The organism is Corallococcus sp. AB045, assembly GCF_003668895.1.
GTDB classification, from domain to species: domain Bacteria; phylum Myxococcota; class Myxococcia; order Myxococcales; family Myxococcaceae; genus Corallococcus; species Corallococcus coralloides.
In genome coordinates, this window is sequence record NZ_RAWN01000025.1 from 1 (window position 1) to 57,671 (window position 57,671).

45 protein-coding genes (1 of these 45 running past the window's edge) are annotated in these 57,671 nt (G+C 69.9%); 29 read left to right on the forward strand and 16 right to left on the reverse strand.

Going from position 1 to position 57,671, the window contains the following annotated elements; genetic code table 11:
* A partial coding sequence (locus D7Y21_RS41715; RefSeq protein ID WP_199735385.1) for a hypothetical protein occupies positions 1-280 on the forward strand: 280 nt, incomplete at its 5' end.
* Positions 281-361: 81 nt separating this feature from the next.
* On the opposite strand, the gene D7Y21_RS08610 is transcribed toward D7Y21_RS41715, so the two are convergent.
* Positions 362-850 (reverse strand): hypothetical protein, encoded by a 489-nt coding sequence (locus D7Y21_RS08610; protein ID WP_120561591.1) that lies wholly within the window; start codon positions 848-850, stop codon positions 362-364.
* A 262-nt stretch (positions 851-1,112) separates the two neighbouring features.
* Between D7Y21_RS08610 and D7Y21_RS08615 the strand changes: the two genes are divergently transcribed.
* The 4 genes from D7Y21_RS08615 (at position 1,113) to D7Y21_RS08625 (ending at position 10,094) form a co-directional block, all read left to right on the forward strand.
* Positions 1,113-4,076 (forward strand): DNRLRE domain-containing protein, encoded by a 2,964-nt coding sequence (locus D7Y21_RS08615; protein ID WP_121712451.1) that lies wholly within the window; start codon positions 1,113-1,115, stop codon positions 4,074-4,076.
* A 52-nt stretch (positions 4,077-4,128) separates the two neighbouring features.
* Positions 4,129-4,302: a hypothetical protein gene (locus tag D7Y21_RS41720; RefSeq protein WP_158627258.1), complete on the forward strand. Its 174-nt coding sequence runs from the start codon at positions 4,129-4,131 to the stop codon at positions 4,300-4,302.
* Positions 4,303-4,314: 12 nt separating this feature from the next.
* Positions 4,315-4,557: a hypothetical protein gene (locus tag D7Y21_RS08620; protein WP_121712453.1), complete on the forward strand. Its 243-nt coding sequence runs from the start codon at positions 4,315-4,317 to the stop codon at positions 4,555-4,557.
* 419 nt (positions 4,558-4,976) lie between these two features.
* Positions 4,977-10,094 carry an AAA domain-containing protein gene (locus D7Y21_RS08625; RefSeq protein WP_121712455.1) on the forward strand — a complete coding sequence of 1,706 codons (5,118 nt, stop codon included), beginning with the start codon at positions 4,977-4,979 and terminating at the stop codon, positions 10,092-10,094.
* On the opposite strand, the gene D7Y21_RS43610 is transcribed toward D7Y21_RS08625, so the two are convergent.
* Complete coding sequence (locus D7Y21_RS43610) at positions 9,979-10,305, reverse strand: hypothetical protein (RefSeq protein ID WP_121712456.1); 327 nt, start codon at positions 10,303-10,305, stop codon at positions 9,979-9,981. The genes D7Y21_RS08625 and D7Y21_RS43610 overlap by 116 nt on opposite strands.
* 489 nt (positions 10,306-10,794) lie before the next feature.
* Here D7Y21_RS43610 and D7Y21_RS08640 point away from each other — a divergent pair, with 489 nt between their 5' ends.
* From D7Y21_RS08640 to D7Y21_RS08650, 3 genes are all read left to right on the forward strand, one after another.
* Positions 10,795-14,877, forward strand: coding sequence for an Ig-like domain-containing protein (locus tag D7Y21_RS08640; protein WP_147469225.1), 4,083 nt, complete (start codon positions 10,795-10,797; stop codon positions 14,875-14,877).
* A 356-nt stretch (positions 14,878-15,233) separates the two neighbouring features.
* Positions 15,234-15,914: a 1-acyl-sn-glycerol-3-phosphate acyltransferase gene (locus D7Y21_RS08645; RefSeq protein WP_120561758.1), complete on the forward strand. Its 681-nt coding sequence runs from the start codon at positions 15,234-15,236 to the stop codon at positions 15,912-15,914.
* Between the two features lie 132 nt (positions 15,915-16,046).
* On the forward strand, positions 16,047-16,583 hold the full coding sequence (locus D7Y21_RS08650) for a DUF4833 domain-containing protein (RefSeq protein ID WP_233591379.1): 537 nt from the start codon (positions 16,047-16,049) through the stop codon (positions 16,581-16,583).
* Positions 16,584-16,659: 76 nt separating this feature from the next.
* Here the strand turns inward: D7Y21_RS08650 and D7Y21_RS08655 are convergent, their stop codons facing one another.
* Positions 16,660-17,532, reverse strand: coding sequence for a DMT family transporter (locus tag D7Y21_RS08655; protein ID WP_121712460.1), 873 nt, complete (start codon positions 17,530-17,532; stop codon positions 16,660-16,662).
* 185 nt (positions 17,533-17,717) lie between these two features.
* Between D7Y21_RS08655 and D7Y21_RS08660 the strand changes: the two genes are divergently transcribed.
* The 6 genes from D7Y21_RS08660 to D7Y21_RS08685 all read left to right on the forward strand — a co-directional run bounded on the left by D7Y21_RS08660 (position 17,718) and on the right by D7Y21_RS08685 (position 27,697).
* Positions 17,718-18,284 (forward strand): AAA family ATPase, encoded by a 567-nt coding sequence (locus D7Y21_RS08660; RefSeq protein WP_121712462.1) that lies wholly within the window; start codon positions 17,718-17,720, stop codon positions 18,282-18,284.
* A complete protein-coding gene (locus D7Y21_RS08665) occupies positions 18,281-19,117 on the forward strand; it encodes a hypothetical protein (protein ID WP_121712464.1) in 837 nt (278 codons plus the stop codon). The genes D7Y21_RS08660 and D7Y21_RS08665 overlap by 4 nt, the downstream gene beginning before the upstream one ends.
* Before the next feature lie 217 nt (positions 19,118-19,334).
* Positions 19,335-19,646 (forward strand): hypothetical protein, encoded by a 312-nt coding sequence (locus tag D7Y21_RS08670; RefSeq protein ID WP_120561597.1) that lies wholly within the window; start codon positions 19,335-19,337, stop codon positions 19,644-19,646.
* 202 nt (positions 19,647-19,848) lie between these two features.
* Complete coding sequence (locus D7Y21_RS08675) at positions 19,849-24,990, forward strand: non-ribosomal peptide synthetase (RefSeq protein ID WP_121712466.1); 5,142 nt, start codon at positions 19,849-19,851, stop codon at positions 24,988-24,990.
* Positions 24,987-26,501 carry a condensation domain-containing protein gene (locus D7Y21_RS08680; protein ID WP_121712467.1) on the forward strand — a complete coding sequence of 505 codons (1,515 nt, stop codon included), beginning with the start codon at positions 24,987-24,989 and terminating at the stop codon, positions 26,499-26,501. The genes D7Y21_RS08675 and D7Y21_RS08680 overlap by 4 nt, the downstream gene beginning before the upstream one ends.
* Positions 26,498-27,697, forward strand: a complete 1,200-nt coding sequence (locus D7Y21_RS08685; protein ID WP_121712469.1) for a cytochrome P450 — start codon at positions 26,498-26,500, stop codon at positions 27,695-27,697. Before D7Y21_RS08680 ends, D7Y21_RS08685 begins: the two co-directional genes overlap by 4 nt.
* A 455-nt stretch (positions 27,698-28,152) precedes the next feature.
* Here D7Y21_RS08685 and D7Y21_RS08695 read toward each other — a convergent pair whose 3' ends face one another.
* A complete protein-coding gene (locus D7Y21_RS08695; RefSeq protein ID WP_120561601.1) occupies positions 28,153-28,833 on the reverse strand; it encodes a MotA/TolQ/ExbB proton channel family protein in 681 nt (226 codons plus the stop codon).
* A gap of 512 nt (positions 28,834-29,345) precedes the next feature.
* On the opposite strand from D7Y21_RS08695, the gene D7Y21_RS08700 reads away from it, so the two are divergent.
* The 4 genes from D7Y21_RS08700 (at position 29,346) to D7Y21_RS08715 (ending at position 33,733) form a co-directional block, all read left to right on the forward strand.
* Positions 29,346-29,798 (forward strand): GNAT family N-acetyltransferase, encoded by a 453-nt coding sequence (locus D7Y21_RS08700; protein ID WP_121712518.1) that lies wholly within the window; start codon positions 29,346-29,348, stop codon positions 29,796-29,798.
* Between the two features lie 32 nt (positions 29,799-29,830).
* The gene (locus D7Y21_RS08705; RefSeq protein ID WP_233612028.1) at positions 29,831-30,031 is read left to right on the forward strand and encodes a hypothetical protein; all 201 of its coding nucleotides are present in this window, start codon (positions 29,831-29,833) and stop codon (positions 30,029-30,031) included.
* A 299-nt stretch (positions 30,032-30,330) separates the two neighbouring features.
* A complete protein-coding gene (locus D7Y21_RS08710; protein ID WP_233612029.1) occupies positions 30,331-31,611 on the forward strand; it encodes a S8 family peptidase in 1,281 nt (426 codons plus the stop codon).
* 184 nt (positions 31,612-31,795) lie between these two features.
* Positions 31,796-33,733 carry a glycoside hydrolase family 15 protein gene (locus tag D7Y21_RS08715; protein ID WP_120561603.1) on the forward strand — a complete coding sequence of 646 codons (1,938 nt, stop codon included), beginning with the start codon at positions 31,796-31,798 and terminating at the stop codon, positions 33,731-33,733.
* Between the two features lie 88 nt (positions 33,734-33,821).
* On the opposite strand, the gene D7Y21_RS08720 is transcribed toward D7Y21_RS08715, so the two are convergent.
* Both D7Y21_RS08720 and D7Y21_RS08725 read right to left on the reverse strand, forming a co-directional pair.
* The gene (locus D7Y21_RS08720) at positions 33,822-34,082 is read right to left on the reverse strand and encodes a hypothetical protein (RefSeq protein WP_121712474.1); all 261 of its coding nucleotides are present in this window, start codon (positions 34,080-34,082) and stop codon (positions 33,822-33,824) included.
* A gap of 82 nt (positions 34,083-34,164) precedes the next feature.
* Positions 34,165-34,521 carry a hypothetical protein gene (locus D7Y21_RS08725; protein ID WP_147469226.1) on the reverse strand — a complete coding sequence of 119 codons (357 nt, stop codon included), beginning with the start codon at positions 34,519-34,521 and terminating at the stop codon, positions 34,165-34,167.
* 286 nt (positions 34,522-34,807) lie between these two features.
* On the opposite strand from D7Y21_RS08725, the gene D7Y21_RS08730 reads away from it, so the two are divergent.
* Positions 34,808-36,778: a putative metal-binding motif-containing protein gene (locus D7Y21_RS08730; RefSeq protein ID WP_121712477.1), complete on the forward strand. Its 1,971-nt coding sequence runs from the start codon at positions 34,808-34,810 to the stop codon at positions 36,776-36,778.
* Between the two features lie 56 nt (positions 36,779-36,834).
* Here the strand turns inward: D7Y21_RS08730 and D7Y21_RS08735 are convergent, their stop codons facing one another.
* Both D7Y21_RS08735 and D7Y21_RS08740 read right to left on the reverse strand, forming a co-directional pair.
* A complete protein-coding gene (locus D7Y21_RS08735; protein WP_121712479.1) occupies positions 36,835-37,839 on the reverse strand; it encodes a hypothetical protein in 1,005 nt (334 codons plus the stop codon).
* 42 nt (positions 37,840-37,881) lie between these two features.
* Entirely contained in the window at positions 37,882-38,844 is a 963-nt protein-coding gene (locus D7Y21_RS08740; protein ID WP_147469227.1) for a hypothetical protein, read from the reverse strand.
* 151 nt (positions 38,845-38,995) lie between these two features.
* On the opposite strand from D7Y21_RS08740, the gene D7Y21_RS08745 reads away from it, so the two are divergent.
* Both D7Y21_RS08745 and D7Y21_RS08750 read left to right on the forward strand, forming a co-directional pair.
* Positions 38,996-40,138 (forward strand): hypothetical protein, encoded by a 1,143-nt coding sequence (locus tag D7Y21_RS08745; protein ID WP_121712481.1) that lies wholly within the window; start codon positions 38,996-38,998, stop codon positions 40,136-40,138.
* Positions 40,135-40,380 (forward strand): hypothetical protein, encoded by a 246-nt coding sequence (locus D7Y21_RS08750; RefSeq protein ID WP_121712483.1) that lies wholly within the window; start codon positions 40,135-40,137, stop codon positions 40,378-40,380. Before D7Y21_RS08745 ends, D7Y21_RS08750 begins: the two co-directional genes overlap by 4 nt.
* Positions 40,381-40,388: 8 nt before the next feature.
* Here the strand turns inward: D7Y21_RS08750 and D7Y21_RS08755 are convergent, their stop codons facing one another.
* The gene (locus tag D7Y21_RS08755) at positions 40,389-41,669 is read right to left on the reverse strand and encodes an amidohydrolase family protein (protein WP_121712485.1); all 1,281 of its coding nucleotides are present in this window, start codon (positions 41,667-41,669) and stop codon (positions 40,389-40,391) included.
* A 159-nt stretch (positions 41,670-41,828) separates the two neighbouring features.
* Here D7Y21_RS08755 and D7Y21_RS08760 point away from each other — a divergent pair, with 159 nt between their 5' ends.
* A complete protein-coding gene (locus D7Y21_RS08760) occupies positions 41,829-43,136 on the forward strand; it encodes a hypothetical protein (RefSeq protein ID WP_147469228.1) in 1,308 nt (435 codons plus the stop codon).
* 28 nt (positions 43,137-43,164) lie between these two features.
* On the opposite strand, the gene D7Y21_RS08765 is transcribed toward D7Y21_RS08760, so the two are convergent.
* The gene (locus tag D7Y21_RS08765) at positions 43,165-45,114 is read right to left on the reverse strand and encodes an FG-GAP-like repeat-containing protein (protein WP_121712489.1); all 1,950 of its coding nucleotides are present in this window, start codon (positions 45,112-45,114) and stop codon (positions 43,165-43,167) included.
* 139 nt (positions 45,115-45,253) lie between these two features.
* Positions 45,254-46,885 (reverse strand): cell wall anchor protein, encoded by a 1,632-nt coding sequence (locus D7Y21_RS08770; RefSeq protein WP_121712491.1) that lies wholly within the window; start codon positions 46,883-46,885, stop codon positions 45,254-45,256.
* Between the two features lie 164 nt (positions 46,886-47,049).
* Between D7Y21_RS08770 and D7Y21_RS08775 the strand changes: the two genes are divergently transcribed.
* Positions 47,050-47,640 carry a DUF938 domain-containing protein gene (locus D7Y21_RS08775; protein ID WP_121712493.1) on the forward strand — a complete coding sequence of 197 codons (591 nt, stop codon included), beginning with the start codon at positions 47,050-47,052 and terminating at the stop codon, positions 47,638-47,640.
* Between the two features lie 45 nt (positions 47,641-47,685).
* On the opposite strand, the gene D7Y21_RS08780 is transcribed toward D7Y21_RS08775, so the two are convergent.
* Together D7Y21_RS08780 and D7Y21_RS08785 are read right to left on the reverse strand one after the other, a co-directional pair.
* Positions 47,686-48,252, reverse strand: coding sequence for a hypothetical protein (locus D7Y21_RS08780; RefSeq protein ID WP_120561616.1), 567 nt, complete (start codon positions 48,250-48,252; stop codon positions 47,686-47,688).
* A gap of 156 nt (positions 48,253-48,408) precedes the next feature.
* Positions 48,409-49,167 (reverse strand): DUF1338 domain-containing protein, encoded by a 759-nt coding sequence (locus D7Y21_RS08785; protein WP_121712495.1) that lies wholly within the window; start codon positions 49,165-49,167, stop codon positions 48,409-48,411.
* Positions 49,168-49,240: 73 nt separating this feature from the next.
* Between D7Y21_RS08785 and D7Y21_RS41725 the strand changes: the two genes are divergently transcribed.
* Complete coding sequence (locus tag D7Y21_RS41725) at positions 49,241-49,384, forward strand: hypothetical protein (RefSeq protein ID WP_158627259.1); 144 nt, start codon at positions 49,241-49,243, stop codon at positions 49,382-49,384.
* 23 nt (positions 49,385-49,407) lie between these two features.
* Here D7Y21_RS41725 and D7Y21_RS08790 read toward each other — a convergent pair whose 3' ends face one another.
* Positions 49,408-50,955, reverse strand: a complete 1,548-nt coding sequence (locus D7Y21_RS08790) for a hypothetical protein (RefSeq protein ID WP_121712496.1) — start codon at positions 50,953-50,955, stop codon at positions 49,408-49,410.
* Positions 50,956-51,241: 286 nt separating this feature from the next.
* Here D7Y21_RS08790 and D7Y21_RS08795 point away from each other — a divergent pair, with 286 nt between their 5' ends.
* On the forward strand, positions 51,242-51,820 hold the full coding sequence (locus D7Y21_RS08795) for a hypothetical protein (protein ID WP_120561619.1): 579 nt from the start codon (positions 51,242-51,244) through the stop codon (positions 51,818-51,820).
* Between the two features lie 157 nt (positions 51,821-51,977).
* Positions 51,978-52,733 carry a hypothetical protein gene (locus tag D7Y21_RS08800; protein ID WP_121712498.1) on the forward strand — a complete coding sequence of 252 codons (756 nt, stop codon included), beginning with the start codon at positions 51,978-51,980 and terminating at the stop codon, positions 52,731-52,733.
* 22 nt (positions 52,734-52,755) lie between these two features.
* Here D7Y21_RS08800 and D7Y21_RS08805 read toward each other — a convergent pair whose 3' ends face one another.
* Both D7Y21_RS08805 and D7Y21_RS08810 read right to left on the reverse strand, forming a co-directional pair.
* Positions 52,756-53,508 (reverse strand): ferritin-like domain-containing protein, encoded by a 753-nt coding sequence (locus D7Y21_RS08805; protein WP_121712499.1) that lies wholly within the window; start codon positions 53,506-53,508, stop codon positions 52,756-52,758.
* A 97-nt stretch (positions 53,509-53,605) separates the two neighbouring features.
* On the reverse strand, positions 53,606-54,544 hold the full coding sequence (locus D7Y21_RS08810; RefSeq protein ID WP_121712501.1) for an AraC family transcriptional regulator: 939 nt from the start codon (positions 54,542-54,544) through the stop codon (positions 53,606-53,608).
* 154 nt (positions 54,545-54,698) lie between these two features.
* Here D7Y21_RS08810 and D7Y21_RS08815 point away from each other — a divergent pair, with 154 nt between their 5' ends.
* The 3 genes from D7Y21_RS08815 to D7Y21_RS08825 form a co-directional block, all read left to right on the forward strand.
* A complete protein-coding gene (locus D7Y21_RS08815; protein ID WP_121712503.1) occupies positions 54,699-55,439 on the forward strand; it encodes an SDR family oxidoreductase in 741 nt (246 codons plus the stop codon).
* A 153-nt stretch (positions 55,440-55,592) separates the two neighbouring features.
* On the forward strand, positions 55,593-56,999 hold the full coding sequence (locus D7Y21_RS08820; protein WP_147469229.1) for a hypothetical protein: 1,407 nt from the start codon (positions 55,593-55,595) through the stop codon (positions 56,997-56,999).
* Positions 57,000-57,009: 10 nt separating this feature from the next.
* Positions 57,010-57,671, forward strand: the start of a protein-coding gene (locus D7Y21_RS08825; RefSeq protein WP_121712508.1) for a hypothetical protein. It continues 901 nt past the right edge of the window; the window shows 662 of its 1,563 coding nt (coding positions 1-662); the start codon lies at positions 57,010-57,012; its stop codon lies off the right edge, out of view.

Here is a 57,671-nt window from a genome sequence, read left to right on the forward strand (position 1 = left end):
TAACAGCCCCTATGCCCGTGGTGGGGTTGGCCTCAACGGCGGCATCGCCACCAACGTGATCGCAGGCGGTGGGGGTGGCTATGGCGGCGGCGGTGGCGTCAGCGGCAGCGCGGGTGGCAGCGCGGGCGGCAATGGGGGCACCGGCGACGGCAGCAGTCTTGGTGCCAATACCTGGTCGACCGCCACGACCCTGCCGGCCGCGGCCGGTGCCGCCTCCTCCGGAGCAGGCAACGCCGGTCTGGTCATCCTGACCTACAACGCGGTCTCCTGCATGCTGTGAGCTGAGTTCGTTCTTGCAGACCGGTGACGGGAGGGCCTGAGGAGAGGGCCCTCCCTTCAACGGCAGTCCATGCGCGGATGCTCAGCGGCGTTGGGCGGAGCCCGGCGCGCTCCCGCGGAAGTCGAACGCAGAGGCGGAAGGCGGGGACGGCACGGCACCGGTGTGGGCGGCCGTGGAGCCGCCCTGCGCCGCGTCGGTGGAGTTGGTCCAGGTGGTCAGGCCCCAGATGAGGATCGGGATGCCCACGGCGGCGGGGAGGAAGGTGCCGACACAGTAGGCGCCGCCGACCTCGCCGCACGTGCTGGCGCCCGCCGCGACGTTCAGCCCACCATAGGCAGTCAGCAGCGCGCCAAACACAGCCATGCCATTTCCAGGGTGGTCGATATCCGAGACGTTCGACCTGGGAATGGCGATTTCACTTCCCTTCGAGGACGTCTTCACGAAGAGGGAGTCCTGATCGCTGCGGACAATCTTGGCGGCGTAGGTTCCTCCATCCACGCGGGAGATGGTCGCGGTGGTCGAACAACCGGAGAGCAGCAGCAAGAACGCCACGGTGAGTTTCTTGGACATCTGTGTGGTCCCCCCTCAACGAAGTGTTTCCAGGGCAACTGTCCTGGCCCCGCTACGGCATGAGCAGGGACGCTGTGACGTCGTTCAGCTCCCCATTCGATAGGAATAAGACGGCGAGCTTGGAAATCCTTCAGAGGCTCTCCAGGAGCGGCCACGGCCCCAATGTCTGGCTCACCCGTTGCTCATGCCCTTCCCTCGTGGTCCCAGAGGGAGAGTGAGCGTGAGACGGATGACAGTCGCAGGGATGTTGTGGGGAATGGGGATGGCGCTCGCGACCCTGGGTGGGTGCGGCGCGCCACTGCCAGCGGAAGAAGATTCACGTGAGCCCGGGGCGGAGACCGTCAGCACGGAGCGCGCGGCGCTCACGACGCGGACGGTCGTCCTGACGCCCACGGAGGACGCGCATGTGGAGGCCGCGTCCCCGAACGCGAGCTTCGGCGCTTCCTCCACCTTGAAGGTCTCGCGAACCCCCGAGGCGCTGACGTACCTGCGCTTCTCCGGGGCCGAGCTCCCCGTTGCCGGGACGGTGACGTCCGCGAGGCTGCGCCTGTTCGCGATGAACAACGCGGCCCAGGGCGTCGTCGTGCACGACTCGCCGGGCGTGCACATCTGGACCGAAAGCGTGACGTGGAACACCCGGCCGGACTGGAGCGACGCCTTGCTCACCTCGAGCGAGGGGCCCGTGAGGAGCGGGACATGGGTGGATCTCGACGTGTCGGGCATGTCCATCCCCAGCCGCTACTACAGCGTCGACTTCCTCCTCTCCGCGAAGGGCACGGACAGCCTCACGTTCGGGTCGAGCGAGTCCTTCGAGTACAAGCCGCAGCTCGTCCTCACCGTGGAGTCCGCCGAGAACAACCCGCCGCCGCCGCCCGCGCCGCTCACGCTCTCCGGCGCGCCGGTGTCCTTCACCGCGAGCGGCGACACGTTCGTCGACGCGGAGAGCCCGGGCACGGCCCAGGGCGGCGCCACGACGTTCAAGGTGGACAGCGCCCCCATGCAGGAGGCCTACCTGCGCTTCCCGGTGCAGGGGCTGACGGAGGCCGTGCAGCGCGCGGTGCTGCGGCTGTACGTGAGCTCGGGGTCGGATGACGGCCCGGCCGTGTACGCGCTGACGGGGCTGCCGTGGAGCGAGGCCAGCGTCACGTGGAGCTCGCGGCCGGCCCGCACGGGCAGCCCGGTGGAGGACGCGCAGGGGCTCGCGACGGGGAGCTGGGTGGACTACGACGTGACGGACCTGGTGCGTGGCAACGGGGACGTGACGTTTGGGCTGTACCCGACCTCCAGCGATGGCGTGACGTTCTTCTCGCGGGAGAGCGCGGATGCGTCGCTGCGTCCCCGGCTGGTCGTCTGGACGGGCGCGGCGAAGACGGCCCCGACGGACGCGTGTCTGACCCGCACGGAGTACGTCGAGGTCCCCGTCAGCGCGCTGCACGACACCTACGCCGCGGCGGATGCGCCGGACTCGAAGTTCCAGCACCACGCTTCGCTGCGGGTGGACGCGGATCCCCGCGAGGAGGCCTTCCTCCGCTTTGATGTCCAGTTGCGGCCGGAGCGCATCCAGCGGGTGGCGCTGCGCCTGTATGCCATTGACGGCACGGGCAACGGGCCCCGGCTCTACCGGGCGTCGACGTTCGACGGGGCGACGACGGACTGGAAGCACCGCCCGGCGCCAGTGGGCGAGCCGCTGGTGGACCTGGGGGCTGTCGCGCGGGATGCGTGGGTGGAGTTGGACGTGACGAACACCGTGACGGCCTCCGGGACGTATGCATTCGCGCTGCTGCCGGACAGCACCAACAGCGTGGGCTTCGTCTCCACGGACGCGGAAGCGCGCCACATCATCGGGGGCGCGCCCCGGTTGGTCGTCACGTATGAGAGTGACCCGTTCTGCTCGTACCGGGGCACGAAGCTGTCGGGGACCACGGCCTGGGTGCGTCAGGACGGAGGCGCGCAGGCGGAGGCCCCCCGTCACGTGGCGCCCGCGCCGGATAGCGGGTTCGCGGTCGTCACCCGGCTCTTCGGCACGGGGACCCCGCCCGTCACGTCGGGTCACACCGTCACCCTGCACCGGGCGGATGGCGCCGTCGCGTGGACGCGCTCCTTTACGCAGGCGGGGGTGCGGTTGGAGAAGGTGGTGGTGACCACGGTGGGCAACGTGCTGGTCGCCGGCACCTACGACGGGGCACCGGACCTGGGCAAGGGGCCGCTGCCCCAGGGCTCCGGCATGGTGGTGATGAAGCTCACGCCTGACGGCACGGTGGACTGGACGCGCGGCTTCCGGGCCTGGTTCGGTGACCCGGGCGACCCGGAGAATTACCAAGACAACCCGATGGAGGTGCTCGACCTGGCCACGGATGCGCACGGCAGCGCGGTGCTCGTAGGCACGTTCTGGGGCTACACGGACTTCGGCAACGGACCGGTGTACTCGGGCAAGGCGTTTCCGTACGACGACGAGTACCCGAACTCCTACGTGCTGAAGCTCCAGTGGGACGGTGCGCACCTCTGGTCGCGCGTGCTGGCCGGGACGTCCCTGGTGGGCACGCGGGCGAACAGCGTCGCCGTGGACGCCAGCGAGGGCGTCATCGTGGGCGGCCAGGCGGGCAGCAACACCGACTTCGGTGGCGGCATCGTCGCGGAGCGCGGAGGCTTCGTCGCCCGGTATGACGTCGGGGGCGACTTCGGCTGGGCGCGGGTGATGAGCGCATGGTTCGGCGAGGTGACCTCCGTGGGCGTGCTGCCCGACCAGCGCATCGCCTTCACGGGGAACTTCAACGGCTTCCTGTCGTTCGCCGGCCAGAGCTACGTCAGCCGCGCGCCGGAGGAATACGAGGGTACCCGGGATGCGCTCGTGGGCATGCTCACCGCGGCGGGTGGGGACGTGGGCTTACGGCAGTTCGCGCACGCCGGGTTCACGGACATGGTGGTGGACGGGGCCGGGAACATCGTGACGACCCAGACCGGCGCGGGGAACCTCGTCGGGCTGGGCGACGTCGGTTGGCACCAGGGCGAACGGCCCCGGCCCACGCTGGCGGCCTTCGGTCCCGGGCTGGAGTCCCGGTGGGTCCGCGTGCTGGGGCTTACGTCCGTGCATGAGCTCCACCTCGCATCCTCCCCGGACGGCGTCGTGGTGGCGGGCAACCTGAAGGAGGCGCTCGAGATGGACGGCACCTGGTACACGCCGCAGTCCCGGCGCTCCGACGTGCTGCTGTTCAAGCTGCGCAAGTAGGCCGCCGTGCCTCGGGGCTCCCACATCCAAGCGGGGGCCCCGGGGACGTGCCGTGCCCTGCTCGGGTGTGTCCTGCTCGAACCACGTGGAGACGATCCAGGAGCCCGCCGAACTGGCTGTCCCGCTGGACGCGACCCCCGACAACATCCGGCTGCGCCTCATCGACGACCCCTCACCGCTGGTGGTGGTGGTGGTGAACGCCTTCCCCGGTAACAAGACCCCATGACCGCCGACCTCATTGCAGGCCTTCTTCTCCCTCAACTCGCAGGTCGCGGACGTGGAGTATCAGAGTCAGCACGAGATCGACGCGGTGGGCGTGGGCTCGGAGAGCTTCGCGGTGCTCATGCCGAAGCACGCCAGCGAGGACAAGGGGCCTTTCACGGTCTACCGCTACCGCGCTGAAGCCGGGAAGACTCTGAGCTACGAGCGGGTGAAGGACACGGACCTCATCGCCCAGGTGCTCAAGGCCAGCAGGGAGTAGGCGACGGAGGCCTCGCACCAATTCCGGATGGCTTCGCCGCCGTGTCAGAATTCCTCCCAACGACGGCAGCACGTCGCCTCCCGCTGGCACTGTCGCGGACCGCGCGCTAACGCCGGGTTGGCGAGGTCGATGAAGCGCTCGTCCATTCCGTGCACAACGGTGAGATGGTTGCCGTCCGGGTTCGTGATGACGACACTGCGGGCGGGCGCACGCGGTATTGGAGAAGGCCCTCGGTTAGAAGAAACCCGCACATGCTGGCGTGCGACATCGGCCAGTGGATGCGTGCTGAACGCGCTTCGGCCTGGGCCGAAAGGCTTCCGACGAGGCCGTGTTGTCAGGGCTGGCGCAGCAGGGGCAGAATGTGACTTCGCCCAGGCCCGCCGTTGGCGCCTGCACGTGGCCTTCGCGAACGATCCTGAATGTCCTCCCCTGATGAGCTGAGCTCCGCAAGAGACCGTGTCGCGCGCGTCTTCCGCTTCCTGCAGGCGCTGAATCAGCACCGCAACCCCGCGCCGCGCTTGCTGCGCGAACAGCCTTGGAGCCAGCGGCTCCACGGCCTCCCGGAGCATCCCAGTGTGCGCCTCGTGCGCCCCGTCGAGCCCTCCGGGGTCGACACCGACTCTGGAGGCGGCGAAGGCGGAGAGGTCATCCTTCGGGTCCGCCGTCCCTCCCTCACTCCGCCGCCTGAGCCGCCCGAAGTACTGGAGGAGTGGCTGCTGAGCGGGTGGCGCGACCCCTTCAAGGCGATAGAGACGCGGGCCTCGCGCAACGAGCTGGGGCCAGAGGGGAAATCGTTGTTGGTGCGCTTCGAGCACGATGCGGCGCGCGTCGCGGCGCTCGCGGAGTGGCGGTCCCGACGCGACGCATGGGTGCACAACGAGCGGCCCGCGGTGGAGGCAATGGGTCTCTTCGAGCGGCTGTATGAGCTCCACGGGCGGCTTGAGCGTGAGGGCGAGCGCCTCGAACTCGTCGTGGGCGATGGCCTGCTGAGTTGGCGGCGTCCCGAGGGCGGAATTTTCCATCCCGTGCTGCTTCAACGAGTGCAACTCGGCTTTGACCCCTCCATCCCGGAGTTCTCCGTCACCGAGAGCGGCCGGCCTCCGGACCTCTACAGCGAGCTCTTCCGCACCGTGCCAGAGGTGGACGGCCGGGTGCTGGCACGCTGCCGCGATGAGCTTCTCCAGGGAGGCTTCGGTCCGTTGGGCAGCGCCGATACCTCCGGCTTTCTCCGACGGCTGGTGGCCCACTTCGCCGCGCAGGCAAACTTCCGTGAGGACGGCCCACCCCGGCCGGACGCGGAGCCGCCTCAACTGGGCCGCGATCCCGTCCTTTTCTTGCGCACGCGCAGCCTCGGCTTTGCCCGCATCCTGGAGGGCATCCTCGAGGATCTTGATGAGCGCGAGGAACTGCCGCCTGCGTTGTTGCGGACCGTGGGCGCCGACCCCGCCTCCGCAGACGCAGGCCCCGCCGAATCGGCGGCTGGCTCCATGCAGCCGCCGATAGAAGTGCTGCTGAGCAAGCCCGCAAATCCGGAGCAGGAGGAAATTGCGCAGCGCCTCGCGCAACATGGTTGCGTGCTCGTCCAGGGCCCTCCGGGCACCGGCAAGACGCACACCATCGCCAACCTCGTGGGCCACCTGCTTGCCCAGGGCAAGAGCGTGCTGGTGACGAGCCACACCACCAAGGCCCTCAAAGTACTGCGTGACCAAGTTGTGCCGGAGCTGCGCCCTCTGTGCGTCAGCGTGTTGGAGAGCGACCTCGATAGCCGCAAGCAGTTGGAGGGCGCAGTGGGCGCTATCGCCGAGCGCCTGTCCTCAAGCGATGCCGCGCGGCTTGACAATGAGGCAGACGTCCTCGCGGGGCGCAGAAAACGTCTTGTAGCCGAGTTGCAGAAGGCGCGCGCTGCGCTCCTGGATGCCCAGTCCGACGAATACCGCGATGTGGTGTTGGCAGGGCAGTCTTGGGCGCCGTCACAGGCTGCACGCAAGGTTGCGGCCGAAGCAGAGACGCACCAGTGGATGCCCGGGCCCGTGCGATTGGGCGCGGCACTGTCGCTCTCGGACGAGGAAGTGCGTGAACTCTACCGCACCAACCGAGAAGTGTCCGCCGCGCACGAGGGTGAACTCGCGCGTGTGCTGCCCGCCCCTCAGGACATCCTATCGCCCCAAGATTTCGTATCCCTGCTGGAGAGGCGGCAGTCCATCGCGAGCCAGGAGCGCGACTTCCGCGCGGAACTGTGGGCCTCCGCGCCCCATGCGGACGAGGCGGCCGACCTCGAGGACGTGGCGGCCCGCTGCGCGCGCGCCATGGCGCCCCTTGGCAAGGGGGTGGCGTGGAAGCTCGCGGTGGCGGCCGCCGGGGCGTCGGGCGAAGCAGATTCCGCCCCCTGGCAGTCACTCCTGTCACTTGTCGAGCGCGTGCGCACGGAGGCCTCGGACGTGCGCGAACTCCTCTTGCAGCATGCCCCTCATGTCGGAGGCGACTCGCCGCTCGATGAACAACTCCGGGTCGTAGGCGAACTTCAAGAGCACGTGGCGGCAGGCGGTTCCCTCGGCGTACTTGCACTCCTCCCCCGTCCAGCCTGGAAGCGCTTCCTACGAAGCAGCCGGGTGGCGACGGGAGTGCCCCGGATGCCAGTGCACTTCGATGCACTCGCGGCGCTCCTGCGGGTGCGGGAGCTGCGGCAAACGCTCTGCGGGCGCTGGGACCGGCAGATGGCGCTTCTGGGGGCTCCCGCCTCTGCGCTGCTAGGAGATGCTCCCGAGGAGTCGGCGGCGCAGCTGTGCGCGGAAATCCGCCGGAGCCTGGGCTGGGCGGGCACCCTATGGGCGCCGCTTGAGAGGGACCTGGAGTTGCTCGGCTTGCGCTGGCGCATTCTTCTCGACGAGGCGCCTGTCAACCTTGCGCCTCATGGCGCGCTGTTGCGCCTGCGGGACACCGTCCTCGGCGACGTCACGCGTGCGCTGCGTGCCCGCGCCCGCGCACTGGAACTCGCGCGCGTGGAGGCCCGCCTGCGCGCGGCCTTGCGTCGCTTCGATACCTGGGGCGGGCATGCAAGCCCCTCCTCCACGGTTCGAGGCCTCGTCCACGCAGCAGTGCCCCGGGATACGGCGGCCTACGCCCGCGCCTTCGCCCAGTTGGTGGACGTGCACGGGCGCCGCCAAGCTCTCGCCCGTCGCCAGGAACTGCTCGCGCGGCTGGATGTAGTTGGCCCGGGGTGGGCTACGGCCATTCGGGAGCGGCAAGGTCCGCACGGCCACGCAGAGCCCCCAGGCGAACCTCTCGCCGCATGGTGCTGGCGTCAGCTTCATGACGAACTGGAGCGCCGCGGGCGGGTGCAACTCGCCGACGTGCAGGCGAAGATTGACACAACCGGGGAGCAGTTGCGGCGAACGACGGCGGAACTCATTGAGCGCCGCGCGTGGGCGGCCCAAGTGAGGCGCACCACTCTCGCTCAGCAGCAGGCGCTGGTGGGCTGGCTCGACACCGTGCGCCGCATCGGGAAGGGGACAGGCCGGCGGACTCCGCAGCTGCGGGCTGCGGCGGCCCAGCAGATGAACGAGTGCCGCGAGGCGGTGCCCGTATGGGTCATGCCCCTCGCCCAGGTCGTGGAGAACTTCAACGCCGCCACGCGCTTCGACGTCGTCATCATCGACGAGGCGAGCCAAAGCGACGCCATGGCCCTCATCGCTCTCTACATGGCGAAGAGTGCTGTGGTGGTGGGAGACCATGAGCAGGTGAGTCCGTCCGCCGTCGGGCAGAACCTGGACGTGGTGGAGCACCTCATCAGTCAGTACCTCGAGGGCATCCCCAACGCGCACCTCTACGATGGGAAGCTGTCGGTGTACGACCTCGCGCGCGCCTCCTTCGGGGGGATGGTCTGTCTCACCGAGCACTTCCGGTGCGTGCCGGACATCATCGAATTCAGCAACCAGCTCTCCTACGAGGGGCGCATCAAGCCGCTGCGCGAGGCGGCGAGCGCGCGCGTCGCGCCCGCGCTCCTTGTCCACCGGGTGGAGGGGCGCGCGGAGGACAAGGTGAACCCGCAGGAGGCGCTTACCGTCGCGTCGCTCATCGCTGCCGCGGTGGAGCGCCCGGAGTACGCCGGGCTCAGCTTCGGGGTCATTTCGCTGGTAGGCGAGGACCAAGCCCTCGAGGTGGAGCGAATCCTGCGCAGCCGGCTCCACCCGGCCGAGTACGAGCGCCGTCGCCTGTTATGCGGCAACGCAGCGCAGTTTCAAGGCGATGAGCGCGACGTGATGTTCCTCACCATGGTGGACAGTCACCGCGAAGGGCCTTTGTCCAAGCGCGATACCCAGGACTTCAAGCAGCGCTTCAACGTCGCCGTGAGTCGCGCCCGCGACCAACTCTGGGTGGTGCATTCCCTCAACCCGAGCGTGGACTTGAAGCCGGGAGATCTCCGGCGCCGGCTGCTGGAGCACTGCACCAATCCGCGGGGCGTGGAGCAGACGCTCCAGCGTGCGGAGGCGAAGCTGGAGTCGCCCTTCGAGCGAGACGTGCTGGCGCGCCTCGTGCGCGCGGGCTATCGGGTGACGCCTCAGTGGCCCGTCGGGCATTACCGCATCGACCTTGTCGTCGAGGGCGGCGGCCGACGCCTCGCGATCGAATGCGACGGAGACCGATTCCACCCGCTGGAGAAGCTGCCCGAGGACATGGCGCGTCAGGCAATCCTCGAGCGGCTTGGCTGGCGTTTCGTTCGTCTGCGCGGCAGCGCCTTCTTCCGCGACCCTGAAGCGGCGATGGCGCCGCTCTTCGCGAAGCTGCGAGAGTTCGAGATTCCACTAGAGGGCGAGGAACGCGTCGCTGCTGAGGGGGCCACGGAGGCGGCCCTGCGAACGGCCATCGTCCAGCACGCGGAGGCACTTCAGCGCAAATGGAAGGGTGCGAACAGCGATGCAAGGCTCGTCGCTCAGGCCACCGAGGGCGGACACGGGAATTGGACTCCGTCCCTCACTCCTTCTCCAAGGACAGTCGTGGCTGAGCCACTGACGGTCGCAGGAGCAGCACAGCTTCCCGTATCCCTGTCGCTCTCTGCTCCCCTCGCCACCGCAGCGCTAGGCGACTTCGCGCCCAAGAGCGATGGCGGCAATGCTACGGTCCTGCGCTCCGAAGCGCGTACGGCACGGCCATCCCAAGGGCGAAGGGAGGCTGCGTCACAACGGCCGGCGGCGAGCGGAAGAGCATCACCAGACCCGCTGCCCGACGCCGTGGCTGCTCTCCTGCCCGAGAATGCCTTCGTCTGCGCTACCTGCAAGTCACGCAGGCGATTGTGGGTGGGGGAGAAGGGACCGTTTTTGAAGTGCGACACCCGCGGGTGTGGCCAGGGAGAGGGCGTGGAGGTGGAGACGCTCGCTCAAGCCCTCCGGCAGATTGCCGCGAAGTGCTCGTGCCACTCGCCGGTCAGGGCTGCCATCGGTCGCGCGGGGCATCCGACCCTCGTCTGCGCAAACGCCGCATGCACGCAGAACCTTGCCTGGAAGGAACTCCGGGACCGTCTTCGCAACCAGTCACGCTAACGCGAGGCCCTGGGCAAAGCTGCTTCGCATCCTCCGAAGCTGCGAAGTCAGCAAGCTCGTTCCAATCGAATGCGAACTCGGAGTTCGAGCCCGGAAAGGAGCCGCTGGACGCGAACGTGTCGTTGACCTTCGCCACCGGCGGACCGACGTAGCCGCAGCCCTCCCCTCGGTACTCCCAGGGGCACAGCTGCGTGATGATACGTAGCGGAATCCGGACGCCTTTCCCTCAAACAGGTGAGGAGGAGGCGAGAGCGGGGAAGGAGGCAGCGGCCTGAACGGAGCGGATGAAGCAGAGGACGCCGCGAGAGGACTTACGCCGAGTTGCGGAGGAGGACGTTCGACTTCGACGTGTTCGCCTGCGTGAGGTGTGGAGGCAGGCTTAAGGGTGTTGGCGTACGTGAAGGGAGCACGAGGGGTGCGCGCGACTCTGAAGCACCTGGGGTTGCGCACGGCGAGTGCGCACCTGGGCTGCTGGCTCGGTAGAAGCCCACGAGGATGGCGGCCCCTCAGCCCTTGGCGTTCAGCGCCACGCTGCCAGCCCGGGCCTGACGCAACCGGCGACCGGGCGCGGGCGATAATGCACCGGCCCTGGTGAGAGCAATCTCCAGGGCCGGTGCTGTTTGTGCGCCCCTCCAAGGACACCCACCCCATGCATGCCCATCTCCCGGAGCGGACCGTCCGCTCCCTCATCGGAGCACTCATGCTCCTGCTGCTGACCCGCTGTGCCGCGCCCACCGAGGCGCCCGCGCCCATCACTGTGCGTCAGGCGCTCGCATGCAGCGGTGGCGGCAGCATCGACCAGCACGCCGCGCAGTGCGACGGCACGGGGAAGCTGCTGTCCTGGGCGCCTCCCACGAACCCGGGCAGCTCCGCCGCGTATGACTATGTGCTGGAGTTGAACCAGAACTACCTGCTCGCGCTCCCCAACCTGTCCAACCTCACGAACCCTTCGGTGGCCAGGCCGGCCTACTACGCGCACTCGTACCTGTGCAGCGGCACGGCGCCCGGGTGTTCTCCCGCGGGTCAGCCGGTGGGCTGGCCGCACAACCCCGCCGGCCTGAACGCGATGCTCATCGAGTCCGGCCTTGCGTACTCGCCCTACAAGAACGACCCGCGCCTGCGCGACGTCGCACTGGCGCTGCTGGACTGGCACCTGGCGCACGGCATGACGGCCGTGGGGGACCACTGGTCGCGGGTGCCCTACGCGAGCGGCGCCAGCGGCACGCTGACATACGCTGGCGCGCAGGCGGGCGGCTCGGTGGGCGTGGGTGACGGCGTGGGCTACCTCCAGCCGGAGAAGGTGGGCGCGCTCGCGTGGGCCGCCGTCCAGGCCTTCAAGTTCAATGGCAACACGGCCTATCGCGACATGGCCATCAACGCGGCCAACCAGCTCACCAGCCACCTGCGCACTCCGAGCGCCACCGTGTCACCGTGGCCGTACCGCGTGCGGGCCTCCGACAACGCCGTGCGCACCGGCGCGAACATCGTCGACAACTACGCGTCCAACGTCGTGGAGCCCCTCAAGCTGTTCCAGGAACTCATCCGGCTGGGACAGGCGGGCACGCTGAACGGAGCGCCCGGCTACAGCGGCACGCAGCTGGCCCAATGGCAGAGCGCCCAGGCCACCGTCCTCGCGTGGCTGCTGGGCGGCAACGGCCCCATCGCGACTCAGAACTGGACCCAGTACTTCGAGGACGTGGGCTCGGACGCCACCAACAACCTGAACCAGCTCGTTCCCGGGGAGACGGCCAAGTTCCTGATGGACAACCCCAGCCTGGATCCGAACTGGCAGGCGCACGTGCAGAACATCATCGCCTTCATCGAGACGAACTTCGGAGACACGCTGGAGTTCGGCGCGCGTCCCATCAAGGAGCAGTACGCGTTCCACTACAAGATGGGCAGCCACACCGCGCGCTACGCCGCCGTGAACGCGCGCTACGCGGAGCTCACCGGGGACGCGACGGCGAAGGACAAGGCCTTCCGCGCGTTCAACTGGGCCACGTACATGGTGCGCGACAGCGGGCTCACCATTGACGGGCCGTATCCCAACAACGTCTGGTTCACGGACGGGTGGGGTGACTTCATCCGGCACTTCGTCATCGGCATGGGCGCGCAGCCGGACTGGGCGCCCGCCGGACAGAACCACCTGCTGCGCTCCACCTCCGTCGTGAAGAGCATCACCTACGGTCCCGGCAACGAGGTCCGCTACACCACCTACGATGCCAGCGCGACGGAGGTGCTGCGCCTCGCCTTCGTCCCCTCGGCGGTGTCGGCGGGCGGCACCGCCCTGTCGCAGCGTACGGACCTGGCCGCGGACGGGTGGACCTTCGACCCCGGCAACAATGCGCTCCGCATCCGCCACTCGACCAGCGGGGTCATCGTCATCTCCGGGGCGCCTCCCACCGCCCCCGCCGTCGCCATCACCGCGCCCTCGGCCGGGCAGAACTTCACCGCGCCCGCGACGCTCAGCCTGGGCGCCACGGCCACGCCCATCTCCGGCCGTACGCTGGCCAGCGTCACGTTCCGCGCGGGCGCCACCGTGCTCTGCGCCGTGAACGCCCCCGTCTCCAACCCGGTCACCTGCACGGCCACGAGCAGCCTGGGCAATGGCAGCCACACCGTGAGCGCGGAGGCGGTGGACAGCCTGGGTGAGAGCGGCTCCGCGTCGGTGGCCATCACGGTCGCCGGCCCGCCCACCGTCAGCATCCTGAGTCCCGCGTCCGGCGCCACGCTGCCCACGGGCAGCACGACGCTCAGCGCTTCGGCCAGCGCGGGCGCCGGGCGGACCCTCACGCGCGTGGAGTTCTTCCAGGGCACCACGTCGCTCTGCTTCACGACGACCGGCACGGCCTGCGCGTGGAACGCGACGGCCGGCACGTTCACGAATGTCATTGCCCGCGCGACGGACAATGGCAGCCCGGCGCTCGTCACTGACTCCTCGCCGGTGAGCTTCACGGTGAGCCCCTCCGTGGGTGGCGTTCGGCTCGTGGGCGTGGACACCGTGGGGACGCAGAACGACTTCGACAACGGCGGCTCGGTGAACGCCTTCCAGTACACCGCCGTCGCGACCGGGACGCTGGGGACGCTCAAGGTCTTCGCGGCGCCGGGCAATGCCAATGCGTCGCTGTCCATCGGCGTCTACAGCGATGCCTCGGGCGCTCCGGGGACGCTGCTCTCTTCCTGCACCACCCCGGTGGTGGAGCCGCTGCCGCTGGTGACGGGGCAGTGGTACGGCTGCACCGCCGCGCCGCAGGTGACGCTGACGTCGGGCACCGTCTACTGGCTGGCGCTGTTGGGCGCGAACGGGGGCGGCGTGTTCCGTTACATGGACCTGCCCACCGGCTCCATGCGCTATTCGCCGACGGGCCTCTCCTCGCTGCCGGGCCCCACGTTCGGCACCTCCACGGTGTACGCGGGCGCGTCCAACGCTTCGATGTATGGCCTCTCCGCGGGCGGCACCACCGCGCCGACGGTGTCCATCACCCAGCCGGCCGCCAACGCCAACTTCACCGCGCCTGCCAACCTGAACCTCCAGGCCACGGCCACGGCGGGCCCGGGCCGCACGCTCACGAAGGTGGAGTTCTTCGACAACGGCACCACGCTGCTCTGCACGGTGAATGCGCCCACCTCAACGTCCGTGAGCTGCGGCGTCAGCTCGCTCCAGGACGGCGCGCACAGCGTGACGGCGAGGGCCACCGACGACTCGCTCCAGGCCACCACCTCCGCCGCGGTGCCCCTCACGCTGTCAAACCCGCCCACGGTGAGCCTCACCTCTCCCACTGCCAATGCCACGTACACCGCGCCGGCCTCCGTGCCGCTGGCCGCGACCGCCAGCGCGGGCTTCAGCCGGAGCATCGCGCGGGTGGACTTCTACGCGGACGGCACGTCGCTCGTCTGCTCCAGCACCACCAGCCCCTACGGCTGCACCTGGAGCAATCCCTCCCAGGGAAGCCATACGGTGCGCGCCGTGGCCGTGGACACGGGCAATCCCGCTGCCAGCACGAACTCCGCCACGGTCTCCATCACCGTGAGCAGCGCCACCACCGTGCCCGCGACGCCCACGGGCCTGACGGCGACGGCGGTGTCGCCGGGGCAGATCAACCTGGCGTGGACCGATGCCTCGACCAACGAGAGCGGCTTCCTGGTGGAGCGGGCGCCGGACGTCTCCGGGGCCCCGGGCACCTTCGCCCAGGTCGGAACGCCGGGCGCCAACGTGACGACGTTCAGTGACACGGGCCGGGCCGCGAGCACCCGCTACTGGTACCGGGTCCGCGCGACCAACGCCGCGGGGAACTCGGCCTTCACGGCCAACGCCAGCGCGACGACCCCCGCCGCGCCCACCGCCCTCGTCGGCAACAGCACCGTGCTGACGACGTCCGACTTCGAGAACGCCGGCGTCGCGGCGGCGTTCAGCTACGCGGCGAATGCCACCGGCAACGTCACGCGGCTGAATCTCTACGTGGATGCGCAGACGACGGCCACCACGCTCCGGCTCGGCCTGTATGCGAATGGGAACGGGACGCCCGGCGCGCAGCTGCGCACCTGCACTGTCACGCCCGTCACCCCCGGGGCATGGAACGTCTGCACCATCACGTCACAGGCGGTGACGTCGGGCACGACGTACTGGCTGGCGGTCCTCGCGCCCACCGGCGACATCTACTGGCGTCACACCGGCGGCACTGGCTCCTACAAGGTCCAGCCAGGGCTGACGGCGCTGCCCGCCACCTGGTCCGGCACCGGCGGCTACCCGGGTAGCAACATGTCCGCCTACGCCGGCAACTGAGCCAGCCCCCGCCACCCGACGGCCCTTCGCTCGGAACAGGGTGGAGGGCTCCGCCTCCACCCACGCGGACAGCGCGGCGCCTTGGAGCTCGGGCGTCGCCGGACCCGGCGGGGACATCCTCTGGCAGCGGGCTGACTCCTACAGCGTATAGGCGGGAATGTGAGCCCGGTGCGGCAGTCGTGCTCACAGGCGCTGGGCGATGCAGCCTTCGCCCAGCGCCGCTGGACCGCCTTCGTGCACCGGGCGTCATCCATGCCCACCTACGCTGGGTGAATCCATCCATCCGTGACAGAGTGGGAGCCATCCGAATCCTCCTCTCGATCGCGTTCTGGATCTTCTTCGCGCTGTCCAGCGCGATGCTGTTCCTTGGAGCGCTCCTGCTGTGGGCGCTCACCCGCCCGTTTGACGCGAATGGACGCGTGCTTCACCTGTACTCGTGCTTCTGGGCACAGCTGTATTTCTACGTGAACCCGATGTGGCACCTGCGGGTGGAGGGCCGCGAACGCCTGCCCTGGAAGGGCGCGGCGGTGCTGGTGGCCAACCACGAGTCGCTGGGGGACATCCTGGTCCTCTTCGGCCTCTACCGGCCTTTCAAGTGGGTCTCCAAGGCGGAGAACTTCAAGCTGCCGCTCATCGGCTGGAACATGCATCTCAACCGGTATGTGCCGCTCATCCGCGGAGACCGGGCGAGCATCATCCAGATGATGGCCGGGTGTGAGCGTTGGCTGTCGCGTGGCGTCCCCATCCTGATGTTTCCCGAAGGCACCCGCTCCAAGGATGGGGAGGTGAAGGCCTTCAAGGATGGCGCCTTCACGCTGTCCATCCAGCAGCGCTGCCCCATCATCCCCGTGGTCCTCACTGGCACCGCGCGGACCATGCCCAAGCACGGGCTGGTCATCCAGCAGGCGGTCCACGCCCGGGTGCGCGTGCTGGAGCCCATCGACCCGGAGGGCTTCGCCGGGGACGTGCACGCCCTGCGCGACCACGTGCGCGATGTCATTGTCCGTGAGAAGGCGCGCATGGAAGCCGAGCGCTGAACGTCACGCAACCGGGCCGAATTCTGTGAAAAGTGTGCCGGGCGGGTGACAGTTCCGGGGGACAGCGGTATTCGACATCCCGATATGGCCTCGCGGGCGACCGCCGTCACTGCGCGATGCATGGGGACCCCTATGTTTCCTGAACCCAGGCTCGGCACCCTCACCGCCGTTGCGCTGACGAGCGTCGCGACCCTGGCCTCCGCGGCCGGAGAGCCCCTCCCAGCGCAGTCCGCCTTCTTCCTGACGCGGAGCGAGAACCGGAACCAGGTCCACTACGCCCTGCGCCTGGACGAGGCTTGCCGCCCGGTGGGGACGCGCCCCGTGCAGGTGTACTGGCGGATGTTGGAGCGCGGGCCCTCGGAGGTGGAGGAACTGCTGGGGGTCGAGCAACCCGTGTATGGGCTGGAGGACCCGCAGCCGGTCGAAGCCACCGCGGATGGCTGGCGGGTCCGGGTGAGCCTGAGGGCCTTTCCCTCGCGCCCCGTCGACATCACCACCGCGCGGGTCGACGGCAAATGCCAGGTCCAGGCGTGGACGAAGCTGGGCAACAGCGTCGCCCGGCTGGAGCACGTCTTCGTGAAGACGTCCTGGCCCTTCTCGGTCGACTTCGTGCGGCTGGATGGTGTGGGCCCGGAAGGGCAGCCCGTCCATGAGCTGATTCGCCAGTGAGGTGGGATTCCCTTCCAGGCCCTTCTTGTCTCCGCCCGAGCTCGCTTCGCGCATAGGCGCGCTGCGGACGTGCCCGTCAGTGCTTCGCCGTCATGGGACGCTGCTTCGCACGCAGGCTCAGCAGAACGCCCGCAAGCAGCGCGGTGCCACCCAGGAGCAGCCGCTGGGTGAGGGGCTCTCCGAGCAGCAGCACCGCGCCCACCGCCGCGATGACCGGGACGCACAGCTGCACTACCGCCGCGCGCGCGCTGCTCAGGTGGGGCAGCGCTGCGTACCAGAGGCTGTAGCCCACGCCCGAGGCAAACGCGCCGGACGTGACCGCGAGCAGCAGCCCCTTCGGCGACGGGCGTGGGGCCGCGTCCAGAGCGTGGGCGAGCATCACGAGTGCCAGGGCCAGCGGCACGCCGCGCACGAAGTTGCCGGCCGTTGCCGCGAGAGGGTCCGTGCTTCCACGCCCCCTCAGGCTGTAGATGCCCCACGCCATGCCCGCCGCGGCCATGAGCCCCGCGCCGAGCGCATCCGGTGCGCTCGCTCCAGGAAGCGTGAGCCCCGCGAGCCCCGAGAGTGCCACCGCGAGCCCCGCCCACTCGAGCGCGCGTGGCCGCTCACCGCGCGCGAGCCCTGCCGCGAGCATGGTGAGCTGCACGCAGCCGAAGAGCAGTAGGGCGCCCACGCCCGCCCCGATGCGCACGTACGCGAAGCTGAAGCCGGCCGCATACACGAAGAGCGCAAGCGCCGAGCCCCAGCTCCCATGCCCCGTGGCCCCGCGGCCGCCCCGCCGGAGCCGCAGCAGCAGCGCGAGCATCAGCGCTCCCGACGCAAGCCGCACCAGCGTGAACGAACCCGCGTCGATGCCGCGCCCCGCGCCACCCGAGAGGGCAGCGCGGCACAGCAGCGAGTTCGCGGCGAAGCCCAGGAGGGCAAGCAGGGTGAGGAGGGGAGTGCTCACGCAGCAGGGACATAGCGGGCCGCATGACGCGCGTCACGTCCCCGGGCACCGGCTCCCTAGGTCCCGGGATGCCCTCCAATCGTGCCCTTGCGTCCGACGAGCAGCGGACAGGGGACTGCAAGACGCGGAGGAGCGCGGGTTGTGGCTAGGATGATGTGCCTGCCGCAGTGGGGAGGAATTTGGAAATGTCCGGTTCAGTCGCCGTGCCGCCGCGCATCCTCCTCATTGGGCTCTCTGGAGTGGGGAAGTCCACGCTTGCGCAGGCCCTGTGCTCCCGCTGGGAGCTGCCCCACGTCCACATCGACGGCTTCCGCCGCGAGCACGGTGACGGCACTGTCGCGGGGGAGTACTTCGCCAGGGCCTGGTTCCTCCGCGCCTGCTCGCGCACGTCCCGGGGCATCTTCGAGTTCTCCGGCTCCGGCATCCACCGGGCCGCCGTCCGGCATGCGTTTCAGGAGAGCGCCATCCCGCTTCTCACCGTCTGGCTGGTCATGCCGCATGCTCGCAGGCACGAGCGGCTTGCCGCACGCCAGGAGCCGGGCACTCCGCGGCCGGACTGGAAGCTGCCGGTTTCCTCCAATGTCATCGACGAGGACGGCCGGAGGACGCTTGAGCAGGACCTGGCGCAGGGCTTCTGGGAGGGCCCACCGGGCTGGCGTGCCGAGCGGCTGGAGGCAGTGGCTTCATTTGAAATCCTGCACCAGCGCTTCATGGAATTGGTGCGGGAGCCCACCTCCCGAGGCTGCCCATGACGGAGCTTCGCAAACTGCCGCCGGAGAGCGTGCTGCTCGTGACGCTGGACTCGCTTCGCTATGACACGGCCGTGCGGGCCACCTGCTCCTCGCTGTCCCGGCTGGGCCCGCCCATCCGGGCCATGGCACCGGCCCACTTCACGTTCGCCTCGCACGCGGCCATGTGGGTGGGCACCACGCCGGGCGTTCCGGGCCTGAAGCAGCCCTTCCTCGACCCGAAGTGGGGACGCCTCTTCCGGTTGGTGAATGGCAAGGTCCGCGCCACGCCCCGGGACGGCTTCCTGTTGCCGGGGCGCAGCATCATCGATGGGTTCGGCCAGCTCGGTTACCGCACGGTGGGCACGGGCGCTGTCGATTGGTTCGACCCCGGCACACCCACCGGGGCCTGGCTCTGCCAGGACTTCCAGCGATTCTTCTACCCTCAAACTCCCTCCGCGCTGGGCAGCCAGCTGGCGTGGCTGTCCAAGGAACTGACCACCGGCGACGCTCCCGCCTTCTGCTTCCTCAATGCCGGCGAGACGCATGTGCCCTACTGGCATGAAGGGGCCTCCTGGAGCCCTGGGGAGAACCCCTGCGTTCCCTATGGCCAGACCAACAGCCGTGCGCTCTGCGAGTCACGACAGCGCTCCTGTCTGGAGTTCATCGAGGCCCGGCTCGCGCCGCTGCTTGATGCCTTCAGCGAGGCGACCATCCTCGTCACGGCGGACCATGGGGACTGCTGGGGCGAGGACGGGCTGTGGGAGCACGGAACGTGGCACGCGAAGACGATGGAGGTGCCACTCTGGCTCCAGGTGCGCGGCCAGCGGGTAACGGGCCCGGAGGCTGCGCCATGAGCGCGGATTCGCTTTCTCCCGAGCAGTCCGCCCCGGAAGCCAACGTCGGTGCGCCCACCGCGCAGCCCAATCATTTACACACACCTGCTCAAGCCGCCCTCCCAGGCAGACGGTCTCCAGGCGCACCCCGTACCGGAGCGCCTCCCGCGGTTCAGCGAGCCGTGGCGTATGGCCGTGGATTGTGCGCTGGACCCGGGGTCGAGGAAGCTGCCGCCCCATGAAAATCAATCCAGCCGTGCTCATCATCACCGGCGGCTTCAGCCTGTTCTTCCTCGTGTCCGGTGTGCGAGCCCTGGTGCGCAAGCGGATGACAGTCGTGAACCCCGCCCATTCCGGGGCGTGGCCGGGCCTGCTTGGCAAAGCCATGCACTCGCAGATGCCGAAGAACCCGTTTGAGCCTCACCCTTCGCTCCACACGGAGGCGACGGGGGGCCGGGCCCTCGGGATGGCAGTGCTCTACATCGTGCTGGGCGTGGCCTTCCTGGGCCTGGGCATCTTCGCCACGCTGGTGGAGAACGACGTGCTCTGAAGCAGCGGGCCCGCCTTCAAACAGGGCCCCATTCCACCCGGCGTCGATTCATGGCGTCGCACTGGATTGTCACCCGGGATGTTTCCAACTGATGGCAGCGGGGCGTTTTTTCGCGTGTTAGAGGTCCGGGACACCGGGCTGCCGGGCAGCGAGCCTCCGCGCGGAGAGCCGAGGTGAAAGTCATTGCACCAGGAGCCCTCGCTTGACCTCCACGCCCCCTCCCTCCCGGGTCACCGGCACCGAATACGAACGCCTGCTCGCAAGCCTGCGGCGCAAGAGCCCCTGGGCGCTGGAAGGCCGGAACACAGCGGTGGCGCTGGAGGGCGGGGACGTGGCCGCGCGTGTCCCGGACTCCCGGGTCGACCACGGTCCATGGCGCTCGGTGGTGGACGTCATCGCGGAGCAATGCCGGCTGCATGCGGACCGCGTGGCGCTCTCGGATGGGACGACTGAAACAACCTATGCGAGCCTGGACGCGCGCACCCGCGCCCTGGCCTGGGACCTGCGGGCCCGCGGTATCGGGCGGGGTGACGTGGTCACGCTCGTGCTGGACCGGGGCCCCGCCTTCGTTGAACTCGCGCTCGCGGTCTGGAGGGTGGGCGCGGCCTATCTTCCGCTGTCGCCAGCGCATCCGCGAGCCTGGCGGGAGGACATCGTTCGCAGGGTCGGTGCGGCGCTCGTGGTCGGCTTCTCGCCGGACAGCGCGGTGCCAGGAGTCCCCTTCCTGGATGCGGGGGCCGAGGCGGGCTCCGTCGCGTCGCGGGAGGACGACGCGGTGCTCGTTCCGGAGGACCTCGCGTACATCATCTGCACGTCCGGTTCGACGGGCGAGCCCAAGCTGGTGATGAGCGAGCATCGCGGGGTCGCCAACCTCCTGCACGCCCAGCGGGACTTCCTGGGCGCGTTGGGGCCGGACACGCGCGCGCTCCAGTACTTCCACCCGTCGTTCGACGCGTCCCTGTTCGACGTCCTGCTGGCGCTGCCGAATGGCGGGCGGCTGGAGACCCTGGATGCGGCACAGCTCTCCGGCGAGCCGCTGGCCCAGGTGTTGGTGCGCCGGCGCATCACCCACGCGGTGCTGCCCGCGACGGTCCTGCGCACGCTGCGACCGGGGGGCTTCCCCGACCTCCAGATGCTGATGAGCGTGGGGGACGTGTGCTTGCCGGAGACCGTGCAGCAGTGGGGCTCGCAGCACCGCTTCATCAACGGCTATGGCCCCACGGAGGTGACGGTGGCCAGCACGCTCCAGGCCGTGCGCTCCGTGGATGGCGAGCGCGTGCCCATTGGCCGCCCCATCTCGAACTACCACGTGCTCCTGCTCGATGAGCACCTGCACCCCGTCCCCGACGGAGTCCCGGGGGAGCTGTGCTTCGGAGGCGACGGGGTCGGACGCGGTTACCTGGGCCTGCCGGGCCTCACCGCGGAGCGGTTCATTCCGGATGCGTTCGGCCCGCTGCCGGGAGGACGGCTGTACCGCAGTGGCGACCTGGGCCGATGGCTGCCGGACGGCACGCTGGAGTTCCTGGGCCGCCGCGATGACCAGGTGAAGATCCGCGGCGCGCGAATCGAGCTGGGGCAGGTGGAGGCGGCCCTGGCCGCGCTGCCGGACGTGCGGGACGCGGTGGCGCTCGTCGACGGCACGGGGGAGCGTCTGCTGGGCTACGTGATGCCGGTCGCCGGCGCGGTGCTGTCGGGCGACGCGGTGCGCGCGGAGCTGCGCCGCCGGCTGCCCGGCTATCTGGTGCCGGACGTGATGGTGGTGGTGGACGCGTGGCCGCTGAACACGAGCGGCAAGGTGGACCGGGCCCGGCTGCCCCGTCCCCAGCGGATGGAGCGGACCGGCTACCAGCCGCCGGAGTCCCCTGCGGAAGAGGCGCTGGCGGCCATCGCGGCGGCGCTGCTCGGGATGGAGCGGGTGGGGCGGCATGACGACCTGTTCGAGCTGGGCGGGCACTCGCTGTTCGCGACCCAGCTCGTCGCCCGGGTGCGCCGCGTCCTGGGCGCGCAGCTGGAGTTGAGCGCGGTGCTCCAGTCACCCACGGTCGCCCAGCTCGCGGCCGGCTTGAAGCAAGGGCAGGGTGGGGTGGACCTGGGCCCTCGCGGAGGCGAGCCGGGTGCCGCCATCGCTCCGTCGTTTGGCCAGGAGCGCGTGTGGTTGATGCACAAGCTCAACCCGGACGCGCGGGCCTACCACACGCAAGCCGTCTTCCGGCTGGCGGGTGCCCTGGACATCACCGCGCTGCACGCGAGCCTCACGGACATCGTCCGTCGCCACGACGTGATGCGCACCCGCTTCCCCGAGGTGGATGGGGAGCTGCGCTGCGAGCTGGAGCCGCCCTGGGCGGTGGAGGTGCCGCTCCAGGACTTCAGCGGCGTGGGTGAGGACGTGCTGGAGGCCCGGGTGGGCGAGGCGGTTCGCGAGGCGGTCCAGGCGCACTTCGCGCTGGCGGAGGGCCGGCCGTTCCGCTGGCGGCTTCTGAAGGTGGGCGAAGAGGAGCACCTCCTCGTGCACGTCGAGCACCACGTCGTGCATGACGGCTGGTCGTTCAACGTCTTCGTCCGCGAGCTGCTCAACGGCTACGCCGACCATGTGCGCTACGGACAGGTGCGCCGCCCTCCGCTGTCCGTGCAGTACTACGACTACGCGCGCTGGCAGCGGGAGTGGGTGGGCACGGAGGCCGCGAACGCGCAGCGCCGCTTCTGGCGTAAGGCCCTGGAGGGCGCGCAGACGCAGCTCCAGCTCCCGCGCCGCGTGTCGTCCGGGCCCCGGCGCTTCCGTGGGGTGGCGCCTCGGATGGAGCTGGACGCGGAGCTCGCGCGCCGGTTGCAGGACCTGGCGGACCGCAACCACACGTCCCTCTTCACCACGCTGCTCGCGGCGTTCTTCGTTCTCTTGCACCGCTATACCGGCTCGCGGGACCTCCTCGTCGGAACCGCGGTCGCGAACCGGCGCTGGCAGGACACGGAGAGCCTCCTGGGCATGCTCGTCAACACGGTGGTGCTGCGCGGCCAGCTGCACGAGGACCCCACCTTCACGGAGTTCCTGGCGCGGGTGCGGCGCAACACGCTGGAGGTCTTCGACAACCAAGAGCTGCCGTACGAGCACATCTTCGCGGAGTCACCCGCGCGGCTTCAGGGCGGGCTCAATCCGTTGATCCAGACGATGTTCAACTTCCATGACTCGTCGGTGGGCTCGCTGGAAGCGTCCCCGCTCGACGTCACCATCGTCGAGGGCCTGAGCAATGGCTCCGCCAAGTTCGAGCTGTCCGTCGTCGCGGTGCCCCTCTACGCCGAACCGGGACACATCAGCCGGTTCGCCGGGGACCTGGTGACCATTCCCCGCTCCGACAGCACCGTGCGCTCCAGTCCCCGAGCCTCCCTGAGCGGCATCCTGCTCTCGTGGGAGTTCGACTCCGACCTCTTCGAGGACTTCTTCATCACCGGCATGCTGTCCGCGTACCAGCAGCTGCTGCGCTCCATCACCGCCGCGCCGGACACCCGCGTGTCCAGGCTGGCCTTGATGAACGAAGCGCAACAGCGCGCGCTCGTCAGCGTGGGCGCCAGGAAGCAGGCTCCCACGTATCAGGTGCATGAGCTGCTGGCCCACTGGACCCGGCTCGCGCCCGACGCTCCGGCGGTAAAGGCAGGGGCTTCCGTGCTGACGTACGGAGCACTGACGCGCCGGGCGGAGACCCTGGCGCACCACCTGCGAGGCCTGGGCGTCGGCCGGGGGGCGCTGGTGGCGGTGTGCCTCCACCGCTCGGCGGAGCTGGTCGTGGCCCAGCTGGGAAGCCTCATGGCGGGGGCGGCCTTCCTCTCGCTGGATCCGAAGGCGCCACCGGCGTACCTGGAGTCGCTCGTCCAGGACGCCGGGGCCCACGCCCTGGTCACCACGGCGGCGCTGACGGACCGGCTCACCTGCCTGCCCACCGTCGTGCTGGATGATCTTCCCCCGAAGTCCGGTCCGCCGTTGCCCTCGGGGAGTCCGTCGGACCTGGCCTACGTCCTCTACACCTCCGGCTCCACCGGCAAGCCCAAGGGCGTTCAAATCGAACACCGCTCGGTCGTGTCGCTCATGCACCGGACGGCCCTGGCCGAGGACCTGGGACCGGGCAAGACGATGCTGGCGATGGCGTCGGTCTCCTTCGATGTCTCGGTGCTGGAGGTCTGGGGGGCGCTGTTGAACGGCGCCGCGGTCCACTTCCTGCCGCCGGTCTGGGACGTGCCGTCGCTGGCCCGGTGCCTCATCGAGGAGCGCATCACGCATGCGGTGATTCCCCCCGTGGTGTTGCCCCGGTTGGCGGCGGAGGCCCCGGAGTCCTTCGCCGCCCTGGACCGGGTGATGGTGGGCGGGGAGGCCTTTCCCCCGGAGGCGTTCCGCACGCTTCAGCGAGCAGGCTTCACGAAGCTGACGAACGCCTACGGCCCCACGGAGGCCACCGTGATGGCCAGCGCCTACAAGCTCGACGAAGGGCATGATCCCGAGGCCACGAACGTGCCCATCGGCCGGGCGCTGTTCAATGCCCACGTCGTCGTGCTCGACGCGTCCGGGCAGGTAGCGCCACCGGGCGCCGTGGGGGAGATCTGCATCGGAGGGGACGGTGTGGCGCGGGGATACCGGGGCAGGCCGGAGCTCACCGCGGAGCGGTTCGTGCCGGATCCGCTCGCGGCGCATCCTGGCGGGCGGCTCTACCGCAGCGGAGACCTGGGCCGGTGGCTTCCGGGGGGCATCATCGAGTTCCTGGGCCGCCGCGATGAGCAGGTGAAGGTCCGGGGCTTCCGGGTGGAGCTGGCGGAGGTGCGCGCCGCCCTGGCCGGACATCCCGGCGTGGCGGACACCCTCGCGGTCATCGACTCGCGCGCGGAGGAGCCCCGCCTCGTGGGCTATGTGGTGACAGAGCCGGGAGTCGCGGTGGCCGCGCAGGCCGTGCGCGAGGACCTGGCGCGCAGGCTGCCGGGACACCTGGTGCCCTCGGAGGTCGTGGTCCTGGAGGCGTGGCCGTTGACCCCGCATGGAAAGGTGGACCGCTCCCGGCTGCCCACCACGACCCAACGGAGTCCGGAAGCGCCCTTCACGGCGCCCAGGACCGAAACCGAGGTCCGCATCGCGGCGGTGGTCGCGGAGCTGCTGGGCATAACCCGGGTGGATGTCCACGAGAGCCTGCTCGCGCTGGGCATGCATTCCTTGCAGGCGATGCGGCTGGCCTCGCGGCTGGGCCGGATGATGGGGCGAGAGGTCGGGCTCGCGACCATCCTCATGGGACCCACCGTCGCGCAGCTGGCCGACGCGCTCACCGTGGCGCCGGTCGCCCCCACCACCCTCAAGCGATTGCCGCGCGCATGACGACCGCGTTCCCGATGTCCTTCGCCCAGCAGCGGCTGTGCTTCCTGCACCGGATGGATCCCACCGGCGCGGCCCACGCCACGGTCCGCTGCCACCGTGTGGCGGGGCCGCTGGACCTGCGAGCCCTGCGGGAGGCCCTGGACGTGCTGGTGGCCCGGCACGAACCGCTGCGGACCGTCTTCCCACTGGGGACGCAGCAGCACCTCTCGCCGGAGGGGCAGGCCCATGTCCACGTCGTGGACGTGGCGACCGAAGCCGAGGCCCTGCGCCACGCGCAAGCAGAGGCGGCCCGTCCGTTCGACCTGGAGCACGGATCGCTGCTGCGGCTCACCGTGCTCCGGCTGGAGCCCCGGACGCACTTCCTTGTCGTCGCGCTGCACCTGCTCGTGGCGGACGGCGCTTCGCTTCAGGTCTTCTCCGAGGACCTGGCCCTCGCCTACCGCGCGGCGGTCCTGGGCGAACCCACGGGCCTGTCCGAGCTGCCCGTGCAGTACGTGGACTGGTCCGCGTGGCAGCGCGAACAGCTCACCGCTTCACGGCGTGAGTCCCTGTCTCGCTGGTGGCGTGAGCGGCTGTCCGGCGTCCCCCTCTTCCTGGACCTGGTCGCCCCGCGTCCCGCGCGGGGCCAGGGACGCCGTGCGCATCGCGTGCTGCCCGCCGACATTGCCCGGTCCGTGCACGCCCTGGCGAGAGCTGAACGACAGACGGTGTTCACGGTGCTGGCCGCCGCGTGTGGCCTCGTGCTCGGTCGGTTTGCGAGACGTGAGCGGGTGTTGCTGGGGCTGGCCGTGGCCAACCGGGACCTGCCCGAGGTCGAGCGCGTGCTCGGATTCTTCGTCAACACCGTCGTGCTGGAAGTGGACCTGCGCGGCGACCCCGACTTCCGCCAACTGATCACGAGGGTGGCTGCTTCCAGGGCGGACGCATACGCACACAAGGACCTGCCCTTCGAGCAGCTCGTGGAGGACCTGTCGCCTCCCAGGGACCCCACGCGGTCACCCGTGGTCCAGGTGAACTTCGCCTACCATCCGCCCCACACGGCGGGAGCGCTGGCCCTGCACGGCTGCGAGGTGACGGAGCTGCTGTTGGACCTCCCCTCCGCGAAGTTCGAGCTCACCCTGCGGGTCGAGGAGCGCTCCGACGGGCTGTGCACGGTGTGGGCCGAATTCGATGAGAGTCTCTTCGACCTCGCGTTCATCGAAGGTCTGCTGGCGGCCTACGAAGAGGTCCTGCGGACCGTGAGCCCCGACGCCCGCGTGACGAGCCTGCGTCCGCCCCAGACCGCGACGGAGGCACACCTGGCTCGCATCTTCGCCGACGTGCTGAAGGTCGCTTCGGTCGACCCGTACGACGACTTCTTCCGGCTCGGCGGCCATTCCCTTCAGTTGATTGAAATCGCGGCCCGGGTCCGGACCGAGCTGGACCGGGACCTTGGAGTGCGTGAGCTGTATCAGCATCCCACCGTGGCGGGCGCCGCCGCCCTGCTGACACGAACAGGAGCTTCCCGATGAGCAATTCCTATCCGTTTCCCAAGGACTGGCAGCATCCGCTGGAGCCTCCCGCCGACTACAAGCGGTTGAGGCAGGAGGCCCCGGTGTGTCCGGTCCGGCTGTTCAACGGCAACACGGCATGGTTGGTCAGTCGCTATCAGGACGTGCTCGCGGTCCTGAGCGATACCCGGATGGTGCTGGACTCCACGCTGCCAGGGTTCCCGCACATCTCCGCCTCCTCGACGGCCCGGCAGGAGCGGACCCTGCCTTTCTTCTTTCGCCCGGACGCGGAGTACCGGGTGCAGCGGGCCATGCTCGTGCAGGAGTTCCTGCCCCGGCGGATGGAGGCCCTGCGGCCGCGAATCCAGCGCACCGTGGATGAGGCGCTCGACACGATGCTGGCGGGCCCGCATCCGGTGGACCTGATGGCCGCGTTCGCGCTGCCCGTCGCCATTCGCATCATCTGCGACCTGCTCGGGGTGCCCCATGACGGCGCGGAGCGCCTGCACGTCCTCAGCCGGACCATCGGCTCCCGGGCCTCGTCGCGCGAGGAGGCGACGGCGGCGCTGGCCGGACTGGACGAGGTCTTCCTGGCGCTGGTGGAGGCGAACCTGCGTGAGCCCACGGACACGCTCATTGGTCGCGTCGTGTCCGAGCAGGTGGCGACGGGCAAGCTGAGCGCCCCGGATGCCGGCGCCATGTTCCATGCGCTGTTCTACGCGGGCCACGGGCCGCCCGCGTACATGTTTGGCCTGGGCACGCTGGCGCTGCTGCTCGACCCGGGGCAGCTGGAGAAGTTCCGCGCGATGGAGGACCCCGCGGCCATCACCGCGGCCGTCCAGGAGCTCCTGCGCTTCGTCAATGTCTCGCACCTGGGCCGGCAACGCGTCGCCACGGTGGACGTCACCATTGGCGGCCAGCTCATCCGCGCCGGTGAAGGCATCCTCGCCCAGCCGGATTCCGCCAACCGCGACGAGACGGTCTTCGAGGATCCGGACCGGCTGGACCTCCAACGCGAGGTGCACCGTCACTTCGCCTTCGGCCATGGCATCCACCTGTGCACGGGGCGGGCGCTGTCGCTCATCGAGTTCGAGGTGGTCTTCAAGACGCTCTTCCAACGCATCCCCACGCTGCGGCTGGCCGTGCCACCGGAGGAGGTCCGCTTCAAGAAGGATGAGAACCTGCTCGGCGTGCACGAACTGCCCGTCACCTGGTAGTCCGGCGCATCAGAAGGAGAGGGGAAGGCCTGGGGTGGCCCTCGCGCCGGGGCCCGCCTCCCAGGCTGCATGGGCAGTCCCAGGTGCTCCAGGCTGGCACGCACCCCACCGCCAGCCTTCAGAGCGGCGGTCGTCAGCACGTGCAGCGAGGTCGGCGGCGCTGACTGTGTCGGCACCTTCCTTCCCGCCGCCGTGGGCATCCCGTTCCTCATCTGGGGCCTGAACACCTGGACCAACTCCACCGATGCGGCGCATGGCGGCTCCTCGGTCTCCCACACCGGTGTCGTGCCGTCCCCGCCTCCCGCCACGGCGTTCGACTTCCGCGGGAGCACGCCGGGCTCCGCCCGACTCCACTGATGCCAGGTGGAGGGGGCGGGCTGGACCTGGGCCGGCGTGTGCCCCACGGGAGCATCAGGGGGCTCGTGGACAGCACATCCTGCCGTAGGTCGTGCGGCTCACCGCACGGTGCCGCGCGTGCGCTTGAGGGCGCGGGACGTGGCATCGAGGAACTCGTTGCTCGCCTCGGAGAGGTCCACCGCGCGGGCGTCCACCCATCCCTGCAAGGAGTTGTAGCCCATGACCGCGGGGATGGCGACGAGCAGGCCGAAGGCCGTGGTGACGAGCGCCTCGGAGATGCCCGTCGAGATGGTCCCGATGCCGCCCGAATTCGCGGCGCCCATCTCCTGGAACGCGGTGACGATGCCGATGGTGGTTCCGAGCAGGCCCACGAAGGGGGCGGTGGAGCCCACGGTGGCGAGGTGGCCCAGGCCGCGCTTGAGGCTCTGGACCTCGCGCTGCGCCTGTCGCTCCAGGCTTCGCGCCACGGACTCCATGGCCTCCTCACGACTGTCGGTGGCGGAGATGCGGTAGGCCGTCAGCCCCGCGCGGATGGTCCTCCCCAGGTAGCCCACATCCTTCTCCGTCTTCGTCTCGGCGGCGGCGTCAAAGTCGCCACTGGCGAGCATGGCGCCCAGCTGCGCGGCGTACCTGCGCGAGTGGCGGCGGGAAGCGCGGAAGACGATCGTGCGCTCGGCGAGGATGAGGAGGGACACCATCGACATCACGCCCATGGCGATGACAATGAGCTGTGCGACCGGACCCATGTGGGTCCACAGACCCGCGAGTGTGAAGTTCATGGCGGGAACGAGACGCGCCTCCGTGCGCGTGGGCCACGGCGTGGCCCCATGAGGGAACGGCGGGTAACGGCAACGGTGTCCAAGGTACGCAGGCGCATGGACGCGAGGGTGGGCCCGCGTCCATGCGTTGGTCATCGTTCTGTCATTGCGTCCGCAGCCCGCGTGTTCCCCGCCAGCACAGCGGCATGCCGTCGCGCAACGCCGCGGGGGTCGGCTTCGCGTGCATCAACCTGCTTCAGGTAAGTCCGTTAAGGCGATGTCCGCGGGACGCAGGCCGGTTCCCAGCCGAGGTGCGCGTCGTCGGCTGGCTACATCCCATTTGAGGCAACCTGGCCTCGGCGCTCACCATGAGGCGCGCGTTGACGGGGCGCCAGGAGACGATGGTGGGAGTCGCGCGGAGAGGGTGTCGCGAAGGACGGGAGCGGTGGCACGGGGCACGGCAGCATCGACCCCGGCGTGGGACGCGGGCTAGACTCGGCTCGTCACTCGGCTCGCGGAGACCGGCTCTCTTGGTGATCCTGCGCAACGTTACAGATGAAGACCTCCCGATCTTCTTCGAGCACCAACGGGACGCAGTCGCGCTGCGCATGGCCGCATTCCCGTCGCGGGAACGCGATGCCTTCCTGACCCACTGGCGCACGAAGGTTCTCCGCCCCGAGAACGTGACCCGCACCATCGTCGTTGGCGGCCTGGTCGCTGGGTACATCGGCAGTTGGGAACAGGACGGCAAGCGCCTCGTCGCCTATTGGATGGGTCGCGAGCACTGGGGCAAGGGCCTCGCGACACGGGCGCTCTCGGAGTTCCTCGTGCTCGAGCCGATTCGTCCGCTCCATGCGTGGGTCGCTGTCCACAACGTCGGGTCGATCCGCGTCCTCGAGAAGTGTGGCTTCCGCACGGTGGCCCAGGAGAACCCGCAGCACGCGGACGGAGTTGCTGAGGTACTCATGACGCTTGGTCCGAAATAGTATGAGCCGGGTACCCGCACGTCTCCCGCTACGTGAGCGACTTCTACTGCTTCGACATGGGGCTGCGCCGCGCCGAGGGGCTGCTCATCTTCCAGGCGTACCATGACGACTTCGACCTCGCGTCCTGGCTGCTGGCCGAGTCCCCCGACGTCTCCGCCTGCACCTTCGACTTCGACGAGCACCTGACCTGGGTGCTCCGAGAGTTCCTGAACGAAGGCAAGTGGGGGCGATAGCCTGGACGGACGATGGCAGCATCGCCCCCCACCATGGGCAAGCGGAGGGTCGTCATCGGCGGCAAGGCGGTCCCCATGCCTTCGGGCCACACCCTGTGGGTCTAGCCAATGAGCACGGCGGGGCACCCTGGCTCGACGCACGCCCACGCCGGCGGTCCGGGTGGGGGTTTCGGACGTTTCGCGGCCCCGCGGGGCATCAACCACTTTGAGCCAGAAGGCGTTATTCACTGGGAGGGCCGCGCCAGCGTTGCCTTCCCGGCTTCCGGCCGAAGCTGGAGGTGCCACCCCCGGGGGAACCCATGTCGCTGAAGCTCCTGTCGTGGACGGCCGCGTCCGCCTGCGTGCTGTTCCTGCTGTCGGCGTGCCAGAGCACGGGCAATCCCATACCGCCACCCGGTGACACACCCTGCCGAGGCACCGCGTCCGTACAGACACCCGTGCGCGAGAAGTTCCTCACGGTCGCGAAGCCGGTCGCCGGTGAATACGTCGTCGTGCTCAAGGAGCCCCGGGAAGGGGACGCCGCGCCGGCGCCGGTGGTGGTCGCGCAGCGCCTGACCGAGCGCTTCGGCGGCAAGGCCTTCCACGTGTACACGCACGCGCTGCGGGGCTTCGCCGCGCGCATGAGCGACCAGCAGGCCCGTGCCATGTCCGCCGCGTCCGAGGTGGAGTACGTGCAACAAAATGGCGTGGTGACGCTTGACGAGAGCCAGTCCGGTGCGACGTGGGGGATTGACCGTGTCGACCAGCGCGACCTGCCGCTCGATCAGCTCTACCTGTACCAGACGCAGGGCCGGGGCGTGCACGTGTACGTCCTCGACACGGGCCTGCGCCCCACGCACCAGGAGTTCGCCGGGCGGGCGGACATCGCCTTCGATGCCGTCGGCGACGGTCGCAACGGCGTGGACTGCAACGGCCATGGCACCCACGTGTCCGCCACGGTGGGCGGCAACGTGTATGGCATTGCCAAGAGCGCGTCGCTGCACGCCGTGCGCGTGCTGGACTGCGAGGGCTCCGGGACGACGGCGGGCGTGGTGGCGGGCGTGGACTGGGTGACCGAGCACCACCAGTCCCCGGCGGTGGCCAACATGAGCCTGGGCGGCGGGGAGGACGCGGCGCTCGACGATGCCGTGCGCCGCTCCATCGCGTTGGGCGTGACGTACGTGCTGGCGGCGGGCAACGCGAACCAGGACGCGTGCAAGCGCTCTCCCGCGCGCACCGCCGAGGCCATTACCGTGGGTGCCACCAACAGCGTGGACCGGCGGGCATCCTTCTCCAACCATGGCGACTGCGTGGACGTCTTCGCGCCCGGCGAGGGCATCCTCTCGGCCTGGGCCAGTGATGACACGGCGACCCGAACGCTGAGCGGCACGTCCATGGCCACCCCGCATGTCACCGGCATCGTCGCGCTCTTCCTGGAGGCCCATCCCGCCTCCGCGCCGCAGGAGGTCAGCACCGCCATGACGGGCAACGCCACGCCGGACAAGGTGACCGACCCCGGGCGCTGCTCACCGAACCGGATGGCCTACTCGGGCTTCATCGCACCCTCGCGGGCCCCCACCGTCCGGAACGGCGGGGAGTAGGCACGTCCTCAAGTCCGCGCTCACGCGCAGGCGCCCGTGGGCGCGGACTCGACTCCAGGAATGATCCACGGGGCAGGGGGCGGGGCGGGGGCCCCCTGCGTGGGTGGGTTGCCGGTGCGGCCGTCGCGGGGGTCGCTACTTTGAGGGCGGGAGGTCGCGCTCCTGCCCCGCGACACGCCTGCTCATGGACCTCTACAGCGCCGCCAGGCGGATGGCCCGCCCCTTCCGGTTCACCAACCCGGCGTCCTACCGGGAGGTCCCCCTGGCGGGCCGCGGGGTGATTGGCGATGGAAGCTCCTGCGCGCTCGTCCGGCCGGACGGTGTCATCGATTGGCTCTGCTTCCCCCGCTTCGACAGCCCGAGCGTCTTCGCGGGCATCCTCGATGACGAGAAGGGTGGCATCACCGGCATCACCCCCGTCGTGTGGCCCTTCGAGAGCCTGCAGCGCTACGACCCGGACACCAACGTCCTGGAGACGCTGTTCCGCTTCGAGCGCAAGGGGGCCATTCGCATCATCGACTACATGCCGTGGACCAACGACCCGCGCTCCACCGTCCACGAGGTGCACCGGCGCATCGAGTGCCTGGAAGGCCCGGTGGAGCTGAACATCGTCTTCGACCCGCGCTTCGGTTACGGGGCGTCGCGGACGCGAGTGGAGCGGGAGGAGCACGGCCTTGTCGCCCGCGGGTCGGGAGGGGAGCGGCTGGTCGCCGTGCTCAGCGGGGAGGCCGAGTGGCGGCCCTGCAAGGAGGTGCGCGGCCAACCCTGCCGGGGAGACACGGGCCTCCAGACGCGCATCCGGATGGGGCCGGGCGAGCGGCGCTGGATGATCCTGTCGTGGGATTCCGACCGGCCGGAGCCGCTGGCCACGTACCGGCCCTTCGACCACCTGCGGGATACGCGCCAGGCCTGGCGCGAGTGGGCGCAACAGCTCCACTACGAAGGGCCGTGGCGGCACCACGTGCTGCGCTCCGCGCTGGCGCTGAAGCTGCTGATGTACGGCCCCACGGGCGCGATGGTGGCCGCGCCCACCACCTCGCTCCCCGAGTGGATTGGAGGGCCTCGCAACTGGGACTACCGCTTCAGCTGGGTCCGCGACTCCGCGATGGCGGTGCGCGCCACCAACCTCCTCGGCTTCCAGCATGAGTCGCGCGAATTCTTCTACTTCGTGCGCGACACGTTGCAGCGCGGTGACTCGCTTCAGGTGATGTACACGCTGGACGGTGCCTCCGTGCCGCCGGAGCGGGAGCTGGACCACCTGACCGGCTTCCAGGGCTCACGGCCGGTGCGGCTGGGGAACGATGCGAGGGACCAATTCCAGTTCGACACCGCGGGCGCGCTGCTCGACGCGGCGTACCTCTACGAGCGCTCCGGCGGGCGGCTGCCGCTGCGCACCTGGAGGCTGCTCCGTTCGGTCATCCAGACCACCGCCCGCCGCTGGAGCGAGCCCGACCACGGCATCTGGGAGCCGCGCAGGGAGATGCGGCACAACGTCCACTCGAAGCTCATGGGGTGGCTGGCCCTGCGCCGGGGGCAGCACCTGGCACGGCTCTTCGGGGAGACGGCGCTGGAGCAGTCCAGTGCCGCCCTGGCGGACGTCATCCGGGCGGACATCCTGCGCAACGGCGTGGATCCGGCGCGCAAGCACTTCGTCGGAGTCTACGGAGGGCGCGAGCCGGACGCCGCGCTGCTGCAGCTGCCCATCGTGGGCTGCTTCCGGGGGACGGATCCGTTCATCCTGAGGACGCTCGACTGGCTGCGCGCGGAGCTGGGCGCGGGCCCGTTCCTGCGCCGGTACCGGATGGATGACGGGGTCGCGGGGCCGGAGGGAGGCTTCATCCTCTGCGGCTTCTGGCTGGCGGAGGCGCTGGCGCTGGCCAATCGCATCCAAGAGGCCGAGGATGTCTTCGTCGCGCACGCGGAGGCGTCGAACCACCTGGGGCTGCTGGCGGAGGAGATCCACCCGCTGACGCGCGAGCAGTTGGGAAACTTCCCACAGGCCTTCAGCCACCTCGGCCTCATCAGCGCCGCCGCGCGCATCGACCGCGCGCTCAGGCTCCGAGACGAAGGGCAGTCGGAGCCCCCGCACCTCCTGGAGCCCGAGCCGCCATCCATCGAGTGACCCTGTTCTTCCTCGACACAGAAGCCAAAGCCAACCCATGCCGCCTCTGACAGGGCATTCCCGGCCAGAGGCGGTTGCCGCGGGGACTTCAGTTGCTCAAGCAGACCCACTTGTTGGCGGGGATCTCCTGACAGAAGCACTCGCCAAAGGTGCCATTGGCCCACTGGCAGCCCGTGATGCCCCCCGGAGAACAGCGGCGGGTCTGGAGCGTCTCACAGCTGTTGACGAGCTCGGCGGAAGCCTGACCGGGCTGCACACCGTTCTCGGCACCGTCCGTCACTTCAGCGCCGCCACAGCCCATCCCGAAGATGGAGACGACGGCGAACATCGCGAATCCACGAAGCAACATGTGACACTCCTTTTCGCTGGTGAGGTGCTGATGCAACAGCGGACGAGAGTGTCGGTCAAGGTTTACCTGGAAAGCCGCGATGTCAATGAAAAGCTACGCGCGGAGCGGTCTCGGCGTTTGAGGTTGTGTGTGTGATGGACAGCTTCGCGGTGTACCGGCCGGTCGCGTCGGGCACGGGCTGGACGGTCAGCACGCCGGTCCAGGGCTTGTCATCGCGGCCGCTGAACGTCCAATCACTGCTCAGCTGTGAGTCCGGGCCGGCGGCCGCGGGCCTGACGCGCGTCCATCGTCCCTTGGCTTCGAGTTCCTTCCCGGCGGGGTCCATCACCTGCCGCGCGCTCAGTCGGGTGGCGCCCTCGAGCAGTCCCGCGCTCGCCAGGATGAAGGCGCCGCTGCGGACGGACAGGGTCTGAGCGGCCCGGGCGCTCTGGTCGGTCACCCACTCCAGGGTCGTGACACTTCGCTGCGTGTCCGCCAACTACCAACTGCGACGCCGGCCTCGTGCTCACGCGCGAGCCGCTGCTTGCCTGCACGCTTCCTCAGCCCTTTGAGCACCAGGCGGAAGCGCACAACGCCGCGGGCCTCGACTTCTTGTGTGACGGGAAGAATGAGCCCGTCCTGGCACCGGGCTTGAAGCACGCATCCTCACGTCGGGGTGCGTGTAGGTGTGATTTCTCTCCGATGCGTCTTGCTCGGGTCAGGGGCGCACCCGAAAATGCCGCCCCATGCGTTTAATCCTGATGGCAGTGCTGTGTGCCTCCGTGTTGACGGGGTGCAAGAAGGACGACTCGAAGGCCGGAGCGCTGAACGTCACCATCGGCTACAGCGGCTTCACGCGCGGATGCGTCACGGTGACCGCCACGGACGCGGACAACGCGGGGAACACGAACAGCCTCGCCGTGGCGATCCCCGGCAAGACGCCGGGCACCGTGTCGGTGGCGGTGTACCGGAAGAAGGACTGGGGCCGCGTGCTGAGCGTGACGACGCAGCTGCATGAGGTCGACTGCTCGGGCCCCGTGGTGGGCGACCCACAGGAGATGAAGGCGCAGGTTCCCGAGGAAGGCACGCAGGACGTGTCCTTCACCGTGAGGGCCATCGATGGGGATGGGGACGGCTACTTCAGCAGCGCCGACGCGGAAGGTGTCGTCAGCGGCACCGACTGCGATGACCGGGAAAGTGCGGTGAACCCCAAGGCCACGGAGGTGTGCAACGGAAGGGATGACAACTGCACCCTCGGGGAGTCGGACGCGGTCGACAAGAAGGTCTGGTTCGTGGATGCGGATGGGGACACCTACGGAAGCTCCCAGGTGGAGGCCTGCACCCGGCCTGCCGGGGCCGCCGACAGAGGCGGTGACTGCAACGACGGCGATGGGCAGGTCCGCCCGGATCGAGCGGAGTTCCGCTGCGATGACAAGGATGACAACTGCAATGGCATGAACGACGAGGATTTCGACGTCGGCGATGATTGCAAGGATGAGCTCAAGTGCTCGGGCAAGGTCGCGTGTGCTTCCACGCCGAGCCAGACGTCCTGTGCTCGACTCCCGACTGAGAATCCGGTGGCCTGGTACGTGGACGGCGACGGCGACGGTTCCAAGGGCCAGGACGTGGGGCTGGGCTGTGAGGCCCCCGTGGTTGGCGCTGTGACCCAATCCGAGGACTGCGATGAGAGCTCCGCCTACGTCCGGCCCGGGCTGCCGGAGCTCTGCGACCGGCTGGACAACAACTGCTCCAATGCCGTGGACGAGGGGTGTGGCACCCTCGCTTGGACGACGCAAGCGGGCGTTGGAGGAACTGTGGACGTGACGGCCATCGCCCTTTACGACGAGGGCCGGAAGGCGTGGCTGGTTGGTGAGGACAAGCTCGTCCATTTCGACAGCACGACCGGCGAGACGACGTCGTTTACGAGACCTTCCTGCAAGGGGAATTGGAAGGCGGTGTGGGCGTCCGCGAGCGGGCGCGTCTTCGCCGTCGGGGATGCAGGGAGGATGACGACCCGGGGCCCCGACACCTCCGATCAGGAGTGTTTCACTCCCACCGCGCCCGGCTCAAACAATCAGACGACGCTGTATGGCATCACGGGTATCGAGCAGATCAAAGACCCCACTGTCTATGTGGTCTCGAGCCAGGGCAAGACCTTCAAATGGGTAGAGCCCTACAACCAGCTCAGCAGGGATCTGACTGAGTTCGGCACTGTTCCCGACAACCTTCGTGCGGTCGCGAGCGGCGGGTCCGAGGACACATTGCTGGCCGTGGGCGGGGATGGAACTGCCAAGGCAGTTGCCTACCGCTATGACACGGCAAGCTCCTCGTGGCAGCCGGACCTCCAGGGCGGAGCCTTCGACGGACAGCTCAGGGGCGTCCATGTCACGGATGGCCGCTTCGCCTACGCGGCAGGCGAGAATGGACTGGTCCTCAAGAGGAGTGGAGGCGTCTGGAGCTCCCTGCCTACCGTCTTCGAATCCAATGGAACCACGAAGGCCGGCATCCGGGACATCCTTGCCTTCAGTGAGAAGGGCATCTACGTCGCCACCAGTGAAGGGAGGATCGTGTTCTACGACGGAGCTGCGTGGACCACCGTGTACCCAGGGGGAACCCCGCTGTCCTCGCTGGATGGCCCTTCACCCACTCGCATCATGGCCGCGGGCGAGGGCGGCACCGTTGTGAGCTTCACGGCTCCCGCGCCGCCGGTGCCCTGAGCCACCCGAGACCGGGAGTACCGGCCTCGGAGGTCGGCGCTCCCGGCCTCCGGGGCTCAATCCCGGGCCTTGCGGCCGCGCCAGAGCCGCAGCGTGGCGAGCAGTCCCAGCACCGTCAGGCCCCCTCCCGCCTGGGTGCAGCCGCTCTTGGCCGGGCTGTGGATGGGCTCCTCGTCCACGGGGTCTCCGACAACGCCCGTGCCCCCGTCGGCGCAGCCCGCGGCCATGCACCGCGTGGGGCAGCGGAGCTCGAAGTCCACGCTCAGCGGCGGCAGCGTGAGGTCCGCGTGCTCCAGCGTTCCCTTGAGCGTGGCCTGATGACGTCCGGGCGTGAGGCCCATGTTGGGCGGCGGCGGGTTGTATGCCTGGCAGACCGTGTAGAGGGACAGCAGCTGCCGCCTGTACTCGTACTTGTGGCTGTCCGGGTTGTCCTCGCCCGTCGAGGTCAACCCGTGGTGATTGGCGAACGACCAGGGCTGCCCGTCCACCTCCACCTCCCAGTGCACCCAGGGCAGGAACGGCACCAGCTCCGGCGACGGGGTGAAGCGCAGCGTGGTGGCCTCGCCTTCCTGCGGGCTTCCGCAGTTCGAGTCTCCGAACACGGGGAACACCCCCTGGCTCGGCGTGTCCACGCTCAGCGTGCCCAGGGTCGTGGGCAGGGGCAGCTCCGGGCCCGCGGTGAAGGTCGCGGACTGCGTCTGCGTGTCCTGGAACTGGCAGAGGCCCTTCGCCTCGATGCGGTACTGCGTGCCCGGCACGAGCGGCGCCTTCGGGACCACGACATGCGTCCTCCGGTCGCCATTCGCCAGCGTGAAGGGCACCGGCGTGCCATCCGACTGGAGCAGCCGGAGCGTGGAGACGTCCGTGTTCTCCAGGAGCGGCGGCACCACCACCAGCCCGGGGACGTTCGAGGGAACCGTGCCGCCGTCCTCGGGGAGCGGGAAGCGGACGTCGACGAGGCAGTTGGGCGCGACGCACGCATCCGCGGAGGGAGGCGCGAGCGCCCCCAGCCCCAGGAGGAACATCCCCACCGCGCCCCATGTCCAGGTGTGTCCGTGCATTTGCTTCATCAGACACGGGAGCCCGGGACGTTGGGACATCGCTCAGGGACGATTCGTGCGCGGCATGCGTCGCCAGAGCCGGAGCGTGGCCAGGAGCCCGAACGCCGCGAGGCCTCCGCCCGCCTGGGAGCACCCCTCGGTTCGCGGAGCCTTGGGCTCGGGCTCTTCCTTGGGGCACGTCAGCTCGAAGGAGACCTCCAGGGCGGGAAGCGGCGTGGGGGACTGTTCGAGCACCGGACGCAGCGTGGCCACATGCCTTCCGGGCGCGAGCCCCTGGTCCGTGGGGGGCGGCTGTTGCCGAGGGAACTCGCAGACCGAGTACACGGTGAGCAGTGCATGCGGGTACTGGAGCCGGTTCAAGAAGCGGAGAGTGCCCGCCGGCTCCACCGCGCCGTGCGGTGCGGTGGCCCAAGGCTGCCCATCCACTTCCAGCGTCCAGTGCACCCACGGCAGGAAGGGCACCAGCTCCGGTGCGGGTGTGAACGCCAGCGTCACCTCGCTGCCCTCCACCTCCGTCGAACAGGAAGCGCCGCCATGGACCGGGAAGGATCCGTGCTGCTCGGGTCCGGCTTGCAGGGTCCCCGACGTCGCGGGAAGCGCGACCGCCGGGCCCGCGGTGAACGTCGTCGCCGCGGCGTTCTCTTCCTCAGAAGCTCCCGGGCATGGGCTGTAGCCCTCCAGCCGATAGCCGGTCCCCGGCACGAGCGGCGCCGCCGGGACGAGGACCCCGCTTCCGCGAGGGCCTGACAGGAGCCGTGCCTCCACGTCGGCGCCATCCTCCGTGCGCAGGCGCAGACTCCCGCTGTCGACGGGGGGCCATCCAGGCGACGCCATCACCAGCGCCGGCACGTTCGCGGGCACGACCGCGTCCGCCGGCATCGGGAAATCAATCCATCGGGGGTAGCAGGGCACTCCGCTGCACGCCTCCGCGGAAGGGGGCAGCACCATGCCCCCTCCGAACAAGAACGTCCCCACGCCCAGGGCCTTCCAGCCGTGTGTCTTCATGGCGCTTGAGACACGCGGGGCCGGAGGATTGGGACAAGGCGTTCGCGGGATGCGCCGGTTCGGATGGGACCGCGACCGTTCAGTGCTCGGGGCCGACCGTCCGGCCCGAGGCGCCACGATGCGGCCCTGCCCGCGACGGAGACTGCCGCGCATGCGACGCAAACTCGTGCTGCTGGTGCTGGCCGTGGCGGTGTGGCTGCCAGCGCTTCACCTCCTGTTCCGGCCCCGCGACCGGGAAGCGCTGGCGGCGGCGCTGGCCCTTCGCCAACGCGCGTTCTCGCTCCAGGAGTCGAGCGCGGAGCGCGACGTGCTCCACCGCTCGAACCCGGAGTGGGACCTGATGGTGCGCACCTTCTCCGTGCTGTCGTTCGCGAACCTCGCGCTGTCGGAGCCCGCGCGAAGGGCGGAGCACCTGGCCGTCGTGGACGCGCTCATCGCCCGGACGCTGCGAGACGAACGGCGGGCGCACGAGGCCTTCTTCCTGCCCTACGTGCACGCGGGCCCCTTCAAGGACCCGGCCGGGCGCAGCCTCTTCGTGGACGGTGAGCTGGCGTTGATGCTCGCCGCGCGCCAGATGGTGGAGACACGCGCGGACTACACGCCGCTCCTGCGCGAGCGTGTGGACCTCATCGCCGGACAGCTGGAGCGCGCGCCGGTGCTCGCGGCGGAGAGCTATCCGGACGAGGGCTGGACCTTCTGCAACACGGTGGCGCTCGCGGCGCTGCGCCTGTCGGACCGGGTGGACGGGCGGGACCATGGCGCGCTCCTGCGCCGGTGGGTGGCCTCCGCGCGGGAGAACCTGTCCGACAGTCGGACAGGTCTGCTCGTGTCCAGCTTCACCTATGAAGGCGTGACGAAGGATGGGCCAGAGGGCTCCACGCTGTGGCTCGCGGCGCACATGCTCCAGGTGGTGGACGCGGACTTCGCGAGCGACCAGTACCAGCGGGCCCGCGCAGCGCTCCTGGGACAGGCGCTGGGCTTCGCGTGGGCGGGGGAGTGGCCAGAGGCGGCGGAGGCGGTGCAGGACATCGACTCCGGGCCCACGATTCCGTGGGTGAACGCGAACGCGGGCTCCAGCGGGCTCGCGCTCGTGGGGGCGGCGGCGTTCGACGACGAAGCGGCGCTGGACGGGCTGCTCACGAGCCTCCACTTCGCGGCGTTCCCGGTGCACGACGACACCGGCTTGCGCTTCGCGGCGGGCAATCCGCTCGCGGACGCGGTGCTGCTGTACGCGCTCGTCGAAGGACCTCTCTGGCGCCTCGCGCGGGCGCCGCACCTGGAGGCGCACCGATGATGCGACACCCGTTTGTCATTGCCGCGCTGGGCCTCGGCGCGCTCTTCCTGGCGCTGCACCTGGGCGGAGGCCGTGAGTCCGTGGGCGTGCTGTCCGGGACCGTCGTGGGCGGTCCTTGGAGCATGGGCTTCGGAGTCCTCTATGCGCTGTCCTGGTTCGGCGCGGTGCTGGCCGCGCCGGTGCTGCTGCTGGCGGGGCTCGCGGACGTCCTGCTCGGCCGCGTCCTCCATGCGAGGCGTTGAGCGCCGCTTCAGCGCTGGTACAGCGTGCCGCCCTTCATCACCCACCGCACCTTGCGCACGGCGCGGATGTCCTGCGTGGGGTCGCCCTCCACGGCGACGAGGTCCGCGAAGAGCCCGGCCTTCACCTGCCCGATGCGGTCCTCCCAGTGCAGCATCCGCGCGTTGCCGGAGGTGGCCGCCTGGAGCGCCTGCGCGGGCGTCACGCCGCTGGCCACCAGCAGCTCCAGTTCGCGCGCGTTCTCCCCGTGCGTGAAGACGCCCGAGTCTCCACCCACGCACAGGGGCACGCCCGCCGCCAGCGCGGCCTTGAGTCCCTCGCGCTTCTTCTTCGTGGACTCGGGCTCCGGATCCACGCCTCGCTTCCAGCCGCGGTACTGGAGCATGGCGTCGCCCGCCGCCAGCGTGGGACACAGGAACACGCCTCGCTGGGCCATCAGCTTCCAGACCTCCGGCGTGCCGGCGTCTCCGTGCTCGATGCTCTCCGCTCCGGCCAGCACCGCGCGCTTCATGCCCTCCGGCGTGCTGGCGTGCACGGCCACCGGACGCCCGCCGCTCTTCGCCGTCTCCACGATGAGGCGCAGCTCGTCCAGGGAGAAGGTGGGGAGCGCCTCGCCGCGCGGGCCCCAGCGGTAGTCGCCGTAGACCTTGATCCAGTCCGCGCCGCGCCCCATCTGCCCGCGCACCGCGCGCGTGAGGCCGTCCACGCCGTCCGCCTCCTCCGCGCCCTGGGGCACCGTCCATTCGGACGCGAAGCCCTTGGGGCCGTAGCTGCCGGTGGCCACCAGCGCGCGCGTGGTGACGACCATGCGCGGGCCCGGGATGATGCCCTGGTCGATGGCCTGCTTGAGGCCCACGTCCGCGTCCGCCGCGCCCTCCGTGCCCAGGTCGCGCGTGGTGGTGAAGCCCGCCATCAGCGTCGCCTTCGCATGATTCGTCGCCCGCGCCACGCGCAGCGCCAGGGACTCCTTGAGCACCTGGTCGTTCCAGGTCGCCTCGTTGTACGGATGCAGGAACAGGTGCGAGTGGCCCTCGATGAGCCCGGGCAGCAGCGTCGCGCCGGGCAGGTCGATGACCTCCGCTCCCTCCGGCGCCTTCACGCCCTGCGACGGTCCCGCCGCGACGATGCGCTCGCCGGTGACGACCACCACCCAGCCCGTGTGGGGCTTGGGCGTGGTGCCGTCGAAGACGCGCGCCGGGCGCAGCACGTAGGAGCGGGCAGGGGCCTGGGCCCGCGCGGACGCGGAGCCGAGGACCCCGGACAGGACGGTGGCGAAGAGCAGGGCGCGCATGTGGGAGCGCAGTCTGCGCGCGTCGCACCGTCCGGGGCCATGGGTTCGTGGGGCAGGGGCCTTGGAGTGCTCTTCTTCGTGCACGCCGTCAGCTGGAGCGGGTTCCTGCGTCAGGGGGCCGGCTTTCGAATGCCGCATCGTTCTGCTGGGGGACCTTCATTGCATCGCTTGATTGCGCTCGCCGTGCTGCTGTGCGTCGCCTGTGGCGACAAGACCGACCCGCCCACCCACTCTCCGGATGCGGGCCCGGAAGGCCCGGCCACCCTCATCGTCCATTCGGACTGGTGGGACTTCGTCGCCGGCCTTGGCGACATGCAGGGCATCACCGTCCTCCTGGGGGACGGCAGCCGCTTCCGTCAGCCGCTGGGCCGTGACGGCATCGCGCGGTTCCATGACGCGGCCATCACCGGCCCTCAGGACATCACCGTCGTCATGGTGGGCGACGGCAAGGTGTGGGCAAGCACGACGCTGAACGTGGAGGGCACGGAGGTGTGGGTCCGCTCCGGCTTCGGCTCGCTCGCGGGCTTCCCGGGCAGCCGGCAGGCCACCCTCGCTGGCCGCGTGACGAACCTTTTGGGAAGACCGGCGCAGGTGCGCGTGGTGGGGAAGGGCTTCGCGGGCATCACCCACACGCAGGCGGACGGCACCTTCAGTGTCGACGTCCGGGGGGAGAACCCCGGCCAGGTGGCGCTGTTCGTCACCGACAACACCGACAACACCGGCCGGATTTCGGCCGTGGGACTGCTGCGGGACCTCGCAGTGGGAGAGGGGCGGACCACCCGCGGGCTGGTCATCCCCCTGGACCACCCGCTGGACCAGCCGCTGCCGGTGGAAGTGACGAACCTCCAGCCCTATGGGGCGCTGTCGAGCGTCACCGCCACCTTCACGCTCGGGTCGGAGTACCTCTTCACCACGAGCACCCCCGGCGCCACGCCCATCGAGGTCCCGGCCATGGCCCGGACGCCGCCGTTCGACACCGTGGACGTCCGCTTGTCCGCGACGGCGGGCAGCGATGAGCGGATCTCATCCGGGCGGGTGGTCGTGAACGCGCCGCTGGCCGCTGGGGGTGTCACGTCGCTGGCCCTGCCCGAGCCCGTGACGCTCACCTCGCCTGTGGCGGGCACGGAGGCGGCGCCCGGTTCGGGACCGCGCTCCGGGCTGACGCTGCGCTGGAGCGCCGACCCCGCCGTGCACAGCGTGACGATTCGCATGATTCCCCAGCAGGCGCCGGAGCTCGACTGGTACGTCACCGCCCCCGCGACCGTGGACAGCTTCACCCCCTTCATCCTCCCCGCGGAGGTGTCGCCGCTGCGGGAGCTCGGCGCGGGCCGCTACTTCGTGCAGTGGTCCTCCCGCTCCCTGGGGAAGGGCCACGGCTACCAGGACCTCTACCAGGCGGCGCCCCCGGTGTTCGAACCGGACTCGTGGAGTTCGAACACGTACGGCTACTCCGTCCTCCAGGACTGATGGCGCGCGCTCCTTCCGCGTGCTGGCGCTACGGTGCCAGCGCGCGGAACACCTTGGTGTCGCCGTCGTAGTTGTTGGGGTTCCAGTACACCTTGTCCGCGCCGTCCCGGCCGTCGATGTCCGCGAAGAAGAAGTCCGTGTTCTCCGAGTTGCTGAAGCCCGTGTTGTCCATCACCGGGCTGCCCGCGAAGTTGCTGCCGGTGCTCGGGTAGATCTGCATCCGGCCCTCGCGGAAGCCCGGCCGCCAGAAGACCTTGTCCGCCTTGCCATCGCCGTCCACGTCCGCGAAGTAGAAGCGGGACGTGTCCACGCCGCTGGTGCCCGCCTCGTGCAGGAAGAACAGCGCGAACGCGCCCGCGCCGGTGGAGCGGTACACGCGCGTGCGGCCCCCTTCCTGCGCCGGATTCCAGAGGATGCGGTCCGCCTTGCCGTCACCGTCCACGTCCGCGAAGTACACGCGGGTGCCCGCGCTCGTGTTCGCTCCCGTCGTGCTCGTCACCGCGGCGCCGAAGGACACCGTGCCGTTGCACTTCGACACGAAGGTGTCGAAGGCGCCGGACTTCTGCGTGGGGTTCCAGCGCACCAGGTCCGCGCACCCATCGCCGGTGATGTCCGCGAAGAAGAAGCGCGTGGCGTCGCTGGTGCTCGCCGCCTGGGTGACGGCCACGCGGTCGCCGAAGGTGCCGTCGCACTTCGCGGGGTAGATGCGCACCTCGCCGTCCCCCAGGTTGGGCCGCCACAGGACCTTGTCCGCGCACCCATCGCCGGTGACGTCCGCGAAGAAGAAGCGCGTGGTGGCGACCCCGCTCGTCGCGCCCGTGTTCTTCACCGCCGGGGCGAAGCCGCCGTCGCACTTCGACTTCGCCACCCACGTCTCGCCTTCGCCCACCGCGTAGTTCCAGGTGATGCGGTCCGCGCAGCCGTCACCGGTGACGTCCGCGAAGAACAGCTGCGTGCTGGTGGACGTGCCGCTGGGCGTCGGCGAAAGGGTGGAGCCCGCGGTGAAGATGGACGGGCGGATGGTCGCGAGCACCGGGTAGTGGTCCGACGGCGTGAGGCCGCCGCTCTCCGTCCGGTCGATGGCGGGCGCGGACGAGGTGAGCGCGCCCCCGTTGTGGAAGATGTAGTCCAGCCGCTGGTACTTCGTGGACGTGGAGCCGTTCCACGCGTTGTTGAACGTGGCGTCGTCCACGCCCGTCACGCCGTCGAAGCGCGCGGTGCGGAACAGCCGGGCCCCGCCCTCCAGGTCCGCGATGGTCGTCTCCCCCGGCGTGGACTGGCCCTGCGCGTCGGAGTTGAAGTCCCCCATGGCGATGACCGGCAGACCCCCGGGCTTCGTGGCCAGGAACGACGCCATCTGCTCGGCTTCCCGCAGCCGCCCCAGGGAGCACGCCGCCGCGTAGGCGAAGTGCGTGTTGGCCACGAAGTACACCTGACCGGAGGCCAGGTCTCGCAGGCCCACCCAGGCAATCTTCTTGCCCTCCGCGTGGCTGAAACATGTCTCGCTGGAGGCATAGGGATTCACGAGCGCCTCGTTGCCCTGGCCCACCTCCGGGGCAATCTCGAAGCGGCTCTTCTTGAAGAAGACGAGCTTCGGGCTGCCACCGCCCGGGTTGTAGACACCGTAGGGCTTGTCCGCGCCCGTGAGCCCCGCGATGAGGTCCGCGGGGATGCTGGGGCCGCCCGAGGGCGCCTGGGCCTCCTGCACGCCGACGATGTCCGCGTTGTTCGCGAGGATGCGCTGGAGGACCGCCGCCTTGCGGTTGGGCCACGCGCGCACGCCCGTGTCCAGGGGACCGCGCACGTTGTACGTCATCACCCGGAACGCCTTGTGGCCCGTCGCCGCCAACGCCCGCGACTGCCCGGGCAGCGCGTCAGGGGAGGACGGCGCGCCTCCGTCCGGCCCGCAGGCCACCAGCGGAGTGAACACCGAAAGCAGCGCGGCGGCGCGCGCGAGACGGGGACGGAAGCATCGCATGGATGCGATTATACATGGAAAACGAGAAATAGCATAAAATCCGCCAACGTGCTGTCTCGGCGTGGCTGTCTTACGGCGCACGAAAGGCCGCGCCCGGCCCGGGAGCCGGACGCGGCCTGGGGATGACTGCGATTGCGAGCTACTGGCGCACGACGCGCTTGAGCCGGAAGGGCGAGGGCGACTCGCTCATCGTGTAATAGGCCGTGCCGGTCGGGTCGTACTCGATGGCCTCGCCCTGGCCCTCCACGGTGTCCGTCAGGGAGACGGGCGTGGCGGCGAACGCGGTCTCGAAGGCCGCGCCGGTGGCGGCGCGGAACTCATACACCTTGCGGTAGGTGCGCAGCAGGAAGCGGTTGGCGCACGGGTGGATGGCGCCGGACGTGGCGGCGCCGTAGTTGGTGTCCGTGGTGGTGGGCAGCGGGAGGTTGGCCACGAACACGAGCGTGCTCATGGTGCCCGGCGTGGGGAGCGGCTGGGGGAACTTGTAGACCTTGCTCGCGCCCGAATAGGACTTGGTGACGATGTAGATGTCGCCCGTGGTGGGGTGGACCATGATGGTCTCCGCGTCCTTGGGCGTGTCCGGGTACTGGAAGGGGAAGGCCTCGGCGGTGAGGTTTCCGCTCGTCTGGCCCGCGCCGATGTCGGGCTCCGGGATGCGGTAGACGGCGAAGGTGGACGGCGGCGTGGGGAAGTTGGCGCTCGAGCGGCCGATGTCGCCCATGTAGATGCACTGGCCGGCGGGGCATGGGCCGGTGGCGACGTCCTCCCAGTCCGCGGGCGTCACGTTGGACACGGTGAAGGTGCCCTGCGTGCTCGCGTCCGCGGTGCTGATGGCGACGATGGCGGTGGTGTCCTCGTTGTGCGCGTAGAGGACGCCCGGCGTGAGGCGGCTGGCGGCGATGCCCGACGGCTCCACCAGCGCGGTGGCCGTCACGGTGCCCTGGGTGGTGTACGCGGTGGAGAAGGTGTCCCCCACGGAGCAGGAGGCGGAGGCGTTGGCCGCGCGCAGCGCCACCACCTGCGCGGTGTTCGTCTCCGCGTACGGGGACGAACCGTTGAACGAACCCTGCGCGCCCGCGGCGCCCAGGTCCTTGTGGGCCACGTTGTAGATGACGCCCGTGGACGAGGACACGAGGCAGGTGTCCACGGGCTCGGTGAAGCCCGCGGGCGGGACGATGGGGCTCGCCGGGCACGCGGCGCCGGTCCACAGCTGTGAGCCGAACCACACCGCGACGCCGTTGGCGGTGCTGGTGGAGAGGGCGGGCGTGTTGAAGCTGGCGGTGAGGCCGTTCTTCTGGCCCGTCTGCGCGTCGATGGGGTTGGCCGTGTCCACGCCGGAGAACGCGGAGATGCTGCCGGCCATGTAGCTGGCGATGTCGAGGGTGAACGCGTACGTGGAAGGCTCGGACGCGGTGGCGACCTTGTAGAAGATCCACGCCTTGAGCTGCGAAGCGCTCTGGTCCGAGCGCACCAGCGTCCAGCCCGCGGGCGGTGTCGCCACCGCGGCCACGTTGTTGCGGTTGATGATGCGAGCGAGCAGCACGTCACCCACCGCCGTGCCCGTGGGCTTCGCGATGCTCAGCGACGTGCGCGTGCTGCCGCCCGCCGTGGCGCTGCTCCGGTACGCGATGTTGGACACCGCCTGCCGGGCGGTCGCGACCTCCTGCTCGGGGAGGGAGGGAGCGTCTGCTTCCAGCGGCCCGCAGCCCGCGAGCGCGAGCAGAGACACCGAGCACAGCATGCGTGAAACATTCCGGTTGAAGAACGTCAAGGTCACTCCTGCCTGGGGGATGAGGCGAGTTGAAGCAGGAGGTTTTCGGCAGGACCCGGAAAGTGTTGCGGATTCCGTGCGCGGGCGGTTGTTGATTTGACTGTGATTGCAATCTTCCGCGAGAGGCCTTTCCTCGCGTGCGCGGGTGTGGAAGAGGGGAGGGCATGAAGCGTCACGCCCCGGCCACCGAACGCAACCGCGAACCGCTCCTCGCCGTCCTCCGGGAGGTGCTGCCCACGGAGGGCACGTTGCTGGAGGTGGCGAGCGGCACCGGCCAGCACGCGGCCTTCTTCGCGAAGGCGTTCCCGGGGCTGACCTGGCAGCCGACGGACGGCGACCCGGCGGCGCTGGAGAGCATCGACGCGTGGCGCCTGGAGGACGGGCTGGCCAACGTCCTGCCCGCGCGCTTGCTGGACGCGAGCTCGGACGCCTGGCCGGTGGAGCACGCGGACGCCATGCTCTGCGTGAACATGATCCACATCGCGCCGTGGGCGGCCTGCCAGGGATTGATGCGGGGCGCGGCGCGGGTGCTGCGCCCGGGCGGACGGCTGGTGCTGTACGGCCCCTACTTCGTGGAGGGAAGGGAGACCGCGCCGAGCAACCTCGCCTTCGACGAGTCGCTCCGCGCACGCGATCCGTCCTGGGGCGTGCGCGAGCTGGGCGCGGTGACCGCCGAGGCTGCGCGCCACGGGCTCCAGCGCGAGCGCGTGGTGGAGATGCCGAGCAACAACCTCACGGTGGTGTTCCGCCGGTAGGACTTCCACCGGGACGGCGTTCATCACGCCGTCCCGGCGCGTGGGCTACATGCCGGGGCAGAGGCCACCCTTCAGCTGACGGGCGGTCTCGTGGACCTCGTCGATGAGTTGGCGCTTCTGCATCTGGTCCTGCGCGGAGTAGGTGATGGTGATGCCCTGCGGCGTGTCCGTGGCCACGGCCTTGGCGGGGACGGTGGGCGCCCCGGCCATGCCCTGGGCGCCACCTCCGCCGGTGGCGCTCTCGTCGAGGCCATCCTGGATCTCCATGGAGCTGTCGCCCAGGTCCTCCGCTCGCGCCATGCCCATGGGCGTCTCCTCGCTGGAGCCCTTGGATTGCTCTTTCAGCATCCGCCGGGCGCGCGTCTGGAGGTCTGACACCTGCGACGGGTCGGACGTGGTGAACATGAGCGCCACGCCGTCGGACGTGTCCTGCGTCTGGACCTGCGCGCCCGGGACCGACATGGGGCAGCGCTGGTCCCCCGTGGACGACATCGCGGTGGCGGACATCGGCTCCTTGGACTCCTCCTTGTGCATCCCCTTCTTGGAACAACCCGCGGAGAAACAAAGCGCAGCGGTCGCGGCGAGCATCAGCGGCAGTCGGGACATGGGCATGGTGTGCCTCCTCTGTCGTGGGTTTGTCGTGCGGCAAGGTGGAGAGGCGTCCCAGCCCTCGCAACACGTCCTCCGCGCTGCCTTGCCTGAAGGCCCCACCCCGGGGATGGACAGCTCCATCGCGGAGCCGACACGCCCCTCTCCGGGCCGCGAGCCTCAGCCCCGCTTCGTCATGTCGAACAGCGCGCGGGCCTGCGGCCCCAGGAACCCGTCGAACCCTCCCGAGCGCTGGGCGATTTCGAAGTACGCATACGGCCACGAGCGCGTGCCACCGCCCCGGAGCGTCAGGGGCAGCGGGGCCGCGTGCGTGGCCGTCTGCCGGAGCGAAGTGCCGGGCGCGCCCTCGATGTCCGCCTTCATGGGCACGCCCGCCTCGCGCATGCGCCGCTGCCACGCCTCCACGTCGTCCACCGCGCCGGTGAAGTGATTCACCTTGCGGCCGAAGGCCAGCAGCCACGCCCCGTACTGCGTCTCCTTCTCCAGCTCCAGCAGCGCGGCTTCGTCCGGAGGCTGCGGCGCCGTGAACCACGCCGCGAGCGCCTCCACGTCCTCCGGCGGCGGCGGATCCACCGGCAGCGCGGCGAGCAGCTCGCGGGCGCGGGGCGACAGCTCCTCCTGCTTCAGCTCGGACAGGAAGACGCGCGGCAGGCCGTCCGGATGCGACAGGTAGATGGCGGACAGGTGCGCGTCCGGGAACGTGTACGCGCCGGCCGGCTTCCACCCGAACCGCTCGAACACGCGGGAGAAGAGGGCGATGCCTCCCTCCGGCCGCGCGAGGGTGCGGAACGCGACGTGGTCGTTGCGGAAGTGTCCCCCGGACAGCGTCACGAAGGTGCGCGCGAAGGGGACTTCGGAGGCGTAGCGCTCCCACAGCAGGTCCAGGAGCCGCGAGGCGTCGGAAGCGGAGGTCGTCATGCCCGGCAGTCTACGCCGCGCTCCCTGGGGCTTTGAGCGCCATCCTCGAACCGTATTCTGCTACGTGAGCCCCATGGGGTTCGCGTCCGCGTCCTCCGCCGGCCTGTGCGCCGTCTGCGATGACAGCTATTGCGACCCCAGCGCGGAGAACTCCTACAGCTGCCCGCAGGACTGCCCCTACCTGTCTGACTTCTGCTACGTGTCGCCGGCGTACTGAGCCCGTGGGTCGCGCGGGTGGCTTCAGCGCAGCTCCACCGTGAGCCCGCCGAAGGTCATCGCCTCCAGGTGACCGTCGTCTCCGGAGTGCGTCATCGGCGCCTCCGCGAGCCCCACCGCCACCAGCGAGTCCCCGTCCGCGTCCACTCCCAGCAGGTGGAAATGGCGGCCCTGTCCCTCGGGGCCGGGCCGCCGCGTGCGCACCGTCTGGCCGTCGGTGGACGCGAGCGCGAGCAGGGCCCCGGCGCCGCGCGAGATGCTCATCCCGCCGTACCACCGGTCCCAGCCGGACGCGCCCACGGCCGCCAGTCCCGCGTCCGTCCAGTGCAGCGCGGAGAAGTGGTCCGCGCGGCCCGTGTCCACGCGGTGCTCGAAGCGCAGGGCGCCCGAGTCGAGAGACAGCACGCCCAGGTAACCGTCGTAGGGCGTCATCCGGTCCTGCGTGCCCGGCGCGGACGGGTACCAGGCGATGGTGCCATCCGAGCCCTCCGTCACCACGGTGCCCGCGAGCGCCACCTCCCCGTCGCGCACCGCCATGTCGAAGACGACGAACTCCGCCGCCCGGGCGGGGACGAAGGCGTGCGTCCCGATGCGCGTCCCCACCGGCGTGAAGGCCGTCACTGCGAAGGGCTGCCGTTCGGTGTCCGCGGGCGTGGTGACGTCGTCGCAGGAGCGGCAGTGCACGGAGGTGAAGTCGTTGAACGTGCGGCTGGAGGCCAGGCATCGGGAGCTGTTCCACGTGCGGCCCACCACCAGCCGGCCGTCCGGGTCCACCGCGAGCAGCGGCCGGAGCGGGGCCTCGCGCCAGCGGAACTCGTCGTAGGCCCAGGCGGCCGGCTGCGTGGAGTGGCGCCCGTCGACGACGCGGGTCCACTGCTCGGTGTAGCGCCCGTCCAGCCAGCGGAGCGTCATCAAACCTGACGCCAGCTCCTGGGTGGCGGGCCCGCCTTCCGGAATGGCCACGAGTGACAGGAAGGCCACGGCCACGTCCTCGCCACGCGCCTCCGTGCGCAGCCAGCCGTCGGTGAGGGCGTGGACCCAGGGCGACTTCATGCGGAACGCGGGGGAGGGCAGGGTGTCTCCCAGGTCGGCGCCGGGCACCGTCGCGGGCGTGGGCAGGGGCTGCCGCGACAGCACCCGACCTTCGGCGGACAGGCGCACCAGGTCGTAGGCCTCCGCCGTCGCGCCGGTGCGCTCGACGCCCAGGGTGACCTCCCCGGACGGGTGCACGGTGAAGTCGCTCAGGTGGTCACCGGCCGCGGCGTCGAACCGCCACGGCCGCGTGCCGTCCCGCGAGGACACGGTGAGCCGGCGGGTGTCCCGTCCTTCCGCGTCCCGCGTCGTCTCCAGCACGAAGGTGCGTCCGGAGGCCCGCCGCACCTTGAGGCCCCCGAAGTCTCCGCGCGGCTGCGTCTGGGCGGACGGCGTGCCCTGCTCGAACGCCCGGGTGAGCCCGGGCACCGCGCACTCCGAGCCCTCACACGGGGATGCAGGCCCGTCCGTCCCATGGCAGGCGGCGGCGCCCCACGACAGCAGGGCGCCCAGCAGGTACCGCGTCCGGCGGAGGTCCATGACTCGCATGCCTCCTCATACGGAGGCACGCGGCCCGGCGGGTCGTGCCCACCGGGCCGGGCCATGCCTCCACGGCCCTCCGGATGGGATGAAGGCCATGTCCCATCCGCCGCGCGTCGTGCTGCCGCTCCTGGCCCGCGCCTGCTGCGCTTCGTCCTTCCTCTTGCTGAAAGACCTCACCAGGGTCAGGGGCGAGTGCGGATGGCGGCCAGCCGACGTGCACCTTCGACGTGCCGGAGGCGGAGGCCCCCGAGGAGTGACGCGGTGGGACTGGTAGGCTCCAGCCATGGGCGTCCACGACTACCGATGCAGTGTCTGCGGTCCTCCCTCGTCATTCGAGTGCGGTGAGAAGACCGGCAAGGAGTGCGAGGAGGAGGGCTTCGGCAACGACGAGGCCCTCCTGGACCTGTTCTTCTTCGTCGCCGACGAGGCGCCGGAGGACGCGGACGCCTTCGAGGAAGCCCGGAGCCGCGCCCGCCGCACGCGGACGCAGTCCTTCGGCTACGACTGGGGCGACTGGGAGTTCGTCCCCAGCCTCAACTACCGGCAGCTGCTCATGGACGACGATGACTCCACGGGCGTCTGGCGCATCGAGCCGTACGAAGAGGACATGAGTGACGGCAGCCCTGTCTCGCTGGAGATTCCAGAGGGCGAGCGCGTCTGGGTGGTCAATTACTGCCCTGTCTGCCATCCGCTGTTCGCCGAAGGCAAGACGCCCCAGGACGAGCCCTGTCTGGAATACCTCCGGGCCGTGGCCGAGAACCTGGACCTGGACTTCGACGGCGTGAAGGGCAGCGCGGACAAGCCGGCCTTCATCGCCACCGTGCGGGAGCGCGTCGCCCGGAGGCGGCCCGTGGCCCGCTGATACAGGGGTTCGCCTGCTTGCTGGACAGCCGCGCGGGTGACAGGGCCGCGGTGGCCGGCAGGCGGGCAAGGGGCATCCCTTCCGCCTCTGCGTCGCGCGTTCCCTTCGGTCCCTAGGTTGAACTCGTGACGGAGAGATGCCACCGGGGAGGGACGGCATGCGCGACGTGAAGGCCGTGGGGCTGGCGATGCTCGTACTCCTGGGGAGCACGGGGTGTGGTGCCATCGCCCATGACGTGGCGAAGCAGGGCACGGAGGGCGCCCTGGAGTCCATCCAGGAGCATGAGGCGGAGAAGACCGCCGAGGAGCAGGCCACCGACGACGCCTTGGCCCGCCGCGAAGCAGAGCAGGCCGCGCGCGGAATGCTCGACGCGGTCACCCGGCCAGAGACTCCGCCCACCGCGCCAGGGGACCCGCCGTCGGGCGGGCCGGTGGCGGAGGTTCCCGGCGGAGTCCTGGGGCACGCATCCGGTGGCACCGGGACGGGAGGCTCGGGGTTCGAGACCTACTCCTCGACGATGGCCTCGCAGGTCGCGAAGGGGCTGAGCGCGGAGCTGGAGCGTCAGCTGGGGCCAGAGGGAGAAGGTCCGTTGGGTCAGAGCCTGTCCGCCACCGCGGGCCGGATGGCGACCACCATGGTGGAGCAGTCGCGCCAGGAGCTGGGCTCCGTCTTTCCCGAATGCGAGGGGCGCCAGGGGGCCGAAGCCGTGGCCTGCCGGGACGCGGCGCTGACGCGGCTGGGCGGAGCCTTCAGCCAGGGCGTCGCGGGCGGGCTGGTGCGCTCGTTCCAGCCGTGGCTCCTGGGGCTCGCCTTCGGCGGCGGGCTGCTGGTGGGGATGTTGGTGTTCCTGGGCCTCTCCGTGGCCCGGCTGCGCCGCGAGGTCGAACCCCTGCGCGAGCGCCGTCACGCCTGAGGTTCATGCCCCGCTGAACGCCTCAGCTGGCGGAGGCCCGCGCGTCGGTGACGCGGAGGTCGTCCGGCAGGTTGGCGACCCAGGTGGTGACCTCTTCCAGGTGGAGCGTCTCTTCGCGCAGGACCTCGCGGAAGGCGTCCACCAGGTCGGGCGGTCCCAGCTCCTGGGCCAGGTCCACGAGCATCGCCCAGCCGGCGTTGTTGAGGATTTCGGAGATGAGGACCGCGCGCAGCGCGTCCGGGAGCGTGGCGCACGGGTCGTCCACGGCCCGGAGCAGCCCATGGGGCCGCGGATCCGCGCCGTCCCCGGGCGTCGTCAGCTGGGGCACGTCCACGCCGAGCCGGTAGATGCACTCGCGGATGAGGTTCAGGTGGTCCAGCTCCTGGTTGTGCAGCTCCACCAGCCGCTCCGGTGTGGGGCCTCCCGGGTAGCTGCCCAGGGCATGGGTCTTCACCAGCAGGCCCGCGTAGAGCCGTGAACTGGTCCGCTCGAAGGCGAGCCGCTCCCGCAGCTGGGCGACGAAGAGCAGGGGCGTGGGGCCCTCCACGGTTTGGAGCGCATGGCCCACCACCTCCTTGAGGTCCGGCAGGTGCAACTCGCCCAGGTGTCCCGCGATGCGCATGAGGTGCACCCGCAGGAACCGCACGGCGCTGCCCGAGCGGGGCAGGGCGGAGTCCCGGAGCGGCCCCTCGCGGGCCACCTGCTCCAGCTCCTCGGCGGTGAGTTGTTCCGCCGTGTGCTTCAGTCCCCAGTCTCCACCTTCACCAGATGACATCGCGCCCCTCCCGCCAGGGATGTCTTCCGGTGCGATGGCCTCGGAAGGAGGGCACAACGTGGAAACGATGCGCCGGGCCCGCCATCGGCCCTGGGGGCTAGCGCACCGCCGCCGGGGCGGAAGCGAGGGACTCCCGCAGCCTCGCGATGTCACGCGAAGGTGGTGCACCGAACATCCTGCTGTACTCGCGGCTGAACTGGGACGGGCTCTCGTAGCCCACGGAGTGGCCGGCCATGGCCGCGTCCATGGCCTGGGCCAGCATCAGGCGGCGGGCCTCCTGGAGCCGCAGCTGCTTCTGGTACTGCAACGGGCTCATGGCGGTGACGGACTTGAAGTGGTGGTGGAGCGCGGACGGGCTCATGTGGACGGTGCGCGCCAGCCGCTCGATGCGCAGCGGCGCGGCGTAGTGCTCCTTGAGCCAGTGGATGGCGCGCGTGACGGACTCGCGGCGGCTGTCCGCCACGGCGATGCGCCGCAGCCGTTCGGAGTTCTCGCCGGACAGCAGGCGGTAGAGGATTTCACGGACGACGAGCGGCGCGAGCACGGGGATGTCGCGCGGCGTGTCCAACAGCCGCACCAGCCGCGCCGTCGCGTCCAGCAGCGGCGCGCCCACCGGTCCCAGGGCCAGGCCCCGGACCATGTCCGTGGGGCCGGGGGGCTCCAGCGCCGCCTCCATCATCAGGCTGCCCAACTGCCCGGGCTCCAGGTCCAATCGGAAGCAGAGGTAGGGCGCTTCGGGAGACGCCTCCACCACCTGCCCCGTGACGGGCAGGTCCACGGACGCGACGAGGCACTGGTCCGGGCCATAGACATACAGCTCGTCGCCCAGGAGCACCTGCTTGCGGCCCCGAGCCACGATGCACAGCGCCGGCTCTTGCAGCGCGTGCAGGGGCGTGGAGGGGTGGGAGGCGCGGATGAGCACCATGCGGGGGATGGCGGTGGCGTGGATGCCGTCCGTGGGCGTGTGGCGCTCCAGGAGCGTCGCCAGCTCGGACAGGTGCGGGCTCAGGTCGGAGGTGGGGCGGGCGGTCGGCATGTGCGTCCGTTCTAACTCCTGCCGGGGATGGGCGCTCGTGCAGGAATGGGCAAGAGTCCGCGAGCATCCGGATAACGCCGTCTCCACGCTCCTTGAGAGGGTGCGGTCATCCCCGGCGCCCTTCGCGCCGGGCCCAAGCGCGAGGACAAAAGCGATGACGACGGACATCCAGGGCAAGGTGGTGGCCATCACGGGAGCGAGCAGCGGCATTGGCGAGGCGACAGCCCGCCTGCTCGCCAGTCAGGGGGCGAAGGTGGTGCTGGGCGCGCGCCGGACGGACCGGCTGGAGGCGCTGACGGGCGAGCTGAGGGCGAAGGGCGGCGAGGTGCGCTACCGGCCGCTGGACGTGACGAGGCGCGAGGACGTGGAGGGCTTCGTGGCCTTCACGCTGAAGGAGTTCGGGCGGCTGGACGTGCTCATCAACAACGCGGGGGTGATGCCGCTGTCCAAGCTGGAGGAGCTGAAGCTGGACGAGTGGAACCGGATGATCGACGTGAACATCCGGGGCGTGCTGCACGGCATCGCCGCGGGGCTGCCGGTGATGAAGCGCCAGAAGTCGGGGCAGTTCATCAACCTGTCCTCCATTGGCGGGCACGCGGTGAGCCCGACGGCGGCGGTGTACTGCGCCACGAAGTTCGCGGTGATGGCCATCTCCGAAGGGCTGCGCCAGGAGGTGGGCGCGGACATCCGGGTGACGGTGATTTCGCCGGGAGTCACCTCGTCGGAGCTGGCGGACAGCATCAGCGACCCGGCGTCGCGCGAGTACATGCGCGAGTTCCGCAAGGACGCCATTCCGGCGGACGCCATCGCCCGCGCCATCGGCTACGCCATCAGCCAGCCCGCGGACGTGGACGTGAGCGAGATCATCATCCGCCCCACGTCGAGCCCATACTGAGAGTGGTTGGGCGGATGTCAGTCATGGCATAGGGTGGGAGTCCTCTGAGGGGGAGCCCATCCTATGCCTGTCTTGAGACGTCCTCTGTCTGCTTTCATGCTCGGCGCCTGTCTGCTCATGCTGAGCGCCTGTGTTAAGGATTACTTTGACGTCGTGACCGACCCGGATGCGGGGGCGGATGCCGGCCCGACAGAACCGCCACCGCCTGTCATCCCGGAAGGGCATACGCTGCTGACGCCGTCAGCGGAGCGCCAGACCGTGGCCTGGGACGCGGCGGTGACGTCGATCCGGTTCGCCTTCGTGGCCCGGGCCGGGCGGCACTATGACTTCGCCGCGGAGGGGCGGTCGCAGGGCTACGTCCTGACCCTGCGTGACGCAGCGTCCGTCACGCTGAGCCAGTTCGGCCCCAGCAAGTCAGGCGTCCCCTTCACCTGGCACTGGTCGGGGCTCTCCGACGGTGCCGTCTACACCGTGGAGCTCACGCAGGAGAGCTACGCGGCAGGGGAATCGCTGAGCTTCCGCTTCGTGGACCAGGGGCCTGATGACCATGGGGACCTGCCCCTCGCGGCGACCCCGTGGGTTCCCTCCGAACAGCCTCTGACGGGCCGGGGCGAGCATGCGGGTGAGCAGGACACGTTCGCCTTCGAGACCGTGGCGGACCATGTCTACGCCATCGACTGCGCCTTCCCGACCGGGGACTGGCAGTTGTCCTTCTTCAAGCTCACGGAGGGGTATTACAGCGTCGTGGGCAGCTTCCCGTTCACGCAGACGCGGGCCGCCACGGCCATCAGGTCCCAGGGCGGGCGGCACGTCGTCTCCATCCAGGACCGGAGTCCGGCTCCGTCGTCAGGGACGTACAGCTGCGTGTTGAGGGACATGGGCCTGGACGACCACGGAAACCTGTTAACCACGGCGACCCAACTGCCCCGGGGCACGACGTCCGCGCAGGGGAAGCTCGACTACGTCGAGGACGTGGACGTCTTCGATCTGGAGGTCGTGCCCGGGCGCTTCTACCGCGTGTCATGTACCCTGGAGGATTCGAAGCCCTGCATCGTCCATGCGAAGCCGGGCTTCGAACAGTCCACCCCTCGGCCGGGTGTGACCTTCGAAGCGGGGGGCTCCCTGCACACCGTGTGGACGCAGGGGGACGGCGTCGTTCCGGCACAGTGGCGGGCGCTCCCCTATACCCTCCAGTTCGAGGACCTGGGCCCGGATGACCACGGCAACTTCCCGTTCACGGCGACGCCGCTCACGGGGCCGTCGCAGACCGTCCGGGCCCACCTCTTCGTCCCCGTCGACCACGACGTCTTCTCCTTCGAGACCACCGCCGGACAGCGCTACCAGTTCAGCTCGCCGTGGAGGGAGGGTCAGGGGCAGGTGCGCTCCATCGTCACCAACATGTCGGGTGTCGACCAGGAGGTGCCCCGCGCGCACATCGGTTCGAACTGGGTCCAGACCTTCACGGCCCCGACGACGGGGACCTACTGCATCAATTTCTCCGCGGACGTCGACACGAACCTGGGGGAATACACCTTCCAGTTCGAAGCGCTCACCCCCTGAACACCCATCCATGCCCATGCTGAAACAATCCCTGTCTGCCTTCATGCTCGGCGCCTGTCTGTTCACGCTGGGCGCTTGCGATTCCAAGGACGACCCCAGCCCTGACGCCGGCACCTCCGTCGACGCGGGGACCGATGCCGGGACCGAGCCGGACGCGGGTTCGGACGCCGGTTCGACGGAGCAACCACCGCCCGTCATCCCGGAGGGCCACACGCTGCTGACGCCGTCGTTCACGGAGGTCCACTCCGTCCCGTGGGGCGATTGGGGCGTGCCGCTCCGGTTCGCCTTCCTCACCCAGGCCGGACACCACTACGACTTCATCATCGAAGCGGAGAACGACGGCCACTACTTGAGCATGGCGGAAGGGACTTTCACGACGCTCGCGTATGAAGGCCTGCTACCCCCCACCTCCTCCGTCATCACCCGGCATTGGTCGGGACTGAAGGGCAACGTCTTTCATACCGTGGAGGTGTCGCAGGCGTCGGAGGCTGCCCTGCGGCCCTTCACGTTCCGCTTCGTGGACATGGGGCCGGACGACCACGGCGACCTGCCCACCACGGCGACACCCTGGACGCCCTCGGAGCAGGTACTGGTGGGCAAAGGGGAGCACTGGGGAGAACGGGACCTGCTCTCCTTCAAGACCGTGGCGGGCAAGGTCTACGCGCTCGACTG

Coding starts and splice junctions, on each gene's coding strand:
- D7Y21_RS08740 (WP_147469227.1), bottom strand. CDS start 38,844: ATGAAGACACACGGCTGGAAGGCCCTGGGCGTGGGGACGTTCTTGTTC.
- D7Y21_RS08735 (WP_121712479.1), bottom strand. CDS start 37,839: ATGCACGGACACACCTGGACATGGGGCGCGGTGGGGATGTTCCTCCTG.
- D7Y21_RS08795 (WP_120561619.1), top strand. CDS start 51,242: ATGGGCGTCCACGACTACCGATGCAGTGTCTGCGGTCCTCCCTCGTCA.
- D7Y21_RS08680 (WP_121712467.1), top strand. CDS start 24,987: ATGACGACCGCGTTCCCGATGTCCTTCGCCCAGCAGCGGCTGTGCTTC.
- D7Y21_RS08610 (WP_120561591.1), bottom strand. CDS start 850: ATGTCCAAGAAACTCACCGTGGCGTTCTTGCTGCTGCTCTCCGGTTGT.
- D7Y21_RS08720 (WP_121712474.1), bottom strand. CDS start 34,082: ATGTTGCTTCGTGGATTCGCGATGTTCGCCGTCGTCTCCATCTTCGGG.
- D7Y21_RS08640 (WP_147469225.1), top strand. CDS start 10,795: ATGCTCCTGCTGCTGACCCGCTGTGCCGCGCCCACCGAGGCGCCCGCG.
- D7Y21_RS08615 (WP_121712451.1), top strand. CDS start 1,113: ATGGCGCTCGCGACCCTGGGTGGGTGCGGCGCGCCACTGCCAGCGGAA.
- D7Y21_RS08625 (WP_121712455.1), top strand. CDS start 4,977: ATGTCCTCCCCTGATGAGCTGAGCTCCGCAAGAGACCGTGTCGCGCGC.
- D7Y21_RS08785 (WP_121712495.1), bottom strand. CDS start 49,167: ATGACGACCTCCGCTTCCGACGCCTCGCGGCTCCTGGACCTGCTGTGG.
- D7Y21_RS08695 (WP_120561601.1), bottom strand. CDS start 28,833: ATGAACTTCACACTCGCGGGTCTGTGGACCCACATGGGTCCGGTCGCA.
- D7Y21_RS08660 (WP_121712462.1), top strand. CDS start 17,718: ATGTCCGGTTCAGTCGCCGTGCCGCCGCGCATCCTCCTCATTGGGCTC.
- D7Y21_RS08765 (WP_121712489.1), bottom strand. CDS start 45,114: ATGCGATGCTTCCGTCCCCGTCTCGCGCGCGCCGCCGCGCTGCTTTCG.
- D7Y21_RS08800 (WP_121712498.1), top strand. CDS start 51,978: ATGCGCGACGTGAAGGCCGTGGGGCTGGCGATGCTCGTACTCCTGGGG.
- D7Y21_RS08665 (WP_121712464.1), top strand. CDS start 18,281: ATGACGGAGCTTCGCAAACTGCCGCCGGAGAGCGTGCTGCTCGTGACG.
- D7Y21_RS41725 (WP_158627259.1), top strand. CDS start 49,241: ATGGGGTTCGCGTCCGCGTCCTCCGCCGGCCTGTGCGCCGTCTGCGAT.
- D7Y21_RS08755 (WP_121712485.1), bottom strand. CDS start 41,669: ATGCGCGCCCTGCTCTTCGCCACCGTCCTGTCCGGGGTCCTCGGCTCC.
- D7Y21_RS08745 (WP_121712481.1), top strand. CDS start 38,996: ATGCGACGCAAACTCGTGCTGCTGGTGCTGGCCGTGGCGGTGTGGCTG.
- D7Y21_RS08805 (WP_121712499.1), bottom strand. CDS start 53,508: ATGTCATCTGGTGAAGGTGGAGACTGGGGACTGAAGCACACGGCGGAA.
- D7Y21_RS08645 (WP_120561758.1), top strand. CDS start 15,234: ATGCTGTTCCTTGGAGCGCTCCTGCTGTGGGCGCTCACCCGCCCGTTT.
- D7Y21_RS08730 (WP_121712477.1), top strand. CDS start 34,808: ATGCGTTTAATCCTGATGGCAGTGCTGTGTGCCTCCGTGTTGACGGGG.
- D7Y21_RS08780 (WP_120561616.1), bottom strand. CDS start 48,252: ATGCCCATGTCCCGACTGCCGCTGATGCTCGCCGCGACCGCTGCGCTT.
- D7Y21_RS08650 (WP_233591379.1), top strand. CDS start 16,047: ATGTTTCCTGAACCCAGGCTCGGCACCCTCACCGCCGTTGCGCTGACG.
- D7Y21_RS08790 (WP_121712496.1), bottom strand. CDS start 50,955: ATGGACCTCCGCCGGACGCGGTACCTGCTGGGCGCCCTGCTGTCGTGG.
- D7Y21_RS08750 (WP_121712483.1), top strand. CDS start 40,135: ATGATGCGACACCCGTTTGTCATTGCCGCGCTGGGCCTCGGCGCGCTC.
- D7Y21_RS08715 (WP_120561603.1), top strand. CDS start 31,796: ATGGACCTCTACAGCGCCGCCAGGCGGATGGCCCGCCCCTTCCGGTTC.
- D7Y21_RS08710 (WP_233612029.1), top strand. CDS start 30,331: ATGTCGCTGAAGCTCCTGTCGTGGACGGCCGCGTCCGCCTGCGTGCTG.
- D7Y21_RS08810 (WP_121712501.1), bottom strand. CDS start 54,544: ATGCCGACCGCCCGCCCCACCTCCGACCTGAGCCCGCACCTGTCCGAG.
- D7Y21_RS08685 (WP_121712469.1), top strand. CDS start 26,498: ATGAGCAATTCCTATCCGTTTCCCAAGGACTGGCAGCATCCGCTGGAG.
- D7Y21_RS08775 (WP_121712493.1), top strand. CDS start 47,050: ATGAAGCGTCACGCCCCGGCCACCGAACGCAACCGCGAACCGCTCCTC.
- D7Y21_RS08815 (WP_121712503.1), top strand. CDS start 54,699: ATGACGACGGACATCCAGGGCAAGGTGGTGGCCATCACGGGAGCGAGC.
- D7Y21_RS08670 (WP_120561597.1), top strand. CDS start 19,335: ATGAAAATCAATCCAGCCGTGCTCATCATCACCGGCGGCTTCAGCCTG.